General features: G+C 43.3%; 45 protein-coding genes (2 of these 45 cut by a window edge). 19 read left to right on the top strand and 26 right to left on the bottom strand.

Features of this window, described 5'->3' with window-relative positions; genetic code table 11:
- The 5 genes from PG901_RS09535 to PG901_RS09515 all read right to left on the bottom strand — a co-directional run.
- A protein-coding gene (locus tag PG901_RS09535) for an FAD-dependent oxidoreductase (RefSeq protein ID WP_201624733.1) crosses the window boundary here: on the bottom strand, positions 1–680 show its 5' portion. Its footprint begins 553 nt before the window's first position; only the first 680 of its 1,233 coding nucleotides appear in the window; its start codon is at positions 678–680; the stop codon falls past the left edge of the window.
- Positions 681–950: 270 nt separating this feature from the next.
- Entirely contained in the window at positions 951–1,733 is a 783-nt protein-coding gene (locus PG901_RS09530) for an amino acid ABC transporter ATP-binding protein (protein WP_201562444.1), read from the bottom strand.
- Positions 1,734–1,849: 116 nt separating this feature from the next.
- Complete coding sequence (locus PG901_RS09525) at positions 1,850–2,521, bottom strand: ABC transporter permease subunit (protein ID WP_183619868.1); 672 nt, start codon at positions 2,519–2,521, stop codon at positions 1,850–1,852.
- Positions 2,518–3,264, bottom strand: a complete 747-nt coding sequence (locus PG901_RS09520; protein ID WP_183619867.1) for an amino acid ABC transporter permease — start codon at positions 3,262–3,264, stop codon at positions 2,518–2,520. The genes PG901_RS09525 and PG901_RS09520 overlap by 4 nt, the downstream gene beginning before the upstream one ends.
- A gap of 95 nt (positions 3,265–3,359) precedes the next feature.
- Positions 3,360–4,343 (bottom strand): glutamate/aspartate ABC transporter substrate-binding protein, encoded by a 984-nt coding sequence (locus PG901_RS09515; RefSeq protein WP_201624732.1) that lies wholly within the window; start codon positions 4,341–4,343, stop codon positions 3,360–3,362.
- 408 nt (positions 4,344–4,751) lie between these two features.
- Here PG901_RS09515 and hslO point away from each other — a divergent pair, with 408 nt between their 5' ends.
- Positions 4,752–5,732 (top strand): Hsp33 family molecular chaperone HslO, encoded by a 981-nt coding sequence (hslO, locus tag PG901_RS09510; RefSeq protein ID WP_201624731.1) that lies wholly within the window; start codon positions 4,752–4,754, stop codon positions 5,730–5,732.
- 150 nt (positions 5,733–5,882) lie between these two features.
- Here the strand turns inward: hslO and PG901_RS09505 are convergent, their stop codons facing one another.
- From PG901_RS09505 to PG901_RS09465, 9 genes are all read right to left on the bottom strand, one after another.
- A complete protein-coding gene (locus tag PG901_RS09505; protein ID WP_201624730.1) occupies positions 5,883–7,349 on the bottom strand; it encodes an alpha/beta fold hydrolase in 1,467 nt (488 codons plus the stop codon).
- A 336-nt stretch (positions 7,350–7,685) separates the two neighbouring features.
- Positions 7,686–8,399, bottom strand: a complete 714-nt coding sequence (locus PG901_RS09500; RefSeq protein ID WP_201624729.1) for a fumarylacetoacetate hydrolase family protein — start codon at positions 8,397–8,399, stop codon at positions 7,686–7,688.
- 63 nt (positions 8,400–8,462) lie between these two features.
- Positions 8,463–9,188: an ABC transporter permease gene (locus PG901_RS09495; RefSeq protein WP_149490594.1), complete on the bottom strand. Its 726-nt coding sequence runs from the start codon at positions 9,186–9,188 to the stop codon at positions 8,463–8,465.
- A 12-nt stretch (positions 9,189–9,200) separates the two neighbouring features.
- On the bottom strand, positions 9,201–9,950 hold the full coding sequence (locus PG901_RS09490; protein ID WP_201562301.1) for an ABC transporter permease: 750 nt from the start codon (positions 9,948–9,950) through the stop codon (positions 9,201–9,203).
- A gap of 437 nt (positions 9,951–10,387) precedes the next feature.
- A complete protein-coding gene (locus tag PG901_RS09485) occupies positions 10,388–11,350 on the bottom strand; it encodes an ABC transporter substrate-binding protein (RefSeq protein WP_201624728.1) in 963 nt (320 codons plus the stop codon).
- A 157-nt stretch (positions 11,351–11,507) separates the two neighbouring features.
- A complete protein-coding gene (locus tag PG901_RS09480) occupies positions 11,508–12,446 on the bottom strand; it encodes a transporter substrate-binding domain-containing protein (RefSeq protein ID WP_201624727.1) in 939 nt (312 codons plus the stop codon).
- Between the two features lie 124 nt (positions 12,447–12,570).
- Positions 12,571–13,368, bottom strand: a complete 798-nt coding sequence (locus PG901_RS09475) for a transporter substrate-binding domain-containing protein (protein ID WP_372829184.1) — start codon at positions 13,366–13,368, stop codon at positions 12,571–12,573.
- 365 nt (positions 13,369–13,733) lie between these two features.
- The gene (locus tag PG901_RS09470) at positions 13,734–14,531 is read right to left on the bottom strand and encodes an ABC transporter ATP-binding protein (RefSeq protein WP_201624725.1); all 798 of its coding nucleotides are present in this window, start codon (positions 14,529–14,531) and stop codon (positions 13,734–13,736) included.
- Positions 14,532–14,819: 288 nt separating this feature from the next.
- The gene (locus PG901_RS09465; protein ID WP_227692276.1) at positions 14,820–15,164 is read right to left on the bottom strand and encodes a hypothetical protein; all 345 of its coding nucleotides are present in this window, start codon (positions 15,162–15,164) and stop codon (positions 14,820–14,822) included.
- 553 nt (positions 15,165–15,717) lie between these two features.
- Between PG901_RS09465 and PG901_RS09460 the strand changes: the two genes are divergently transcribed.
- The 4 genes from PG901_RS09460 to gltS all read left to right on the top strand — a co-directional run bounded on the left by PG901_RS09460 (position 15,718) and on the right by gltS (position 19,691).
- A complete protein-coding gene (locus PG901_RS09460; protein ID WP_201624724.1) occupies positions 15,718–17,019 on the top strand; it encodes a glutamate-5-semialdehyde dehydrogenase in 1,302 nt (433 codons plus the stop codon).
- 160 nt (positions 17,020–17,179) lie between these two features.
- On the top strand, positions 17,180–17,923 hold the full coding sequence (locus tag PG901_RS09455) for a ribonuclease domain-containing protein (protein ID WP_201624723.1): 744 nt from the start codon (positions 17,180–17,182) through the stop codon (positions 17,921–17,923).
- A 1-nt stretch (position 17,924) separates the two neighbouring features.
- Positions 17,925–18,332: a barstar family protein gene (locus tag PG901_RS09450; RefSeq protein WP_201624722.1), complete on the top strand. Its 408-nt coding sequence runs from the start codon at positions 17,925–17,927 to the stop codon at positions 18,330–18,332.
- 84 nt (positions 18,333–18,416) lie between these two features.
- Entirely contained in the window at positions 18,417–19,691 is a 1,275-nt protein-coding gene (gene gltS / locus PG901_RS09445; protein WP_201624721.1) for a sodium/glutamate symporter, read from the top strand.
- Between the two features lie 107 nt (positions 19,692–19,798).
- On the opposite strand, the gene glyA is transcribed toward gltS, so the two are convergent.
- The 3 genes from glyA to PG901_RS09430 form a co-directional block, all read right to left on the bottom strand.
- Complete coding sequence (glyA, locus tag PG901_RS09440; protein WP_201624720.1) at positions 19,799–21,055, bottom strand: serine hydroxymethyltransferase; 1,257 nt, start codon at positions 21,053–21,055, stop codon at positions 19,799–19,801.
- Positions 21,056–21,467: 412 nt separating this feature from the next.
- Positions 21,468–21,968, bottom strand: a complete 501-nt coding sequence (locus PG901_RS09435) for a chorismate--pyruvate lyase family protein (protein ID WP_201624719.1) — start codon at positions 21,966–21,968, stop codon at positions 21,468–21,470.
- An 86-nt stretch (positions 21,969–22,054) separates the two neighbouring features.
- A complete protein-coding gene (locus PG901_RS09430) occupies positions 22,055–23,428 on the bottom strand; it encodes a GNAT family N-acetyltransferase (protein ID WP_201624756.1) in 1,374 nt (457 codons plus the stop codon).
- 919 nt (positions 23,429–24,347) lie between these two features.
- Here PG901_RS09430 and PG901_RS09425 point away from each other — a divergent pair.
- Complete coding sequence (locus tag PG901_RS09425) at positions 24,348–26,567, top strand: NADP-dependent isocitrate dehydrogenase (RefSeq protein ID WP_201624718.1); 2,220 nt, start codon at positions 24,348–24,350, stop codon at positions 26,565–26,567.
- Positions 26,568–26,782: 215 nt separating this feature from the next.
- Here PG901_RS09425 and icd read toward each other — a convergent pair whose 3' ends face one another.
- Positions 26,783–28,042 carry an NADP-dependent isocitrate dehydrogenase gene (gene icd / locus PG901_RS09420; RefSeq protein ID WP_201624717.1) on the bottom strand — a complete coding sequence of 420 codons (1,260 nt, stop codon included), beginning with the start codon at positions 28,040–28,042 and terminating at the stop codon, positions 26,783–26,785.
- 651 nt (positions 28,043–28,693) lie between these two features.
- On the opposite strand from icd, the gene PG901_RS09415 reads away from it, so the two are divergent.
- Together PG901_RS09415 and copM are read left to right on the top strand one after the other, a co-directional pair.
- On the top strand, positions 28,694–29,320 hold the full coding sequence (locus tag PG901_RS09415; RefSeq protein ID WP_201624716.1) for a pseudouridine synthase: 627 nt from the start codon (positions 28,694–28,696) through the stop codon (positions 29,318–29,320).
- A 260-nt stretch (positions 29,321–29,580) separates the two neighbouring features.
- Positions 29,581–30,417 carry a CopM family metallochaperone gene (copM, locus tag PG901_RS09410; RefSeq protein WP_201624715.1) on the top strand — a complete coding sequence of 279 codons (837 nt, stop codon included), beginning with the start codon at positions 29,581–29,583 and terminating at the stop codon, positions 30,415–30,417.
- A gap of 157 nt (positions 30,418–30,574) precedes the next feature.
- Here copM and PG901_RS09405 read toward each other — a convergent pair whose 3' ends face one another.
- Positions 30,575–32,593 carry a M61 family metallopeptidase gene (locus tag PG901_RS09405; RefSeq protein WP_413786592.1) on the bottom strand — a complete coding sequence of 673 codons (2,019 nt, stop codon included), beginning with the start codon at positions 32,591–32,593 and terminating at the stop codon, positions 30,575–30,577.
- A 401-nt stretch (positions 32,594–32,994) separates the two neighbouring features.
- Here PG901_RS09405 and PG901_RS09400 point away from each other — a divergent pair, with 401 nt between their 5' ends.
- The gene (locus PG901_RS09400; RefSeq protein ID WP_149490575.1) at positions 32,995–33,480 is read left to right on the top strand and encodes an FKBP-type peptidyl-prolyl cis-trans isomerase; all 486 of its coding nucleotides are present in this window, start codon (positions 32,995–32,997) and stop codon (positions 33,478–33,480) included.
- A gap of 529 nt (positions 33,481–34,009) precedes the next feature.
- Here PG901_RS09400 and PG901_RS09395 read toward each other — a convergent pair.
- Positions 34,010–36,220, bottom strand: coding sequence for a carboxy terminal-processing peptidase (locus tag PG901_RS09395; RefSeq protein WP_201624713.1), 2,211 nt, complete (start codon positions 36,218–36,220; stop codon positions 34,010–34,012).
- A 555-nt stretch (positions 36,221–36,775) separates the two neighbouring features.
- Here PG901_RS09395 and nagZ point away from each other — a divergent pair.
- Entirely contained in the window at positions 36,776–37,846 is a 1,071-nt protein-coding gene (gene nagZ, locus PG901_RS09390; RefSeq protein WP_201624712.1) for a beta-N-acetylhexosaminidase, read from the top strand.
- 126 nt (positions 37,847–37,972) lie between these two features.
- Here the strand turns inward: nagZ and PG901_RS09385 are convergent, their stop codons facing one another.
- Positions 37,973–39,577 carry an OmpA family protein gene (locus tag PG901_RS09385; protein WP_201624711.1) on the bottom strand — a complete coding sequence of 535 codons (1,605 nt, stop codon included), beginning with the start codon at positions 39,575–39,577 and terminating at the stop codon, positions 37,973–37,975.
- Between the two features lie 637 nt (positions 39,578–40,214).
- A complete protein-coding gene (locus PG901_RS09380; protein WP_201624710.1) occupies positions 40,215–41,828 on the bottom strand; it encodes a hypothetical protein in 1,614 nt (537 codons plus the stop codon).
- A 610-nt stretch (positions 41,829–42,438) separates the two neighbouring features.
- On the opposite strand from PG901_RS09380, the gene PG901_RS09375 reads away from it, so the two are divergent.
- The 6 genes from PG901_RS09375 to PG901_RS09350 all read left to right on the top strand — a co-directional run bounded on the left by PG901_RS09375 (position 42,439) and on the right by PG901_RS09350 (position 47,939).
- Positions 42,439–43,047, top strand: coding sequence for a rhomboid family intramembrane serine protease (locus PG901_RS09375; protein WP_201562339.1), 609 nt, complete (start codon positions 42,439–42,441; stop codon positions 43,045–43,047).
- A 192-nt stretch (positions 43,048–43,239) separates the two neighbouring features.
- Complete coding sequence (locus PG901_RS09370) at positions 43,240–44,205, top strand: metallophosphoesterase (protein WP_201624709.1); 966 nt, start codon at positions 43,240–43,242, stop codon at positions 44,203–44,205.
- Between the two features lie 117 nt (positions 44,206–44,322).
- Positions 44,323–44,883, top strand: a complete 561-nt coding sequence (gene purE, locus PG901_RS09365; RefSeq protein ID WP_201624708.1) for a 5-(carboxyamino)imidazole ribonucleotide mutase — start codon at positions 44,323–44,325, stop codon at positions 44,881–44,883.
- 297 nt (positions 44,884–45,180) lie between these two features.
- Positions 45,181–46,560: a 5-(carboxyamino)imidazole ribonucleotide synthase gene (locus PG901_RS09360; protein ID WP_227692275.1), complete on the top strand. Its 1,380-nt coding sequence runs from the start codon at positions 45,181–45,183 to the stop codon at positions 46,558–46,560.
- Positions 46,560–47,009 carry a YaiI/YqxD family protein gene (locus tag PG901_RS09355; RefSeq protein ID WP_021814375.1) on the top strand — a complete coding sequence of 150 codons (450 nt, stop codon included), beginning with the start codon at positions 46,560–46,562 and terminating at the stop codon, positions 47,007–47,009. The genes PG901_RS09360 and PG901_RS09355 overlap by 1 nt, the downstream gene beginning before the upstream one ends.
- 291 nt (positions 47,010–47,300) lie before the next feature.
- Entirely contained in the window at positions 47,301–47,939 is a 639-nt protein-coding gene (locus tag PG901_RS09350; protein ID WP_201624707.1) for an NAD(P)H-binding protein, read from the top strand.
- 152 nt (positions 47,940–48,091) lie between these two features.
- Here PG901_RS09350 and epmA read toward each other — a convergent pair whose 3' ends face one another.
- From epmA to PG901_RS09335, 3 genes are all read right to left on the bottom strand, one after another.
- Positions 48,092–49,117: an EF-P lysine aminoacylase EpmA gene (gene epmA, locus PG901_RS09345; protein WP_201624706.1), complete on the bottom strand. Its 1,026-nt coding sequence runs from the start codon at positions 49,115–49,117 to the stop codon at positions 48,092–48,094.
- Positions 49,118–49,224: 107 nt separating this feature from the next.
- Positions 49,225–50,337: a 4-phosphoerythronate dehydrogenase gene (locus PG901_RS09340; protein WP_271134326.1), complete on the bottom strand. Its 1,113-nt coding sequence runs from the start codon at positions 50,335–50,337 to the stop codon at positions 49,225–49,227.
- Positions 50,338–50,463: 126 nt separating this feature from the next.
- The gene (locus PG901_RS09335; protein WP_227692274.1) at positions 50,464–51,645 is read right to left on the bottom strand and encodes an AI-2E family transporter; all 1,182 of its coding nucleotides are present in this window, start codon (positions 51,643–51,645) and stop codon (positions 50,464–50,466) included.
- 969 nt (positions 51,646–52,614) lie between these two features.
- On the opposite strand from PG901_RS09335, the gene PG901_RS09330 reads away from it, so the two are divergent.
- Both PG901_RS09330 and PG901_RS09325 read left to right on the top strand, forming a co-directional pair.
- Entirely contained in the window at positions 52,615–54,318 is a 1,704-nt protein-coding gene (locus PG901_RS09330) for an NAD+ synthase (RefSeq protein ID WP_271134321.1), read from the top strand.
- A gap of 290 nt (positions 54,319–54,608) precedes the next feature.
- Entirely contained in the window at positions 54,609–55,886 is a 1,278-nt protein-coding gene (locus PG901_RS09325) for a hemolysin family protein (protein WP_201619100.1), read from the top strand.
- Positions 55,887–55,976: 90 nt separating this feature from the next.
- Here the strand turns inward: PG901_RS09325 and PG901_RS09320 are convergent, their stop codons facing one another.
- Positions 55,977–56,708 (bottom strand): YggS family pyridoxal phosphate-dependent enzyme, encoded by a 732-nt coding sequence (locus tag PG901_RS09320; RefSeq protein ID WP_413786591.1) that lies wholly within the window; start codon positions 56,706–56,708, stop codon positions 55,977–55,979.
- Between the two features lie 409 nt (positions 56,709–57,117).
- Between PG901_RS09320 and PG901_RS09315 the strand changes: the two genes are divergently transcribed.
- Positions 57,118–57,671 carry the 5' portion of a type IV pilus twitching motility protein PilT gene (locus PG901_RS09315; RefSeq protein ID WP_149490560.1) on the top strand. The gene runs 502 nt beyond the window's last position, so the window shows 554 of its 1,056 coding nt (coding positions 1–554); it begins with the start codon at positions 57,118–57,120; its stop codon lies off the right edge, out of view.

Here is a 57,671-nt window from a genome sequence, read left to right as displayed (position 1 = left end):
CCGCCTAAAAAATTAATGCCCTGCGACTGCACTGCTTTGGCAATACGAGCTGTCGCTTGTGGCGGCAGCATTTGCGATAGCGGCGCGTCATTTAAATCAATCAACGTAACCTTATGACCGGCTTTTAATAAATCTTCGGCAATTTCCGTTCCAACCATACCAGCACCAACGATGGCAACATGCTGACTGCCAGCTGCGAGCTTCTCTTGTAATTGGCCAAAGCGCTCGATATGGTTGACATGCCAAACCAAATCCTCCGGTAAGCTCGATGGAAAGATAGGATGCGCGCCCATCGCCAGTACCAATTTCTCATAGCTGATAGTGGCGTAATTGGTATAAACAGGGTCTGAGCGCAGCGCCGAAATAAGCTGTATGGTTTGAGCAGCAGCGTCAATATCCGTCACTTGCGTATTGGCAAGTAAGGTAATATTCGCCGCCTCTGCGGCATCGCTACCCGTTGCCCGCACCAAATCGGCGGCACTTTTCTGTTGGCTAATTGCCATGGTTAGCATAGGTTTATGATAACGATCGCCATTATCAGAGGTGATTAAGGTAATCGGAACGTCTTTATCCTTTGCACGAATAGCATCAATCACGTGCCATCCTGCCAAGCCTGCACCAATAATCACAATACCTTTAGATGCGTTGCCTGCCGCTATCGATGGATTTTCTACACTCATATTAGCTCCAATATCGTTTATGAATTATTTTAATTTTTGACATATTGACCGTTACTGTATCAGTAAACAGCCATTCACTCACCTATTCCAGTATGTAGCTAGTTCCAGTATGTAGCTAGGTAGCCGCTAATGTAGTCACTTGCATCAACATCATCATCATCATCATCATCATCGAATATATCAATATAGGATATGCTACGGGCATAAAAAAGCGCCTATAAATAGACGCTTTGGATGATGTAAATCTGAATGATATTTTTAATAATACCTTTAATGATTGAGAATTTTAGATAAGAACATCTGCGCGCGGTCACTTTTTGCGCCTTCAAAAAACTCATCTTTACTACAGTTTTCGACGATATGACCTTCATCCATAAAGATAATCCGATTGGCAACTTGACTGGCAAAGCCCATTTCATGGGTCACGCACATCATGGTCATACCATCACGAGTCAGCTCAACCATCACGTCAAGCACTTCTTGAATCATCTCTGGATCAAGCGCGGAGGTTGGCTCGTCAAACAGCATCGCTACTGGATCCATCGCCAGCGCACGCGCAATAGCCACACGCTGCTGCTGACCACCGGACAGCTCAGCCGGATACTTTGCCGCTTGCACCGTCAGCCCGACACGATCTAGATACGCCATAGCTTTTTTCTTAGCTTCGTCTTCTTTACGACCCAATACCTTGATTTGTGCCACCATCAGATTATCAATAATGGTCAGATGCGGAAACAATTCAAAATGCTGGAATACCATCCCAACACTGCTGCGCAATTTGGGTAAATTGGTCTTTGATGCGCCAACCGAGATACCGTTGACCATGATGTTACCTTTTTGAAACGGCTCGAGACCATTGACGGTTTTTATCAAAGTAGATTTACCACTACCCGATGGGCCACAAACCACGACCACATCACCTTTATGCACATGAGCGCTACAGTCAGTTAGCACTTGAAAGTCGCCATACCATTTACTGACATTAGACATCTCAATGACTATCTCATCGCTCGCATGCCCATTATCAGTGACCAGTCCGCCAAATTTATTCATATACGTGTCAGCATTATTTACCACTGGCTCATTCATCACTGGCTCCTAACCACATTACTTTCGATAATATTTATTAAATTAAAGTCTTAATCTTAAAATACTGCGTTAAATTCACCTTAAAATCTGAGGCGTTTTTGCAGTTGCTGCACGCCGATAGAGGCACTTAAGCTAATGATAAAATAAATAGCCCCTGCACCTAAAATATAAGGCGTTAATAGCCCCATCAGCTCACCACGAACGTAAGCGGCGCGGAAGAAATCGGTCAAACCAATGGCAAATACCAACGTCGTATCTTGGAATAAAATAATACATTGCTGCAAAATCAGCGGTAGCATTTTACGAAAGGCTTGCGGCAAGATAACCAAACGCATCGTTTGCCCATAAGTCATACCTAGCGCTTTCGCTGCATTAACCTGCCCGCTACCAATCGATTGGATACCGGCCCGTACCACTTCTGAGAAGTACGCTGCTTCAAACATCATAAAGGCGACGACACACGAGGTAAACGCGGTATCGAGTTGCAGATACTTACCCGCTATCCAAAAATAAATCATCGGTACGGCAAAATAAAACCATAGCAGCACCAATAGTAACGGTACTGAGCGAAAATAATTAACGTATAGTTTGGCAGGAATTTCTAGCGCTTTAATACCTGATAAGCGCATCAAGGCCAGTACCGTTCCTAAGCTGATGCCACCTAAAATAGCGAGAAACAATACCTTTAAAGTGGTCAGCATGCCGCCCATCAAACCGGGATACGCCGTTGCAAGTTCGGTCATCATATTCATTTTTGACCTCCTGCAATCAGCCCGGGCACACGTAATTTACGTTCTATCAAACCCATAATAGCAATCAAGGACAGATTAAAGACCAGATAAATAATGGTCGCATAAGTATAAATCTCGAGGCTGTTTTGGGTGTATTCACTAATGGTTTTGGTTTGGCTAATCAGCTCCATTACCCCAACGAGTGACGCCACTGAAGCATTTTTAAAGCAGTTGGTCAGCTCTGAGCTCAGCGGTGGCAGGATAATTCGAAACGCTTGCGGTAATAGCACTTCCTTATAAGCCTGCGGAATCGTAAAGCCAAGCGCATAAGCCGCATTGACTTGCCCTTCAGGAAGCGATTCGATGCCAGTACGCACTTGCTCGACGATACGCGCCGCAGTAAATAACCCTAGACCGATACTTGCTGACAGCATGGCTGAGGTATTGGGAGATAAGTCTTTATACCACCAGTCCTGTATCGCGGGCGTCAGCCAACCGGGGGCAATATAAAACCAAAAGAATAATTGTACGAGAAGTGGAATATTACGAAAAAACGTCACATAGGCGGTGCCGATGCTACGGGCAGCCTTATTTGGCAAGGTGCGCATAATGCCAAAAATAGTACCAACGACCATGGCTATGGCCCAAGCGATACTGCCAATCAATAACAGCCAGCCTAGACCTGTAATCATCCAATGGATATAAAGCTCGTTACCGATACCGGTCTGCTCAAAGAGCACACCCCAGTTCCAGCTATAATTCATGATTGTCTCTCCAAGCAGCGATTGAAAAGCCGACGCGCCCGATTGACATTGCTATCAATCTGAGCGCGTAAGCAAGCTATGTTGAGGGACAATAATTACTGTGCTGTCGCGACTTTTGGCTGAGCGCTATCATGTGGATTGGCAATCAAAGCTTTTAGATTGTCTGACATCTCAAAGTTTAGATTGACATTTTTTGGTGGGATTGGATTTAAGAACCATTTGTCATAAATGCTATTAATCTCGCCTGAGCTAAAGACATTGGCAAGCGCTTCATCGACCACCGCTTTAAATTCAGGGTCGTCTTTACGCATCATACAACCATAAATCTCAAACGATTGCGGTGTACCAACGATAACCCAGTCATCAGGATTTTTGGCTTTGGCTTTTTCGCCCGCAAGCAAGACATCATCCATCATAAAGGCATCAGCGCGACCATTTTCTAGCATCAAGAAGCCTTCGCCATGGTCTTTTGCTGAGATGATATTGGTATTCATTTTCTTATCATCATTGTACTGACGGATGTAACGCTCTGAGGTCGTACCGGCGGTAGTGACCAAAGTTTTACCTTTTAGGTCTTCAAAATCTTGGATACCTGAGTCTTTTTTGGTCAATAAACGCGTGCCAATTTCAAAGAAGCCGTTTGAGAAGGCCACTTGTTTTTGGCGCTCTTCGTTATTGGTCGTTGAACCACACTCAAAGTCGACCGTGCCGTTTTGTACCAAAGGAATACGAGTTTGCGAGGTGATCAGGTTATAACGAATTTTTAGATCAGGCATATTTAGCTTTTCTTTAACCGCTTCGACCACTTTCATCTCTAAATCGTGGGCATAGCCAATCGGTTGATTTGGGTCATCAGCGATATAAGAGAACGGAATAGAAGAATCACGGTGACCGACCACGATAGTGCCTGAATCTTTGATTTTTTGTAGCGTGCCGTTGGCATTTGCTGCCGTTTCTGTCGTAGTCGCCCCATCTGCTGGCGTCGCTTCAGTGTTGGTTTGATTGCTATTATTACAACCCGCCAAACCAAGTGCCATAAAGGCAGCCAAAGTTAAGGGTTTAGAGATTAAGTAGGTCATGAGATACATCCTTTTATCACATTATCACAAAATTAAGAGGGGACTTTGGCGTTGTGTAAGCCATTGCTCGACTTTATGTTGGTCATTAAATGACTTTTCCGCCATGCATCCATGCTGTTGCTGTTATTTATCACTATGCAACTTAATGTTACTGTACAACAATTTGAGCGGTGGGGGTAAACTTTTTTTAATAAGGGCGACTTGCAAAATACTTAAGCTTATCTATCTTAATAGATAGCCAACAAAACCACCATAAGCGTAGAAAATACTACAGGCTATTTAAGCGCTGAATACGAGCCTTTATTTTTAATAAATAACTTAAAATCAGCAAGCAATCTACACGCTGTGATTGATAAATCATGATCAATCCCCATAAAGCTAACAACTTCTTAATACTACCTATGACCTATGACACAAGATACTCAAGCCCCAAATACTGAGAGCCAAGCGGTTGTTCAGCATCATGATAACGACGTACGCCAACGCTTTTTTATCGAAGATTCACCGGTGCGCGGCGATGTGGTGCGCCTATCACGCAGTTATGCGACCACGATTGCGCAAAAGCCTTACCCTGAAGCGATTAAGCGCTTATTGGGCGAGATGCTAACGGCAGCAAGTTTGCTAATCAGTACCGTTAAAATCAATGGTCGTTTATCGATTCAGTTGCAGTCATCAGATAGTGACAGCTTGCTGAATTGGGCGATGGCTGAATGTGACCAAGACGGTATCATCCGTGCCCTTGCCAGCTGGAAAGGCGACACTGACGAGCAAGTACAAGCGTGGGAAAATATGCTGCACGCCAAAGAAGCGTTTGCGGAATTGGGTGCTGCTGGTCAAGGCGTATTGTTTATTAATATTCAACCTGATGGCGGCGAGCCGTATCAAGGTATCGTTGAGCGTAGCCATGATAATTTGGCGGACTGCTTGGCGCATTATCAAAAGCAATCGGCGCAGATTCCAACGCTGATTAACTTAGCCTCTGATGGTTTGCAAGCAGGCGGTATCTTGGTACAAATGCTGCCTCGTACGGCTGAAGAAACCTATGAAGTCGAGCAAAACCAAGACGCCGGTATCGATGATGATTTATGGACGCGCTTAAGTGTGCTCACGCGTACAGTGAAAGCAGAAGAGCTGACCACGCTTGATACCAACGAGATTCTTTATCGCTTATATAATGAAGAAAAAGTCGTTGCCCCTGACCCTGTGTCTTTATCATTTGGCTGTACCTGCTCACGCGAGAAGTGTGAAATGGCCATCGAGCAAATCGGCGAAACTGAAGTTTTAGATATCGTTGAAGAGCAAGGCGGTACTTTTGAGATGGATTGCGGATTTTGCGGTGAAGTCTATAAATTTAATAAAGATGATGTGGCGGCGATTTTCGCTGAGTAGTTTTTAGTTCTATTTATTTGATTGTCCTTATTTAATTTTGCTTAATTCAAAAAAACCCTCAAGTGTCATGCTTGAGGGTTTTTCGTTTTTGTCATTCCACATTTACGGCTCTAGGCTCATTAAAGGTGATATTAATAATTTAAAAAATGCTTAATCCGCAACTTCATCTATTTCTGGATAAGAGTAAATACGGTCCTCAAGCGCGTACTTTGCTTCATGCGCATCGCCTTGTCTATTGGCTAATAACCAAGCAATGATTTGCTGATGTACCCTATCGTTATAGATTAGATTCATATGATTAACACCATAAAAAATCGCTTTATGGCCCTCTGGCACATTCAATGTATGCTCTTCGGTATACTCGCCAAGCGCCGATTCTACCGAAACCAGCCCATCACCGAGTAAGCTTGTGGTCTTAGATTTATAATGCACTTCAACCATAGCTGCCGCGACCAGATAGGTATTTACATGCAAAGGCAAGCGCGTTGGATGGCGAAATTCTGCGGGCAGCACACTGCGCCCTTCGGCAGATTTCCAGTCTGCATCGCGAATACTACCATAACGTAAATCAATAATACCTGCACTGCGCAGGTCGCCTAGCTTGGCTAATGAGCCTGCAAAAGGCAATTTAGCGATTTTATCTTGAACAAAATGACCAATCTGCTCTAAGCTTGCGCCATGATGTGGCGAGCCTAAAGTGATAAGATTGCCCACGCGTTCGACCCAGCTAAAACCTTGTTCTTTACCATAAAATAGCGCGCTACGACTCAGCAAACCGCCCATGCTATGGCCGATTAAATCAAGCTGGGTGATATCTGGATTATTCTCCACCAAATCTTGCAAAACTTTTGCAAAGCTACGCCCGTTACTCGAGATACGTCGACCGGTATTATAGTTCAAATACAAAACCGTCGTGTTTGGCAGCTTGCTACTCAGCGTTTCAGCCAGATTGCCCTCGTCAGCTACTTGCCAGCTTAAGTGACTCATACAAAGCCCATGACATAAAACAATCACCCGCCCTGACAGTGCATCGCTTTGCACGCGATTGTATTTATCATATAGCACCATCGATACGGCCAATGGATTATGATGGGTGACAAGGTGATCGCCCATGACGCCGTTTAAAATATTAACCACGCGGCGTAAGTTTTTCGGCAACGGCTGTATTTTTTTGGGCTTTAAAACCGTGTTATAAAGCCGCATCCCTGTGGCGATATTATTGCCGACCATTTGCATCGCCTGACGGACCGTGCCATAAATGCGACCGGTGATACCGCGCTGCCAGTGCTCAAGATTGCCTTTATTAAAGCGCCCTAAAGGACGCAATAATATCTCACGGTGGATAGCTTCTACAATATCCGTGACTTCAACCACGCCCATCGTAGCTAGCTGCGCCAAGCCCTCAAAGAAATCTACCAAGGATATGGGCTCATGCGGTTTGCTATAGCTGTTATCGACCGTTTCTGCGCTTAGCTCATCGACATAAATATATTCAAGTTTCGCCAACTCTTCATAGACATCGCCTTGAAAACCTTCGTCAGTATCCAATTTATCAGGGGGACGCCGAGTGGTAGCAAATAAATCATGAATGCTTTCTAAAGGTCTTGGTTTGAGCATAGTTTTGATACATCAAGCAATTAAGGAGATTTGCCATACTAGCCTGTAAATGCCATAAACAGAAGATAATGATTGAACTATCCCGTATCTTTATTGTCATAGCGGTTACAAGCGTATGAGTATAGATGGTACTTATCGTGTTTTTCTTAGTATTTTATTTAGCATTTTTTAAGTTGTTACTAAGCAAAATATATCATCATTATGCTCAGTTTTTAACACAAAAAAACCCCAAATAGTATTTGGGGTTTTGATAGTGAATAGCAGTTTTGGCATTAAGAGATTTGTCATTGAAAGAATGGTCATTAATAAATTTATCATTAACCGCTAACTGATAGCTTACTTAACCTCTGCCTGCCATTCATGAGCGCCCAGTTTTAAGCTCAATTGGTCGCCTGCTTGTAAGGCGCCAACACCACTTGGCGTGCCAGTCATAATCACATCACCTGCTTGCAAGCTAAAGGCGTGACTGATATTTACCAATAACTCATAAACAGGAAATAGCATCAAGGCACTATCACCGTCTTGCTTGAGCGCATCATTAATAGTCAGCTGATAATGGACATCTGTGAAATCGCCAAATACTTGCGGGTCAAGCCAATCGCCAAGCACGCAAGCGCCATCGAAGCATTTAGCGCGCTCCCAAGGATGACCTTTTTCTTTCAGCTCGGCTTGTAGCTCACGCAAGGTCAAATCTAAGCCCAATGTTACGCCACCAATCGCTTGCTTGGCTTCTTCAATCGTTGCCGCTGATAAGTCTGCGGCTAATTGCACGCACAGCTCAGCTTCGTAATGCGTTTCACCATATAGCGCTGGATTTGGACGTACAACGCCTTGACGGATGGACACCACCGAAGATGCTGGCTTCATAAACAATATCGGTGCTTTAGGTACTTCATTGCCTAATTCTTCAGCATGCGCCGCATAGTTGCGACCGACGCAGACCACTTTACCGATAGACGCACGTAAATACTCATTGGCATCGTTAGCACTGTTATCATTAACGCCCGCAGCAATCGCATCGGCTAAAGACATATGTGGTGATTGGCTCATATTAGATTCTCACGGCAATTTATAAACATTTAGGAGTAGATTTTTATCTTATATTTACTATTATTAAGGAATCGTATTGGTAACCACATCGGGTGGTACGTAGCTGGCGTGACGATTCATACGCTTTTCAAACAATCTAAAGCTAAACAAGATAACCCACGATAATAATAGATAAACCACACCGGCGGCAAAGAACAATTCCATCAAGGTATAAGTCCGCGCACTAATCGTACGAGCAACGCCCGTGATATCCATCAAAGCAATGGTTGATGCCAATGCACTACCTTTTAGCATAAAGATAACTTCATTACTGTAGGCTGGAATCACAATACCAAAGGCACGCGGTAAAGTAATGCGCGTCAGCTTCTGCCATTTTGACATGCCAATCGCATCGGCGGCTTCAAGCTCGCCCACAGGAATATTTTGGATAGCACCGCGAATAATTTCTGCCAAATAGGCACTGGTATTGAGGGTAAAGGCAATAATCGCACACCAGTAAGCTTGGCTAAGCACCGGCTCCCATAAGAACGAGTTACGTACCGCTTCAAACTGCCCAAGACCATAATAAATCAGGAATATCTGTACCAGTAGCGGCGTGCCACGGAAAAAGAAGATATATAAAAACGGTAAGACTTGCACTAGCCAATTTTTGGACAACCGCAATAACGCCAAAATCAAACCAAAAAACAAGCCGATAATACCTGAGAACACGACTAGCTGTACGGTCAATACCGCGCCATTAAGTAAATCAGGGATATGGTCAAAAATGACCTGCCAATTCCAATCCATAGTATCTCTCCTCTACCCTATGGTCGATTGACTTTGAGTGGTTTGATGGGGGCTAGTTTGACGGCTAAGCTTTTTGGCATAACGCGCCGCCGGATTGGCGCGCCATTCAAGCCACATCATAAAGCCGGTAATCAACATGGTCAGACCCAAATAAATAATCGCCGCTGCCATATAAAAAGTAAACGGCTGCTGTGTCGACTGCGCCGCACGCGAGGACTGATACATGATGTCTTTAAGACCGACAACCGAGACCAAGGCCGTATCTTTAAGCAATACCAAAAACAAATTGCCCAAACCCGGCAGCGCAATTTGCCATACTTGCGGCAAGGTAATACGATAAAAGGTCTGAAAAGGACGCATCCCGATCGCTTGCGCTGCTTCGCGTTGCCCTATTGGAATCTCTTGAATCGACATGCGAAAAATTTCAGTCGCATACGCACCAAAAGCAATAGACAATGCCATGACGCCGCCCCAAAAAGCGCTAATCTCGACATAGTCGTTATAGCCGAACTTTTTGAGGATGCTCATCAGCACGATAGAGCCACCATAATAGATAAACAGCACCAATAGCAGCTCAGGAATCCCGCGCATCGTGGCGGTATAGACCGTCGCAAGCTTACGCAGCAGCCAGATATTAGACAGCTTTGCTGTGGCACCGAGCAAGCCTAAGAACATGCCGATGATCAGACTGGTCATGGCAAGTTTTATGGTGACGGTAGCGCCGCTTAGTAATAGCGCGCCAAATCCTTGTAAATCAAACACAATTATCCACTCAGTCTCTTTATATTAGCAATTTGCAAAATATGAGTTAAAAGAATCAGCATCAATAGCTGAACGCTGCTGATAATCGTCTGCTAGACCAAATAGATATTAGCCTTTTGCGTCATAGAGTGACGTCAGATAAATACGATTATTGCGGCGGTAATTGACACAGTAGAAATGAGCGCTGATTTTATCATATTCGCTGCCAGCTATGTTAATACTGACGCGTAAAAGCACGGTCTAAATAGGTACTTATCAGCATAAATATCAAATAAATCAGTAAGATTTGATAAAACCCGACTGTTAATCACCCTTAAAACGCAATGATTTGCTATAAAAAGCAAAAAAGACATCGCCATCATGGCAATGTCTTTATGCTTATTAATACAGCATTCATTCAAGATACTAATAGTATCGAACCATATAGTATCAAACCGCTATTGTGCGGTGCTATCTAACGTTGTTGGTGCTGCTGTTGGCGTTGCTGTTGTTGGCGTTGCACTTACTGGTACAGCAAAATACTTTTGATTGATTTTATCATAAGTGCCATTAGACTTTATATTGGCCAATGATTGATTGATTTTTGCTTGCAGGGCTTCATCATTAGGACGCACGGCAATAGCAAAGTTATCATTAATATCAATCTCATCGCCTTTTAGCACATAATCACTACCTGATGCTGAACCGAGCCACTCTAACGCTGGCAGTTTGTCAGATATCATGGCATCGACACGACCGGAACCCAAATCTAAAAAGGCATTACTCAAGGTATCATAAAGCTTCATATTGGCTTTTGGATAAGTATTTTCTAACCACTGCGAAGAGATGGTCGAGCGCTGCGCAGCAATAGAATGCGCATTGATATCGCTGCTATTAGCTGGATCAAAGCTGCTGTCTTTTTTGGCTAAAAATACCAACGCATTGCTAAAGTACGGATCGGTAAAAGCAACTTGCTTTGCGCGCTCAGGCGTTACCGACATTGCCGCGACGATGGCATCGTATTTACCCGCTTTAAGGCCAGGAATAATACCATCCCAATCTTGCGCCATAATCTCACAGGTCATCTGCATATCGTCGCAGATAGCATTGGCAATCTCAACATCGAAGCCGCCAAGCGTTCCATCAGCATTGGTATAGTTAAAGGGTGCATAAGCGCCTTCGGTACCGATACGCAGCACATTGTCATCTGCCGCAGCGGTGTTGTTTTCGGTCGCTTCTGTTGTCTTCGTTGCCTCTGAACTAGCGGTTTCGTTAGTTTCATTTTGACCATTACTGCAACCCGCCAACGCCAATAATGCCGTTAGGGCTAGCATCGGCTTTGCCTTTAAGAAAGGTTTACTGGCGGATGAGGAAATAGCAGACGTACTAAATATGCTGGCTGAGAAAAGATGGTTGCTCATAATCATCCTTGATGTTGTTACTGGGTATTATTAATTAGACTTTTAGACTTAGCATTATCACTTGGCAAAATATTATAAATGGCATAAAGCACGCTTTAGTCAAAACGTGCTTTATTAAAACCAGCGCTTATCTAATAGGCCTTTATGAAAAGTCCTATTAATTAGTCGCCGCTTCTGCTTGTTCTTCTTTGGCAATCACAGCATTGGCATCGACATTACCATCATCAACCACCACCACCTCTTTAACACCCTCAGTCGCTACTGCTTTTTGTGCCGCCGCTGTTGAGCTGGTACCAAAATAGCTACCGGTGATTTGGTCATAAGTGCCGTTGTCTTTAAGTTCAGCCAGTGCTTTATTAAATTTAGCAACTAATGGATCGCCTTTACGGAAGGCAATACCCATCGCATCATCACTGGTGCTGATTTCTTGCCCTTTAACTTCATAGTCTTTACCGGCTTCGGTTTTTAGCCAATCAATACCGGTAACTTTATCAGACATCATGGCACGGACACGACCTGAGGTTAGGTCTAAGTAAGCATTGTCTTGGGTGTCATAAAGTTTGATATCAGAGTCGGCATGTTTTTCTTGCAGATACTGTGACGCCACCGTTGAGCGCTGTGAGGCAATCGGCTGTCCTTTTAGACCTTCTACGCTGATATCATCACCTTTTTTACCGATTAGGATGATGCCAGTATGAAAGTATGGGTCGCTGAACTCTACGACTTCTTTACGCTCAGGCGTGATTGACATACCAGCGATGGCCGCATCAAATTTCTGTGCATTGAGCCCCGGAATTAAGCCATCCCAATCTTGCGAGATAACTTCACACTCGGCTTTCATTTGCGCACATAGAGCGTCGACCAGCTCAATCTCATAGCCGATTAATTTGCCATCAGCGTCGGTATAGCTAAAAGGCTTATAGCTGGATTCTGTAGCGATTTTGATGTTTAAAGGCGCATCAGTAGCGGCATCTGTCTCAGTGCTTTCAGTCGGTGCTGAGCTGTTATTACAAGCCGTAAGCATAAGCATCGCCGCACTAAGTGGGGCAAGCCACAAGGCTTTTTTGCTTATTGATGATGTCATTGAAGTAATCATAGGGTTTATTCCTTAATATATTGACCAGCCGTTTGTTAATCCGCAATGGATCAGTCATTCGTTAATCAACGCTTCTCAAAACAGTCTATTGATTGAAGACTTTTCTCAAAGCGTAGCAAGCAAATTATTGACCGAAGTTTTCCTGTTCAAGACGGGCAAGCTCACCGTTACTACGGATTTCGCTCAGCGCTTTATTAAAGTCGTCTTTGATTGAATCCCCTTTACGAACAGCAATGGCAATATTATCGTCGTTATCAATCTCATCACCCACGATGCCGAAGCCTTCTGGGTTGTCCGCTAACCATGATTTGGCAGAGACTTTTTCAGCAAGTACCGCATCACTACGACCGGACTTTAGGTCCAAATAGGCATTGTCATAATTATCATAAAGCTTAACGGTATTACCGTCTTTGCCTTCATAATTGTCTTGTAAGTACGCACCCGGAGTCGTTGAGCGTTGGCCACCAAGGGTTAGGCTCTTAATTGCTTTAGGATCAAAGCCGCCTTTGGTATCGGTGAGCCAAACCATGGTATTGGCAAAGTACGGCTCACTGAAATCGACCTTTTCTTGACGTTCAGCGGTGATAGACATCCCAGCGATGACGGCATCATATTTCTGCGCCAATAAGCCTGGAATGATACCGTCCCAATCTTGGGCAACGATTTCACATTTGGCTTGCATTTGCGCACATAAGGCATTGGCAACATCGATATCGAAACCCGCCAAGCTGCCATCGGCATTGGTATAGTTAAAAGGAGGGTAAGCGCCCTCGGTGGCGATACGAATGGTCTTGCCAGCCGTTTCTGCGGCAGGGGCATCAGCATTGGTATCAGTAGCTTCGTTAGCAGGCTGACTACAAGCACCAAGCATGAGCGCGGCGGTAACGGTCATCGATGACCACAATAGGCGAGAATTCGACATCATACATTCCTTAAATTCTGATGGATTTTTTAATATAGGGTTCTGATATTTTGTTCTCTGACGTCCCTGCCAGAAAAGCAATTCAATGCACAGAAGACACAGGCAGGCATCATGAGCAACTGCCTGTAAACCTTTTGATAATACCTGACTCAAATATCAAAAACAAACGTTTTGCATACCGACTGTGATTATTGAGTAATAAACACCCTAAGAAAATTACCAATGAGTAATTTTAGCGTTTTAATCGCTTTAAACATTTAAAAACTTAAAATAGCGTCTAAATCAAAACAGTTAAAATTAAAGCCGTTAAAGTTAAAGTCAATAAAATTGAAACGACTAGAATTAAAACAAATGAAAACGCCCTGTTAGTTTTTGCGATGCGATGCCATAAAGTCTTTAACGCGCTCAGATTTCGGGTTATCAAAGACTTGCTCAGGCGTACCAATCTCTTCAATCACACCTTGATGAAGGAATACCACCTTGCTCGATACTTCACGGGCAAAGCGCATCTCATGGGTGACAATCAACATCGTACGCCCCTCTTCAGCCAGCTCGCGCATGACGGCGAGCACTTCATTAACCAGTTCAGGGTCGAGTGCCGAGGTTGGCTCATCAAATAATAACACCTGCGGCTGCATCGCAAGCGCACGCGCAATCGCCACACGCTGACGTTGACCGCCTGATAAATTTGCGGGATACGCATCTTTTTTATCAAGCAAACCGACTTTATCAAGCAGCTTTTCCGCATCACTAATCGCTTGGTCTTTTTTGATTTTTAGGACTTGCGTTGGCCCTTCGATGATATTTTGCAAAATGGTCTTATGCGGCCACAAGTTAAAGCTCTGGAAGACGAATCCCACGCGCGCACGTAAGCTTTCTAGCTGCTTGATATCTGCCGCTTGCAATTCGCCCGACTTAGTAGGTTTGAGTATCAGCTCATCGTTACCGATGATAATACGACCTTGATTGGGCTTTTCGAGCAGATTAATACAGCGCAGCAAGGTCGACTTACCGGAGCCAGACGAGCCTAAAATAGAGATGACGTCGCCATCATAGGCGGTGAGCGACACCCCTTTTAGCACGTCTAATGAGCCATAGCTTTTATGGACGTCTTGTAAATCTAAGGCGATAGGCCGAGTCGGATTCTTTGCAGTATCAAGCATGGTTTAGCAGACTTCCAATAAATATGAGTGAAAACATGAATAAAAAATGCGTTATCTATCAAACAGCTATAGCACTGTGTTAGTCGCATTATTTCGATAACGTTATGATGGGTTCAATAAAGGCGCGATATTGTCGCCTATAATGCAATAAAAAGGCAAACCTTGTCGCTTTTACCTATGAGCTTTTGACCAAGCAATACCCTTTATAAAATGAGGCCCATAACGCACAGTCAGTTATGGGCCTCATTTTATCATCTTAACGCCGTTAGCGCTGTTTTATCTGCGGCATTAGTACGTCGAAACATGCTCTTCGCTTTCAGTACCGTCGAGTACCTCTGCCTCATCGGCCGTTGCGACTGCCACATCATCATTTTCGCCGACTACCATACTTTCGTTAGTGTTGGCAGCACTGTCGTTTGCGCTAGCTACCGCAACATCATCATTGCTGCCTGCTGTAGCAACGCCAGTCGCTTCATCTTCTACCGCTGTCTGAGCATCGGCTGTTGATTCGACGTCCATCGGTGCTTCATCTTTTTTACCACAAGCACTGACACTTAATGCCGCTACCACCAAACCAACCGTTAACCAGTTTTTATAGGTTTTATTTTCAATCGCCATTTTATTCTCCATCATAAGTGTTTTTCATATTAGCGCCCACTATACTCACGATTTATAAGTACTACCTTAGCAGTTACAGCGCAGTTCTGTTAAAAACACGTAACAGCGCCCTGACTTTTAACTGCTTATCTTTTTATTTCTAAATGCTATTTATTATGGATAAAAATTCAAATGCGAGTAAAAACATCAATCCAAACATTTAGTAAATAACCCTAAAAACAAGGTTAAAGAAAACTCTGCAGTGCTTGATAAACGGTCTTTGTTCACAAAATCGACTTTACTATCGTCCTCATCTCCTCTATGTTAAATAGCAGAGAGCCATTAGTTTCTAAAAAGCCATTAGTTTCTAAAAAACCGTCAGGCGCTAAAAAATAAACAAGTGCTAAAAACATATTTTTGTAGATTAGTGATGATAATTAGCAGATTTACTGCTTTTAGGCGGCTTTAGCTGCGTTTCTTTATGCCTGAACCTATATATGAGCGTTTTATAAAATCCAGGATTCATTATTTAGGATTCATCATTACTAATCTGCAAACCCTCTATTGATAACTATAAGGAAGTTAATTTATGAGTCAATCGAATACCACAGATGTTACCGCTTATATGCAACGCGTTGGTCAGCAAGCACGTGCCGCGTCACGAGCGCTAGCGGCGGCCAATACCGGCGATAAGAATTCCGCCTTGATGGCAATCTATGACGAATTAAAAAGCGCCAAAGCCGATATTTTAGCGGCCAATAAAGTCGATATGGATAAGGGTGCAAAAAATAACTTAGACGCCGCCTTACTTGACCGCCTAGAGCTAAACGACGCGCGCTTTGATGGTATGCTGCAAGGTTTAAAAGACGTCTCCGCGCTGCCCGATCCTATCGGCGCAGTCACGGATATGACCTATCAGCCATCAGGTATTCATTTGGGTAAAATGCGCGTGCCACTTGGTGTGGTCGGTATGATTTATGAGTCGCGTCCCAACGTTACCTTGGAGGCGGCTTCGCTTGCGCTAAAATCCGGTAACGCCATTATCTTACGCGGTGGCTCTGAAGCCTTTGAATCCAATCAAGCGATTGCGAAATGTATTTTAAAAGGCTTAAACAAGGTTGGTCTATCTGAGCATAGCGTGCAAGTGTTAGAAACCACTGACCGCGCTGCCGTTGGCGAGCTGATTACCATGACAGAATATGTCGATGTTATCGTGCCACGCGGCGGTAAAGGTTTGATTGAGCGTATCAGCCGTGATGCCCGCGTCCCTGTGATTAAGCATTTAGATGGTAACTGTCATACCTTTATTGATAGCGACGCCGATGCCGACATTGCCATCAAGGTTAGCGTCAATGCCAAAACCCATCGCTACGGTACTTGTAATACTATGGAGACGCTGTTGGTCGATGAATCAGTTGCCAATGAGCTATTACCAAAAATTGCTGAAGCCATCGTAAAAGCTGATGATGCCATGCAACTGCGCCTTGATGATAAAGCACAGGCTATTTTAAATGACAATGCTACCCTTCAAGGGCATTTGTCAGCGGCGACTAGCGCAGACTGGGATACAGAGTATCTTGCACCTATATTAGCGGTGAAAGTGGTATCGGGTATCGATGAAGCGATTGAGCATATCAATACCCACGGCAGCCAGCATACCGACGTTATCATTACCGACAATTATACCAAGTCGCAACGCTTTATCCGTGAAGTCGATTCGGCAAGCGTTATGATTAACGCCTCTAGCCGTTTTGCCGATGGATTTGAATACGGGCTTGGGGCGGAAATCGGTATCTCAACCGATAAAATCCATGCGCGTGGACCGGTTGGACTCGAAGGCTTAACCTCGCAAAAATGGATCGTTTACGGTCATGGCGAAACCCGCGCCTAGCGCATTACTTCTTCACTACAATTTATCGTCTTACCTCGAGTATAATCCATAAAAAACGTCAGCTTAATTGCTGGCGTTTTTTTATTATTGATAAATATGTTATATATGGCACATAAAAATTATTTTGCTGAATAAAAACCGTCGATAGGATAGCGCGCCCATGCAAAGTGGCAAGATTAAACACTGGAATGCTGATAAAGGCTACGGCTTTATTGAGGTAGACAATCAAAGTGAAGATGTCTTCTTTCATATCAGCACCGTACGCTTGTCGCAACCTATAAGCGAAGGTCAGCGCGTCTATTTTAACAGTCAGCGTAATGAAAAAAACCAATTGCGCGCAACTGAAGTCACCTCTAATGAATTGAGTATTTTAGAAACATCAGTATCAAATTCAGCAGCAAGTTCAGCGCATCGCAACCTAGATAATGCGCAGCAGAAAAACAATCGATATAAAAATACTCGTGGTAGCCAAAACAAGAAAAGTGGCTTCTCTACCCTCTTGAGTTTCATCGCCCTTATTGCCGTTGCGGTTTACTTTTTTGGGGATTTAAAATCCAGTTTATTTACAGATAGCACGCCAGCAACTTCTATATCGCAGACGGCCTCTAAAACCAGCAGTTCAGGTTCCGCAGCTATCACAGGTGATGCGCAAATCGACCAGACGCTGGCACTTATTAAGCAAGGCGGTCCTTTTCCTTACCCTAATAAAGATGGCACAACCTTTTATAATCGTGAAGGCAAGCTACCTGCCCAGTCGCAAGGCTACTATCGCGAATATACCGTGCCTACACCGGGGGTTTCCCACCGCGGTGCACGGCGCATTGTCACCGGCGGTCATCCACCGACCATTTATTATTTGACCGTTGACCATTATGATAGCTTCCGACAATTGCAGGTGAGATGATATGAGCCAAGCTATTTACTATGTTAATGAAAACCAGATCAATCAAAGCAACATTAATCAAAACGGCGTTAACCGAAAAAGTATCAATCAAAGCGACTCTGCTCTCATTGACAATATTCCTGAGCAAGCGCTTAACATTCCCATTGGCGATGTTTTGGATAAAGAGACGCTACTGACTAGCTTAGCAAAAGCAGCCAATTTTCCCGACTATTTTGCCCATAATTGGGACAGCGCTTGGGACTGTTTGACCGATAGTGATATTACTCACCTCACACTTTACTTAAATGGGGTAGAGAAAATTAACACTGAGGACTTTAATGTCTTTAAGCGTCTCATTGAGGACGCCTATAAAGATTTTGGTAAACCGCAATTGTGGATTGTTGCGGCGTCAGATGATGCATGTGAATAGCGAGATGACCAGAACCTACATTCGAGATAAAACCAGCTTTATCCCGAATTTAGGTTAATTTATATTTATAGAAAGGATTAACCTATGGAAATCACCCTCAACGGCTACTACACCTTGATATTGGCCACCTTAGTGCTCTTGCTTGGACGCTTTTTAGTCAAACGGATTAAATTTCTAGAAGACTTTAATATTCCAGAGCCAGTGGCCGGTGGTTTGGTTGCAGCGATTATCGTTTACATTCTTAATATCTTTTGGGGTTATAGCTTTAACTTTCATCAAGGACTGCAAACCGCAACCATGCTGATGTTTTTTGCCTCTATCGGACTCAGCGCTGATTTTAGTAGGCTAAAGGCAGGTGGCTCGCCACTATTGATTTTCACCATCGTGGTATCGGTGTTTATCATCTTACAAGATGTCGTGGGCGTGGCGATGGCAAGTGTGCTTGGACTTGACCCACTCCTCGGCTTGGTAACAGGTTCAATTGCCCTAACAGGTGGACACGGTACAGCAGGCGCTTGGGGCATTACTCTAGAAGAGCAGTATGGTGTGGTTGGTGCCACGACACTTGGAATCGCGGTCGCCACTTATGGTTTGGTTGCAGGTGGCGTCATCGGTGGTCCGGTTGCCCGTCATTTGATTAAAAAACTTGGTTTAAAACCAGCGGCGGCTAATCCAAATCCGAGTGAGGTTGAACGACTTGCCGGCGAGCAATCACTCTATAGCACCAAGCATAACGAAGAGGAAGTGCATGCTAATAAGGAGATGTTTGAGAAGCCTGATAACATTCGTCTTATCACCGCCTCCTCTACCATTGAATCCTTGGCATTATTTGCCGCGGCATTGGCTTTCGCTGACATCATGACTTTGTTGGCGCAAGATACGTGGTTTGAGCTACCTACCTTTGTATGGGCGCTGGCTGGCGGTGTGATTCTACGTAATACCTTAACCATGGTATTCAATTTTGATATGTTTGACCGTGCTATCGACGTCATTGGTAACGCTTCTTTGAGTTTGTTCTTAGCGATGGCGCTATTGTCATTGAAACTTTGGCAGTTGACTGACCTCGCAGGACCGGTATTAATTATCTTACTGGTGCAGACGCTACTGATGATTGGTTATGCTTACTTTATTACCTTTAAGGTTATGGGTAAAGACTATGATGCTGCCGTACTATCAGCGGGACATTGTGGTTTTGGTATGGGCGCAACGCCGACGGCGATTGCCAATATGCAGGCGGTCACCGATCGCTACTTGCCATCACATAAGGCGTTTTTGATTGTGCCCATGGTTGGTGCTTTCTTTGTCGATATCGTTAACGCTACTATCTTGCAGATATTTACCAAATTGCCGTTTATGTGATTTGATAAAGTTAAACCCTGATTGAAATCAGCTGTAAAACAAAAAACCGCCTAGCAAAAGCTAAGCGGTTTTTTTATCTCTAAATTATAAAACTAATGAATTAAAACTTACTGATTTTTAGCATAAACAGGAAGCTCTTTACAGATAGCTTCAACTTTACCGCGTACTTCAGCAGCGACTTTTTCATCGCCACGGCTATCTAATACGTCACAAATCCAACCTGCCAAATCACTTGCTTGCGCTTCGTTAAAGCCGCGAGTAGTAATCGCTGGCGTACCGATACGGATACCAGAAGTCACAAATGGAGATTTTGGATCGTTTGGTACGGCGTTTTTATTAACCGTGATGTGCGCATCACCCAACCATTTATCCGCTTCTTTACCGGTCATGTCTTGCTTGACTAGGCTGATCAGCATGAGATGGTTTTCAGTACCGCCAGAGATGATTTCATAACCGCGATCTTGGATGACTTTTGCCATCGCTTGGGCGTTTTTAACCACTTGCTGCTGATAAGTTTTGAAGTTATCTTCTAATGCTTCTTTAAAGCAAACCGCTTTTGCCGCGATGACGTGCATCAACGGACCGCCTTGGTTACCTGGGAATACCGCAGAGTTTAACTTTTTCGCAAGCTTCTCATCACGAGCCAAAATCATACCTGAGCGTGGGCCACGTAGGGTTTTGTGCGTTGTAGTCGTGACCACATCAGCAAATGGTACTGGGCTTGGGTAAACACCGCCAGCGACCAAACCAGCAACGTGTGCCATATCAACAAGCAAATACGCGCCAACTTCATCAGCGATGTCACGGAAACGCTGCCAATCAACGACTTGTGAATATGCTGAGAAACCAGCAATAATCATCTTTGGCTTATGCTCACGCGCAAGAGCATCAACTTGGTCATAATCGATAAGGCCAGTTTCTTCAACCAAACCATACTGTACGGCGTTATAGTTTAGACCTGAGAAGTTGATATGCGCGCCATGCGTCAAGTGACCACCTGCGTCTAGGCTCATGCCTAGCACGGTGTCATTGGCGTCTAATAATGCTAAGAAAACAGCAGAGTTTGCTTGGCTACCTGAGTGTGGCTGGACGTTGACGTACTCAGCACCAAACAACTCTTTTGCACGATCAATGGCCAATTGCTCAACCACATCGACGTGCTCACAACCACCGTAATAACGCTTACCAGGATAGCCTTCAGCGTATTTATTGGTTAGGTCAGTGCCTTGTGCTTCCATCACTGCTTGTGAGCAGTAGTTTTCTGAAGCGATAAGCTCGATGTGGTTTTCTTGACGAACGCTTTCAGCGGCCATGGCTTCAGCAAGTACTGGATCAAACTCTTTGATAGAAATATCTTTAAACATAGTGATGTCCTAGGTAGTGGCTATCGTTAATGGTGGTGCTCATTGAAAAGAGGCGAGTAATAAAAGGAGGTGAAAATGGGCAAGCAAAGGCAATTAACCTGTTATTAACTTGTCCAAATTGGCAATAAAATCGAACGATAAAGGCATCGATATCATCGCTAAAGATTAAGTGTAACATGAAAATTTGTACTGTGAGCGCAAAAAAACCTCACGGAAAGCTGAAGGATTTAAATGACGCCATAATGAGGTTATCAAGCAAATAAATGCGCAATAAAATCATTGTTTTATATTTCTAATTTCTAAGTCTTGCTTGAGTTGTTAGTCAAATAATTATTTGTCGCCCATAAAAAAACAGCCACTCGTAAGGTAACTGTTTTATTTATTGATACATTAGTTAATGCATGCATCGACATCAAGCATCACTAGACAAAAACGCTGCTAAAAAAGTCTCACTAATTAGTATTTTGCGCCCATACCAATCATACAGCGTCTGCCGTTGCCAGCCCTCTGCCGTTTTTTCGATAGAACGTTGATTGGGCAAGGTGCGACTGCGCTTAAATAACACATAGCCAATCGGCGTGCTTTTCAACTGCTGTAAACGGCGAGCGCGCCCTTTTAAACTTGCTAGCGGGAAAATACTTTGTGCTTGCACCCATGGCTGCTCATCATTGCCATATAACTGCGCCTCGCGTACCCACGCTAGTAATGGACGGCTCAGCGCCGCGCCTTTTACACCCAATTGCTTTTTTTGCGCCAAGGACAATAACCGATAACCCTCAAAGCTACGCTTGACACGTAATGGCTGCCCCGCTTTTACCTCCAGCATAGCAGTGAGCGAACCTTCCGTATTGAGAAAATCTAATAGCTCACTGGGAGGCGATAACGGGTCAGAACAACAAAGATTAGAGGTCATAGTTTATGGCTGATAGGAAAGTATTAGATAGAAAGTTATTGAGTAGAGATTACCAAAGAAGATTTATTGTGCATTAATTAGTGTTATCAAAAACCACTGTCATTAAACGTCGGCATATTATCAATATTAAAGGGCAATGCTGCAAAGGCTTGCTCTCGATATTGCGCCATATGCATGCGGTCTTTGGCACAAAAATCGCTAATCGCTGGGACAAAACGCGCATCATAAATACGATGCAACGAATGAGTCTTGGTCGGAATAAAACCACGAATTAATTTATGCTCACCTTGGGTGCCTGGGTCAAAATAGGTGAAACCTTGCTCGATAGCGAACTCGATACCTTGATAATAACACAGCTCAAAGTGCAGGCTATCATACTCACCAAGCGCGCCCCAATAACGACCATACAGCGTTGCATTTTTACTATCAGGCTTATCGTATAAAAATAAACTGCTGGCGATAATATCAGCATTGGCATCAAGCGCTTGCGCGAGCATCAAATGCTTAGGCATGGTAGCTGCCAATCTCTTGAAAAAGTCTAGTGTGAGATAAGGCTGCTGCCCGCGCACGGCGTAGGTCATTACATAACAACGATAAAACGTCTGCCAATCTGCCTCAGTGATAGCATCACCGCATTTGCGCTGACATACAATACCTTGCTCGGCGACTTTGCGCCGCTCCGCACGAATGGTTTTACGTTTTTTGGCTTTTAATGTGGCCAAAAACCCCTCAAAGTCGGCAAATGGCTGACTACCTTCAAATAAATGCTTATTTTGCCATAAAAACTGGCAGCCTTGGCGCTCCAATATCGGTAACTCAATCGGTTTTGTCGCTATCCCATTTGCTTGACTGTTAAGCGCCATTTCTATATCAATATCAGTCGGCAGCGCTGCATGAGCGATAGCCGCCATCTCAGGCGTGACAAACAAGCCATGCCAGCCAGAGGGTTCTACTTGCTGAGCGATATCGTCAACCCCTGCGATAGCTGCCTTTAAAATATCAGCATTTAGCACCTCACCCTCTGCTAGCCATAAACGTTGCCCAGTAATGGGTGTATAAGGTGCGCTGGTCACCAAACGCGGATAATAATCTAGCCCATACTGTGCATAGGCTTGTGCCCACGCATGGTCAAAGACAAACTCGCCTTGATGGTGACCTTTGATAAAAACAGGCATGACTGCAATCGGTTGGCCTATTTGTTCTGAAGATAGCTTTGATGAGGATAGCTTGGTCGAAGTTGGCTTTGATGAAGTTAGGGCTTCCTCAGTTGCATCACCATCTATATCGTTTGGGCGATGAATTAAGATATAAATCGGCAACCAGCCTGCTTTTTCGCCGATTGCGCCAGTATCACTCAGCGCCTGCCAAAACTCAAACGACATAAAAGGCGTATCTGGTGTCTGCCAGTTGGTCAATTGCTGCCAGCTGCTATCGCTGAGTAACGCATATTGCAAATTCATCATCACCACACTCTCACCCTGCTATTTCTTAGACCATTTTTCTTTAGCGTTTAGCCTATCAAACTACCATGCTTTTGCTGTCACAATTTGCAAAAACTCAGCAATTTATCCAATCGCCAAAATAAAAGCACTTTTTTTATGTTTAAAACGTCCTCTTAAAACACCCTTGTCGAAACACCTTTATCGAAAAGTTTTAAAAAAAGCAGCACAAAAAAAGCCATTGTCAGCAAAGCAGCTGACCAAATGGCTTGTTTGTTAATGACTGTTTTATTTTTATGGCTGAAAATTAAGCTTAAGTACAGATTTGGTTTGGGCTGCGATAAACGCTAAAAAACGGCTGCTTTAAAGAACTGTTTTATTGGAGAATAATCACTATAACAAGTCCATTGTTGCAGAAATAAGCTCATGTGTGCAGAAAATAGTATTAAAAGCGTGCAAATTGTCTGCAAAAGATGATATCGACGCTGATGACTGGTAGAATAAGGCTATTACTAGCTTAATATAATTCAGATACATAGGATATGAGCGAAAATAGTATACTTAGTTCAATGTACAAGATTGACATCATATCGAATTTATAGTGGATCGACTATAATATGGCGTCAGTCATACATTCTCAGACCATTTTAGTCTGAGAGCTTTGAAGTAAATGGTCAAGATGACCTTTGAATAATGACCTTTAATAAAATAAGTGCTTGCTACAGCGACTTTTTAACAAAGGCCTACCTAAGAAAGGTCAGTCACTGCTTATGAAAGATTTTTCTAGCAGTCTTGACACTCTAGAATGGCAATAAACGACGACACTTGATGTATTTGAACCAACCCGTAGCCCATTATTGTATGCAGGCTGTATAGAGCTGTTAAATAATACCTCAGCTTTATTGGCCTCATTAATGACAACAAGGAATACTCTACTAACATGTCAAAAATTATTTATACAAAAACTGACGAAGCCCCAGCGCTTGCAACCTTATCATTCTTGCCTATTGTAAAAGCATTTACCCAAACAGCAGGCATCGAAGTCGAAACCAGTGATATCTCTGTTGCGGCGCGTGTGTTGGCTGAATTTCCGGAATATTTAACGGAAGAGCAGCGCGTTCCTAATAACTTAGCTGCGCTTGGTCAATTAACCCAAGATCCAAACGCCAATATCATCAAATTGCCAAATATCAGTGCCTCTGTGGGGCAATTAAAAGCGGCAATTAAAGAGATACAAAGCAAAGGCTACGCGATTCCTGACTTTCCAGATGAGCCACAAACGGAAGAAGAAGAAGAAATCCGTCGTCGCTATGGCAAAAGCCTAGGCAGCTCTGTAAACCCTGTCATACGTGAGGGTAACTCAGATCGCCGTGCGCCAAAAGCAGTGAAAAACTACGCCCGCAAGCACCCGCATTCTATGGGTGAGTGGAAGCAATGGTCACAAACGCACGTTTCACACATGCACAGTGGCGACTTCTATGACGGCGAACAATCGATTACCTTAGATAAAGCCCGCACCGTACGTATGGAGCGCGTGGCTGAAGACGGCACGGTTAATGTCTTCAAATCAGGTATTGCTTTGCTTGATAAAGAAGTCATCGACTTGATGTTTATGAGCAAAAAAGCGCTGCTTGAATTTTATGAGCGTGAAATGGAAGATTGCCGTGAAGCCGGTATCTTATTTTCACTACACGTAAAAGCCACCATGATGAAGGTCTCGCATCCTATTGTCTTTGGACACGCAGTTAAAACCTACTATAAAGATGCCTTTAATAAACATGGCGCGTTATTTGACGAGTTAGGTATTAACGTCAATAACGGCATGGCAAGTTTGTACGAAAAAATTGCTGAATTGCCAGCCAGCTTACGTGAAGAGATTGAGCGCGATTTACATGCTTGCCAAGTACATCGTCCACGTCTAGCGATGGTTGATTCATCAAAAGGTATCACCAACTTCCATTCACCAAGTGATGTGATTGTCGATGCTTCTATGCCTGCTATGATCCGTTCAGGCGGTAAAATGTGGGGCGCTGATGGCAAAATGTATGACTGTAAAGCAGTCATGCCTGAGTCTACTTTTGCGCGCATTTATCAAGAAATGATTAACTTCTGTAAATGGCATGGCAACTTTGACCCAACCACGATGGGTACCGTACCTAACGTTGGCTTGATGGCGCAAAAAGCAGAAGAGTATGGTTCGCACGATAAAACCTTCGAAGCAAGCGATTCGGGCATAGCTCGTATCGTTGACGAAGAAACTAATGAAGTATTGCTTGAGCAGCGTGTTGAAAAAGGTGATATCTGGCGCATGTGTCAGGTCAAAGACGAGCCAATTCAAGATTGGGTGAAGCTTGCCGTACGCCGCGCTCGCGAATCAGATACGCCAGTTATCTTTTGGTTAGACCCTTACCGTCCACATGAGAACGAGCTGATCAAAAAAGTACAAACCTACTTAAAAGATCATGACACTGACGGTCTACATATCGAAATCATGTCTCAAGTTCGTGCGATGCGTTATACCTTAGAGCGCGTTGCTCGTGGTCTAGATACCATTTCTGCTACCGGTAATATTTTACGTGATTACCTAACTGACTTGTTCCCGATTTTAGAATTGGGTACCAGTGCTAAAATGCTGTCAGTTGTCCCACTAATGAAGGGCGGCGGTTTGTTTGAAACAGGCGCAGGTGGTTCAGCACCGAAGCATGTACAACAATTGCTTGAAGAAAACCATCTACGTTGGGATTCTCTCGGTGAGTTCTTAGCCTTGACTGAGTCTTTAGAGCATTTAGCTAAAAACGATGGCAATGCCAAAGCTAAAGTATTGGCCGATACGCTTGATAGAGCTACTGAAACGCTGCTGTTAAATGACAAGTCGCCTTCACGTAAAACGGGCGAATTGGATAACCGTGGTAGCCATTTCTATCTGGCTATGTACTGGGCTCAAGAGCTGGCAGCACAAGATGAGAATAGCGAGCTAAAAGCACAATTTGCGCCATTGGCACAAAAGCTTGAAAGCAATGAAGCTGCTATCATTGAACAGATGAATGCGGTTCAAGGTAAGCCTATGGATCTAAAAGGCTACTATTTGGCAGATGAAGCTTTAGCTGAAAAAGCCATGCGCCCAAGTACTTTATTCAACGAGACGATTGCTTCGTTGTAACTGGCTCTAAACTGAATAGATGGCTCTAAACTGACTTAGTAAACGTTGCTAAGTCAGCATGAATCAAACACCCCAAAGGTCTAGACTTTTGGGGTGTTTTTTATGGCTAAATAAATAGATAACCATAAAAAAGCCACCTAGATTGCAGTAGATGGCTTTTTAAAATATAACTGGGTAAAACTCAGCTAACCAAAGTTTCTTAACTTATTAGCCAGTTAAGCATCCATATGTTTAATAATGGCTTTACCGAACTCAGAGCTGCTGAGCAAAATAGCATCTGGCATCAAACGCTCAAAGTCATAAGTGACGGTTTTGTTTTTAATCGCCCCTTTGATACCATCGATCACAAGGTCGGCAGCTTCTGTCCAACCCATATCGCGTAGCATCATTTCAGCAGATAAAATCAATGAGCCTGGATTAACTTTATCTTGACCAGCATATTTTGGTGCCGTACCGTGAGTTGCTTCATAAACAGAGATTGACCCGCCTTTATTGGCGCCCGGTGCGATACCGATACCGCCTACTTCTGCGGCCAGCGCATCAGAGATATAATCACCGTTTAAATTTAACGTTGCGATAACGGAATAATCAGCAGGACGCATGAGAATCTGCTGCAGGAAAGCATCAGCGATGACGTCTTTAATGACAATCTCATTTCCGGTTTTTGGATTTTTTATCGTCATCCAAGGACCGCCATCGAGCAATTCAGCACCGAAACGCTCAGCGGCAAGCTCATAGCCCCATTCTTTAAACGCGCCTTCTGTAAATTTCATAATATTACCTTTGTGCACGAGGGTGACACTTGGTAAGTCATTATCGATAGCATGTTGGATGGCTTTACGCACCAAACGCTGCGAGCCTTCTTTTGAGACAGGTTTAATACCGATACCGCAGTCATCGGAAAAACGGATTTTGGTCACGCCCATCTCTTCTTTCAAAAACTTGATGACTTTTTTGGCATCATCACTGCCCGCTTTCCACTCGATACCCGCATAGATATCTTCTGAGTTTTCACGGAAAATCACCATGTCTGTCAATTCTGGGCTATGCACAGGGCTTGGCACGCCTTCAAACCAGCGTACTGGACGCTGACAGACGTATAGGTCAAGCTCTTGACGTAGCGCGACGTTTAGCGAACGCATACCGCCGCCAACTGGCGTGGTCAATGGACCTTTGATACTCACCACGTATTCGCGCAGAACTTCGAGTGTTTCGGTCGGTAGATATTCGCCATCATAAATTTTCGAGGCTTTTTCGCCGCAATATACTTCCATCCAAACGATGGACTTTTTGCCTTGATAGGCTTTTGATACCGCGGCATCAACCACTTTAATCATCACTGGCGTGATATCCACACCGATACCATCGCCTTCGATAAAGGGAATAATCGGATGATTGGGTACGTTTAGGGTTAAATCAGCATTAACGGTTACTTTTTCGCCGTCTCTTGGGACGATTACCTTTTCATATGGCATGGGTCAAACTCCTTGATTGTATTTTTATAGTAGATAGCGCAAGCATCATGGCATCATTAGCATTCTGTTATGTTCGCTAGCTATTTATGTTTTGCTTTTGGCTTTAGCTAAGCAGCGTAGCGAGTTAAACGCTAATTATTTGAGCAGCACATATTGAGCAGAACGTACTCAGTAGAATATAGCTAGGCCGACATGCTTGGCGAGGTGATGTATAATAGTTTTAAGAGTAATATTTAAAGATCTTGTTGATGATATGATTAACACTTATTTTTAATAATCATGGAAAAAATCAAAGCTACTGCAAAAATTGCTTGGTCATTTATCGACAAAATCAGATGTTATTACAATAAGTAAAATGACAAAAAAACTTTATAAAAAATGAATGAAATTTTTCAGATTTTGCGAATTAAGTCATACAAAAAACCGCAAGCTGCCTTAGCCATTGTACTAAGATAAAGCGTGCTTGATGATTTTTGTTTTGCATGAGCCATTTTTAGTTATCATTATGATAAATACCACAATCATAACATGGTTATCGATAGTTATAAGAGTAGTCTCATAGCTTGCACGTTTTTTAGCAAGCACTTGCTCTTTTAATACTACTTTTATCTACCCTACATTCAGTTTTTTATCTTTGGGAAACGCTATTTTATGTCGACCTCCAGCCTGATTTTATTCAACAAGCCTTACGGAGTACAAAGTCAATTTCGTGATGACAGCAATAATGATCACAGTACCCTATCACAGTATTTCACCGATAAATCCCTACGTATCGCCGGTCGACTGGATGCCACCTCAGAAGGCTTGTTGATTTTGACCAGTGACGGACGGGTTAATAAAGCCATTACCCAGCCACCCTCTGCCAAGAATTTTGCGCAAAATAAGCAAAAACAAGGTAAAACCTATTTGGTACAAGTAGAAGGTCTGGTAAGTGCTGACCAACTAAAGCAATTGGCTGCTGGAGTCCAGTTAAAAGATGGCAAAACCTTACCGGCAACGGCGCTACTGGTTGATGAAGCGGATTTACCGATTGCGCTATGGCAACGCGACCCACCTATTCGTGAGCGCAAAAGTGTGCCGACTTCATGGCTTATGCTGACCATCTATGAAGGCAAAAATCGCCAAGTCAGGCGTATGACCGCGCATGTAGGTTTGCCATGCTTGCGTCTTATTCGCTGGTCAGTCGCCGGATTCGAGCTTGGGTCGCTCGGCGTTGGTGAATTTGTGCGTATTCATTTAAGTCGTGAGCGTTGTCAGCAATTAGGCGTTATTGATTAGACGTTATTGATTAGGTGCTTAACTTTATAGCTTGTTCACTTCTACTCTTTTTAAGTACTTATTAATTGATTTTGCTGTTGAGCTTGTTAAAGATATTACGACTTGTTAAACATAGCGTCTCGAATGAGCAAGGTTTATCTGCTAAGCTACAAAACCATATTATCTTTGGGCGAAATCTGTATTTAATGTAGCGGATAGCGCCTGCAGCTTGCTTATTGTTTATCTGGTTCGTTATTTTTTATTGATAGTAAGGATATATCATGATTGCTTCTCGTCGTTTTACCTTGTTTGCCACTAGTATCTCTGCGGCATTGCTGCTGAGTGCTTGCCAGCCAAAAATAGAGGATACCGAGGTAACACCGTCAGAAGAAGCTATAACAACCACGACTGAGCCGTCTGAAGCGGCTGACGATATGGACGCCCATGCTGGCCATGATATGTCTGAGAGTGGCGATGTTGTTGAAGAAGCACAAATGACGGATATGCTAAAAGACTATACGAAGTCGATGACCAGTATGCATAATGAGATGATGGTTGGTATGGGTTATAACGATCCCGATACCGCCTTTGCCAAAGGGATGCTCGGTCATCATCGCGGCGCGGTCGATATGGCAAAGATTGAGCTGAAGTATGGGACCGATGAGACCATGCGCAAACTTGCCCAAGACATTATCGACTCACAGCAGATTGAAATCGACACCATGAATAAATGGCTGGCTAGCCACCCTGATGCGCCCAAACCCAAACCCAATACCGAGGCCATGCAAGCAGCTTATGCTAAAGGGATGAATACCATGCATAGTGATATGATGCTTGGTATTGCCGAACCTGAGGCTGATATGGCCTTTGCGCGCGGTATGCTGCCGCATCATATTGGCGCAGTAGATATGGCAAAAGTACAGCTTCAATACGGTACGGATGAAGAGATGCGCAAGCTAGCCCAAGACATTATCGATGCTCAGCAGCCTGAGATTGCGCTGATGCAAAATTGGATTACGGCTCATAAAGCCAATAAAGCTAATAAAGCGATGGTTAATGATGATGCTGAAGCCGTTATTGGATATGAAAAAGAGATTAAAGAGGATACTAAGTCTTAAAGCTAAATATTTAGGGCAGTAACATTTTTACCTAATTTTTGCCTCTAACGATTTAAGCCTTAAAAACATAAAACCCTTGCTAAGCTGCGTCACTTAGCAAGGGTTTTTTAATATCTAAATGTCTAATCGCTTTTAACCTGTCTAGCTACTCTAGCTATTAATTTTTATAGCGCGCTATCGCATTAAGCCAAGCGTTTTCAGTATTTGCATAGTCTGCATAGTCTGCATATTCACCATCGTCTTCGCAATCGGTACTAGCCCTTGCTAGACGTAAGCTGACGCTATGTGGAAATGCTTTTTCATTATCGTCATGCGCGTCTTTATCAGCGAAATCAGATTTAGGCAAAACTTTCACCGTCATCAGCTCATCACGGCGGAATAAATGGCATTCCACAGCGCGCGTGGCCTTACTAAGCGTTGCTAATTGCTTAGTGTCTGCTTTGATACCATCGATTGCGACAATGACATCATGGGCTGAAATGCCAGCCTTAGCAGCGATACTGTCACGTGTCACGCGATTAACCTTTAGACCCAGTGGCGTCTCACTACAGCGCATGCCCCATGGCACATGTTTATCCGCAGTCTCTTTGGTATTAGGGTAAATTTTAATACCATTTGCTGTGAGCAGCGCCTCTAGGGGCAGCTCTTCAACGCCATTAACATAACGGCGCTCAAACTCCTCCCAATCCGCTAATGGCATAAACTGCCCGATAACTGCCCCCATATCAGCACTACTGATACCGATGCGCTTATTATCCTTTTGCTTTGCTTGACTATAAAAGGCTTTGACGACATCAAACAAACGATAACGACCTGCGCTTTTTTCTAGTAAGGTTAAATCTAAGCATAACGCTACCAATGCGCCTTTATTATAGTAGCTAATACCTGCATTGCCAGTGTTTTCATCGTTGCGATACAGCTTAATCCAAGCATCAAAGCTCGACTCGGCAACGCTTTGATGCGCGCGCCCAGAGGTTTGATAATAGCGATTGATTTGTTCAGTGAGTAATTTAAGATAGCTTGCCTTATCGATGACTCCTGACGCTTGCAACATAAAATCATCGATGTAAGAGGTAAAACCTTCAAACACCCATAGCAATGGCGTAAAGGCTTCGCGGCGCAAATCCACATCCAACATTACATCTGGACGGACAGTTTTCACCCACCATGCATGGAAGTATTCATGGCTGCATAGGCCCAAAAAGCGCTGATAATCGGCACTTGGTACTTTTGGCTCATCAGCATTGGGCAAATCGCGACGCGGGGTAATCAAACTGGTCGAGTTGATATGCTCCAGACCACCGTAATCCTGACCACTGGCAAAGGTCATAAAAGTGTAATCATTAAATGGCGCATCGCCAAGCCAATCTAGATAGGTTTGACAGATTTGAGTGACGTCTTGCTGCAAGCGTCCCATATTGGCGCTATGCTTACCGGCAAGATAAAAATGATGGCCAATCGTCTGGTGGCTATTATCTTGAATAATAAAATCAAAGCTATCTTGTTCAGCAATCTCAAACGGATAATCGATAAGCTCGTGATAGCTGTCTGCTTGTAGAGTATATATTCGCAGCTTATCACCTTGTGATTGTACTGCCTCAAGTCCACAGGCCAAGCGCACACGACTGGCATCTTTGTCGGCTAAAAATACCGCTGGCACGATTAAATCAACCTCTACCGCTTTTTGCTCTTGTCCTTCAATCGCTAAAGCAAGCGAGGTAAAATTGCCATATAAACGCTGCTGGTCGACATACGCAGTACGTACCGATAAATCATAACAATACACTTCATAATGGACATGTATGCTCTGCCCTGCGCGCACTTGTGGCAGCTGCCAAGTATTTTTATCTGTTTTTTGCGCGCGGTACGTGTTTGTTTTTTGATTATTGTCCGTGAGTTGACTATCTAATGTTTGATTGTTTAGAGTTTGGCTATCTAAAATTTTATAGTGAACCGCGGTAATATTACGGGCAAATTCGCGCATTAAATAGCTACCCGGTATCCATGCTGGCAACCACAAACTTGGCGCGTCAGTATCAGCGGTAAAGGTCAGCGCTACGTCGACCAAATGCTCTAAAAAGCGTGTAAAGTCGAATTGGTAAGAGATAGGAGCGGCTTGCTGATTTAAAGTGCGGTTCAAAGTACTAGTAGGTAAAGCTTGTGAAGATGCAGTCATCATTTTTTCTTATCCTTATAATTTTCACTATTGTTAGTCATTACTATTTATTCGTTACTATTATTATTGTTATGATCGTCTCTATGGTAGGAGTCATTATGCAAAAACGCAACTGGCAAACCTTACGCTGCTTATATTAAAGAGAGAAGAAATCGCTAAAGAGCGTAAAAATCAGAAAAATCATATTTATTTACATTAATTCGCCGATTAATTGGCATTTTTTATGCTTTTAACCTTGAAACCGATAGGAGGCATCGCAATTAAAGATGCTAACTGCTAAAGTTACCCTAATAAACTGATGATAATTGACTAATGACGTGGCTATTTGGCTGGCTGATTGGCTTTTTTAGGTTTATTCCAACCGTATTTAAATTTTAATATCGACATATTTAGGATAATTTATGACTACTATCGCAAAAGACACTGCCGTCAAGTTCAACTACACTCTAAAAGACGACGAAGGTAACATCCTTGACCAGTCTCCAGAAGGTCAACCGCTTGCTTATTTGCATGGCCATAGCAACATCATCCCAGGTCTTGAGCAACAACTAGAAGGCAAATCTGCTGGCGAAAGAGTCAATGCCGTTGTAGAGCCTGCTGATGGTTACGGCGAATATCAAGAACAAGCGGTACAACATGTACCACGTGAAAACTTCCAAGGCGTTGAGGACATCCAGCCTGGTATGCAGTTTCAGTCAGAAGCTGGCGGTCAAGTTATGCTAGTGACCGTTACTGATGTAAACGACAAAGAAGTGACTGTTGATGCAAACCATCCATTGGCTGGTAAGCGTTTGACGTTTGACGTTGAAATCCAAGAAGTACGTGCAGCAACTGAAGACGAATTAAACCATGGCCATATCCATGGCGCTGGTGGCGTTGAGCACTAATCTCTTTTTGAGCTTAGCGTACCATCGTTAGTATGGTTAACATAGTTAGGCGAATACTTAGTTATGAACGATAGTGTTGTCGTCTAACTAAAAAAGGTCAGTAGAGCAATCTACTGACCTTTTTTTCGCACTACCTTTAATACAATGTTTGCAATACAAGCAATTTTAAAAAAAGCACCCTTACAAGCATTATCAAGATTGCAGACGTAACAAAGCCGCATAACGACAAGCATTATGCGGCTTTTATCACTAACCATCCATGTTAATGTTATTAGATACTTAATCCCGGAGCATCTTATAACGTTCAGGCTTCCAGCCTTATCATCCCTAATCAGCAAACCACCTATCCCTGATGCGACCTTTAAGATACCAATCCCTAGTACCTATGAACCTTTTCGTTCAATCGTGCCGTACAGTTATAATCGCAGATTGACCCAAGGTTAGTAAGAGGTCTAAACGTCAATGCGTGTAAGCATATGCTTACACGCATTTTTAGTGACAACAGAGATAGCCTAAAAGATACTATTTACTATAACTTTTCTTCTGGGCTAGCGAGTACTTTTGCATCAGCGCTAAGCATGATATAAGCGGCTTCATTAATGAAGGCTTCGTCTTCAGGTAGCTCAGGGCGCTCACTTTCTTTCATCTGACTACGCTCTTCAAATTTTGCATCCATCGCGGCTTGATAAGTATTCCAATTGGCATAAGGACGCTCACCTGTTGCGATAAGACGCTTATTTTCAGCTTCCAATGAACGCTTCTCTATCAGCTGCATCTTAGCGCGGCGGCTATTGATATCAAGTGGAATTGGTTTTTTCTCATCTTCCATATTGCGAATATCGTTTAGCGTTGATAGATAAACAAACTGCGGGTTTTTCTGCTGACGGATTTTTGATTGCTGGTTTAGCGTCGCTAACGTATTGGCAGAAAATTTACCTTCAGGCTTATAAGGCGCGGTTTTAATGGTATCCCACGGCAAGGCTTTTTTCTGTGCGCGCTCGCCAAAGGTCGCATCATCATAGATATTGACCAATTCAACATCAGGTACCACGCCTTTATTTTGCGTACTACCACCGGTGATACGATAGAATTTACGCTGCGTTAAAGTGGCTGAACCCAATGCTAGACTATCTAATTGAATTTGCGCAGAGCCTTTACCCGTCGTTGTACTACCGACAACTAGGCCACGACCATAATCCTGAATCGCTGCAGCAAAAATCTCACTGGCAGATGCCGATGCTAAGTTAGTAATAACGACCAGTTTGCCATCATATAACTGCTCGCCGCCATCGTCATCACGATAGACTTGGATATTGCCGCGATTGTCGCGAATTTGTACCAATGGACCGCTCTTGATAAAGAAGCCAAGCATCTTGGCAACTTCATCGAGCGAGCCGCCTGGATTGTTACGTAAATCAACCACTAGACCGTCGATATTTTTCTTATTCAACTCTTTAAGGGCTTTTTCAGTATCAACACTGACGCTACGGTACTCTTCGCCGTTACGACGGGCGCGATAGTTGAGATAAAAACTTGGTATCTCAAGCACACCGATACGTTTTGGCGTTTTATCGATATTAGGACGCTGAACCTCGACGACGCGCTGAGTGACACCAGATTCTTCTTGTTGAATAATGTCACGAACCACGGTTACGTTACGGGCGCTAGCGTCTGGGGTATTTGGTTGACGTACTTTAATAGTCACCGAAGTGCCGCGCTTACCACGAATCAAACCGACAATTTCACGCGTTGACCAGCCAACGACATCGGTCATGGTTTCGCCGTCTTTGGCGATACCGATAATCAAATCATTAGGTTTAATCTGACCAGACTTTGCCGCTGGACCACCGTCAACCAAGGTCACAATGCGAGTATAATCTGGGTTTTTACGGTCAGGGCGAATAGAAACCCCAATGCCTTCTAATTGCAAGCTGGACTGAATTTGCAGCTCATTGGCTTGAATCGGCGCATAATAATTACTGTGCGGATCATAAGTCAGCATCGCCGTATTCAAGATGGTTTCCATGATTTCGTCGTTTTTTAGACGGGTAAACTGCTCTTGCTGGCGTGATAAACGATTGAGCAAAATCTCACTTGGCGTGCGCTCATCATTACGCACCAAATCTTGTCCGCGCGTGATATCAGGATTGTCTAAAAAGACTTTTTCCTTTGCTTTCTCATCTTCTTGACCCAAAGTAATACTCATCAGCTGAAACTTTAACTGACGCGTCCAATAATCACGCTGCTCTTTTTTGGTTTTAAAATGACTGAGCTTTTCGCGGTCAAGCACAATGCTATCTTTACTGGTTAAATCAAGATTTGTGTTTAGCAGCTTCTTTGCCATCGCGAAGTATTCATTAGAGCGTTTACGATAGCGCTCAAAAACTTCTACGCCAGCAGATAAGTCGCCGCGCTTTAAGCGGGCACCAAATTCATCGGCATATTTTTTCTTAAATTCATCGACATCAGATTGCAAAAACAAGGTATGGTTTGGATCAAGGCTATCGATATACATGGATAGAATCTCACTACCCGTTGCACTATCGAGCGGCTGATTAAGATAGTGACTACGATCCAGCAATGCCGCTACCTGACGGGTGGTGACCTGTTGCTCAGGGGTGGCCTTAAAGCCTTCAGTATTACTATCTGCCACTGCGGTGCCATAGCTTTGGGTAAGAATAAGACCAGCGATACCCACTGACGCTGCACTGAGTAACCACTGTGCTGGTTGTTTTTTCATCATATATACCTAATTATTTTAAGTGAAAAGTATGCAAAATATGCTTAGTTGTTATTCATATTAAAAGTTATCTAATAAACGGCTATCCACAAATCTGACTGTTTTTAACTGTATTATATTTACCATTAAACCATGCGATACGCTAGCATTAAAAGCGCGCAAACACATGATAGTTATTTTAGTTTTATCGTTAAAAAATCAATCAATACTAGCATGGCTATAAATACGCTGCTGTCTCAAACTGTATAAATAATCTTACCCGCCATGGCGCTGTCTCTTATGAGCCAACGAACGAACTTTCTATCAAACCTATTTATTGCTCTAACTAAATAAATACCAGATAGCTCATCAACATGAATGTTTTAAATCAATTAAGCCGCGACATTATGCTCATCTTATAATAACTGTCATAATATAACCAACATGGCAATGAACAGCGATAGCGAATAATGACCATAAATCATGCAGCTCATGGCTTAGCGCTTTTGTGAGCTTAAATGTTTTTTTGACCATAAACGATAATATAACAAGGTATAGCCTAATAAGGATCACGCAATGTACGGCGTCTTAATGATTGATATCGATAGTACCGCACTGACTGCTGAAGATGTCAGTTTAATCAAACAGGCACAAGTGGGCGGGGTAATATTATTTGCCCGTAATGTGGCAGACGCGGCGCAAGTGCGCGCCTTATGTGACGATATACGCTATCACAATGCCGATATATTGATTGGCGTTGACCAAGAAGGTGGGCGCGTTGCTAGATTACGTAACGGTTTTACCCCATTGCCTGCAATGGGCAGACTTGGTGAGTTATTTAATCAAGACCCTAGCCGCGCCCTTAGCCGTGCTTACGACTGCGGTTATTTGATGGCGGCCGAAGTATTGGCAGTCGGCATTGATTTGAGCTTTGCGCCCGTGCTCGATAGAGACGGTATCAGTCAAGTTATCGGCGACCGTAGCTTTCATCATGAGCCGCAAGCGATTATTGCCCTAGCCAGCCAATTTATGCGCGGCATGAAAGACGCCGGTATGGCGACCACCGGTAAGCACTTTCCCGGTCATGGTGCCATCGCCCCTGATTCACATGTGGCAGAAGCCATTGATACGCGTAGCTTAGATGAGATTATCAATAGTGATATGCAGCCTTTTGCACAGACACTGCCTTGGCTTGATGCCTTAATGCCAGCGCATGTGATTTTTTCCCAAGTCGATAATAAACCCGCCGGATTTTCAAAAATTTGGCTCAAAGACATCATTCGTGATCAGCTTAATTTTGATGGGGTGTTATTTTCTGATGATTTATCGATGGCAGGGGCACAAGCTGCAGGCGATGTTAGCGCCCGTGTCAAAGCGGCGATTGAAGCAGGCTGCGATATTGCCTTGGTCTGTAATGACCGCGTTGCTGCTCACGAAGCTGCGGCAGCGGCACAAGAGCTGCCCTATCCTGACCAAAAACGCATCAAGACTATGTGTGGACAGATACCTGTTTGGCAAGGTGACCTTGAGGCAACATGCCAGCAGTTTGATTATTGGCAACAAGCAAAAAACAATGTCTTACAGACTTTCTTTCCTGTTCAAACAGAAGTGCAAGCGGTTTTAAAAGACCCCACTGCTTATAAATAATGCAGCTAACAAAACAAAGATAATTTAACAAAATAAAAAAACCGCACCTTATCAAGATGCGGTTTTTTTACTATTCAAATTCCACTTAAAGCTTACTGGTTATCCATAAGCGCGTCTAAAATGATACTAATTACTGGTACTTGCTTGTGGGTCTAATGCCGTACCACGACTGGCATCATCAGCATCAGGCATGAGATCATCATTATCACTGTCTAATGGATTTAAGTCTGGGTCAAGGGCACTGTTACTAATCGCCATGCCATCGTTTGCATTTGCTGTCTCATCATAGACCACAAACTCAATACGGCGGTTACGGAAACGACCTTGCTCAGTGGCATTTTCAGCAATAGGATCGGTCTCACCCATACCTTTAGTCATCAGCTTACTTGGATCAACACCTTGCGTGACCAAATAATCCTTCATAGATTGTGCACGCTCTTCTGACAGCTTCATATTGTAAGCCGCATCAGCAGTTTTATCAGTATGACCAATAATCATCAACTTCATATCTGGCACTTGTTCCATCAGTTTTACAGCGCGGTCTAATAGCGCTTTATTGGCATCAGGAATCACGGCTTTATCTACTTCAAAGTTCACCACCTGTAGGCTGAGCGCACGAGCCACATCTTGCGGGTCAGGATTTTGGCCAAGGTTATCCATCGCCGCTTGAGATGCTGTTAAGCTATTATCAATCTCAGCTTGGGCATCTAATGGCGCTTCTGGCTTGACGGTCATCGCAGGCGCAGCCGCTTGTAAATCTGCAACCAATTTATCTAATGTCGCAGCGTCAGGCGCATTAACGGTAATCGTATCGCCTTTGATTAACATGCTCGCATTCGGTACGTTTTTGACGATAGGTAATATAGACGCAAGCTGAGCGGCAGCAGGCATATCAATTGAGAAGTTATCATCGACATCCGCACGGCAATTATTGGCTTCATCGCCAAATGTGGCGGTCAGAGCGTCCATAACATTGCCCTGTAGCGTCTCATTACCAACGTTCATACGGCAAGCGTATAGCTCACTGTTTTCACCAGTCGCAATACGCAATGACGCAGGTTCGATATCCGCGGCAACCACTGATTGCCCATCATCGTTCACGGCTTGCTGCTCGGTAGCAACAGGCTTGCCGACTGGCTCAGGATTGTCTTGGCAACCTCGTAGTAGCGCCCACGCCAACGCCCCCAAGATAATCAGTCCAATAATCGGTAGCAGCGCTTTCATAAAGCTGCCTTTTTCTTCCTCTTCGCGGCGGATAGGGTCAGTGCTGACCGTATCAGATAGACGAGCACCAGCAGGTGCCCCAGCAATCATACCGGCAGGCAGAACCATACTTGCCCATACCGGGATATGATGTTGATAACTGGCAAGATTGTCATTTAAAAACTGCGGTACAGGCGTCGTTCCTGCCAAGCTTTTGATTTCGTGATAGGCCAGTGGCGCGGCCATCGCAATTAAACCGCGCGCAGCAGTAGCGTCAACATTATGTTTACCAGCAAGCTCACGAGCGATTTGGTCACGGTGCGCGCCATCTGTCCATACCCGATCATAAAATCCTTGATCATCACGGGCGATATTTTCATTAGCAAAACGATTGTAAGTATCGTTATCGGCTAGGCGCGCGGCAAAAATAGCATAAAACTGTTCAAGTAAATTTTTCTTAGCAGGAGTGCGGTCATCTCCTAGCACTGCTGGACTGACCGTCCGCGTTAAGTGACTGATAATATCCATAATGTCATTCCTCAATGAATTGTTATTTTAAATGGCTTGTTTTATATAGCGTGCATTCTCAAAAAGTAGAGCGTTGATATTGATATTTTATGGCTGCTATTTAATATAAGCTCATGCGATTAATATTAAGTTAATAGTATTAGATAGCAGCCATAACTAGATTCAACTTTTGTTATTATAAAAGTATTAAGTATGTGTTCACAATCGACAGGCTGTTGTGCAATTGCTACGATAAGTAATGTTTCGGTTGTTACTCGTAACTGCAATGCTTAGAAAGTACAAATTACTAACATATGAACAGCTAATCGCTTAATTTTCAATGTGGTTAATAAGTTAAATAGAAATTTGCATTAACTGTTTCAGGTATAGTCAGTTCAAAATAAAAACGATGCGTCAATAGTTATGTGCGACTGGTATAAATTTTCCTTGCTTGCTGCTATCACAGAGGCTACGAAAAATTCATCCCAGTCGCACTGTATCTGTTTTTCCAGATCTGTTTTTAAAGTTAATTCACTATAATACTTTTTTATTCTTATGCTCTTTATTTAGCGGCAAATAAAAAAAGAGTGCCGTCAATCATTTATACCGCACTCCTTTTAGCTTTTCATTTTCTACGCGTTTGTTATAAATATTCTATCTATTTTCTAACTTGGGCAGGCTCAGCCACGATAACACTGTTTGCCATATCATCGACTTCCGATACGGAGAAAGGTCCCGGTGGCCTCGTTGATGCTGGGCGGTCGTTATTTATCGGCGCATTATTCATAGCAGTATTATTGCTAGGTTGGTCATACATCGGCGGATTATTGAAGTCATTATTACGGCTAGGCGCTGGCATCACGCTATCCCCCGTATCATCGTCCGCTGCTTGGTAGTCACTATTGCTGTTAATATTGTTATTCGCATCGTACTGATTATTTACGCCATTCATAGCCGCCATATCAGCTGCTCCCATACTGCCATCATTATTAGGCAATGGTAGCGGCGCGGTACTATCAACCATCATCGCCGGTACCAAAGTACGGATATCGGTGGCCAATTTTTGCAGCTGCATACTATCTGGCGCCTCCAAAGTCATGCGGTCATTTTGCAGCTGTAAACGAGCAAATGGAGTCGCTCTTAATAAAGTCAAAATATTGGGTAGCGCCTCGATAGGCATATTGGCAATATTATTGGCCACGCCTTCTTGCACCGTAAATTGACACATCGCCGCCTGCTCACCGAAGCTACTATTAAGCGCTTGTTTCAGCGTACTTTGGAGCGCGGTATCACCGACAGAGGCGCTACAAGTATATAGATTGCCGCCATTATCGACGCCAACGATAAGCGCAACGGGCGTTGATACTTGTGCTGGCGGCTCAGCGACAGGCGGTATGACCGTGGGCGCTGTCACCACTGGTTCTACAGGCGGTGCGTTGTTAGGCCTAATTAAAAACGCCCATACCAGCCCAATCGCTGCCATTGCCGCCAACAATAGAAACACCCGAATCAATAAATCATTGCGTTGGTTGCGGGTACGTACTTTTTCTCGTTTTAGGCTGCTGTTTTCTTCTAGATGATGGGCTGCGGGATTGGCGTGGATAGCACCTGTATCGATAGCCGCTGTACTTAGACTGTTATCAAAACTTTCATTAGCAAGTTCTGCTGCCATATTTGGTTCTGTTATCAAGTTCGCAGAAGGATTTATCCTACTTGCCTCAGTGGCATCATACTTATCTAATAAAACAGGCGTAGCAGCTATCTCAGTTAGCGTGCTTTGAGCATTAAACAATTCATCCTCAGCATGTTGCGCCGCGGTAATCACTGGTGCCGCCCATATCGGCAGATAATGGCGAAATGTAGGTTGCTGGCTTTGCAAAAATGCCGGCAAGAACTGCCCATTTGCCATTATTTTGAGCTCACGATAAACCAGCGGTGCAGCATTCATAATAAGCTTTTTGGTGGTGAGCTCATCAATATGATGAGTAGCCGCAAGCTCTTGAATAATAACTTGGCGCGCGTTCGGTGCTTGCCATAATTGCTCAAATAACGGCGTCTCTATTATATTGTCATTAGCAATCGGCTGATCATCACGCAGTAACTGCGAGTAAACTTGTGGCAACGCCAAACGCGCCGCCAAAATGGCATAAAACTGCTCTAATAAGCTGACATGGGACACACTATTATCAGTTTGATTAGTATGGTCGGCATTACTATAGCCACCCAACACCGCTGAGGTCACCGTTTGTTCTAATTGGTCGATAATATTCATAAATTATTGCCTCTGTCGGCGTTGATTTAGGTTGTATAACGGAGATGTATTTTTTTAATTTAACTTTATATTCTAAAAATTGTAGGAAGCAGAACGCGTAACAAGCAATATTGGTATATAAATTGCCTATCATTTATAACTTTCATTACTTTTTAAATGACTATAAATTGAATAACAATGAATTTGACAACGCTTAATGCCATAAACCTAAACGACTGCCAGACCTTTATTATTAGTTTTTAGGTCTATTATTAACTATTAGGTTTGGTCTTTATGCTGTCGTGAATCGTTACGGTCAGTATACGAAGCATTACTCATTCTGCCTGCTACGCTGTTATATTATTTAATATAAACGATTATTAAAGCACAATTTTGTCGTGTATTGGTTTTTTGCCTCGGCATCGCTGTTATTATTGCTAATATCATGCCTGAATGCTTTATCATTACTCATATTTAGTGGCTACTTATATTAGTAGCTATTTACCGTTTTAGCTTACCGTTTTAGCGTTATTATCATTAATAGTAGTTGTTATTGAGCCAAGACACTTGGGCTTTAAGCGTTACGATTTATATCATTGCCATCTATCAGGCTCGGCCTAAGGATTCCCCTTTGTTTAACCATACGACGCTTATTATTATCATCACCGTTATTGTCAGTTTATTGGCATGGCAAAACAAAGCCGTGTTTAATCGACTTATTTTCTATCCGCCGGCGGTGAAAAATGGTCAATGGGATCGCTTTGTGACGCATGGTTTTATTCATGCTGATGGGATGCATTTGCTGTTTAATATGTTTACCCTATACTTTTTTGGTCGGGCGATCGAAGGCTTATATCAGTCGTTTTTATTCGGTTATGGTTTCGTGGTTTTTTATGTATTGGCTATCGTTGTCGCGATGGTTCCAAGCTATATTAAACATAAAGATAGTGCCAGCTACTTAAGCCTAGGGGCGTCAGGCGGTGTATCGGCGGTCTTATTTGCTTTTATTCTGTTAGCACCATGGGAAAAGATTTATCTATTTGCCGTTGTCCCTATCCCAGCGATATTATTTGCGGTCGCTTACGTCGCTTATAGTATTTATGCGGACAAACGTGGTGGCTCTAATATCAATCATATGGCACATATGTGGGGCGGCGCGTTTGGGGTAATTGCGACGATTATTTTAGAACCTCAGGTACTACCGCACTTTTTAAATGCGCTCTTATCTCCTGGGTTTTAGAGGTGCTATTAAAACCCAGTCATAAAAAGCTCAGTGGTAAAATTAACAAATAAAAATAAAAGCTTAGTTCATTAACGCAGTTTAAATAGCCAAGTAATGCTTCATTTGTATCGCTATTTAGATCGCTTGGTATTGCTTAGTATCTTGCGCAAACTTATATTTAATAAAATATTTAAGAATTTGATAATTATTATGATTATAGATGTTATTGGTGATATTCACGGTTATGCCGACAAGCTGGTCGGACTGCTAAAGCAGTTAGGCTATGTTCATAACGGCACTCATTTTGTACCGCCAGCCGGTCATCGGGCGCTATTTATTGGTGATTTCATTGACCGTGGGCCACAGCAAGTAGCCTCGCTAGAGATAGTCTTTGCTATGCTAGACGCAGGCGTTGCCGATGCGGTGATGGGCAATCATGAATATAATGCGCTCACCTTTGCCATGCTTGACCCAGAGCAACCTGAGCGCTATTTACGCTCGCATAGCGATGTTCATGTGCGCCAGCATGAAACCTTTTTAGCCGAAGTACCGTTTGGCTCAGAAGCGCATCAATATTGGTTGCAGCGCTTTTATGAGATTCCTTTGTGGCTTGAAACTGAATACGCCTGCTTTGTACACGCTTGCTGGGATGTCGATAGCATGGCAGTATTAAAGCCGCTTTTGACTGCCGATAATTGCTTGACGCCTGACGCCGTTGTCGCCACGGCGCAAAAGCATAGCCCTGCTTATGAAGCGCTTGAGCGCGTGCTAAAAGGCGTAGAAACGGCGTTACCCGATGGTTTAGTCATGGTCGATAAAGATGGCGCAGCGCGCTCGCAAGTACGCGTGCGCTGGTGGCTCGATGAGCTTAACAAACGCACTATTCATGAAATTGCCCGTGCGCCAAGCTCAGGATTGGCACAAATTCCAAGCGATGCCCTAGCGGAAAATATCGAATTTGCCCTTAAAACTCATAAACCGGTATTCGTCGGTCATTATTGGCTAACAGGCCCGCCCCAACCCCTTAGCCCGCAGGTTGCTTGTACCGATTATTCGGCAGCGATTGATAGCGGTTATTTAACCTGCTATCAGCTGGATACCGAGCAGCCATTACCGCTTAAAGCCCATAACTTCGTACAGTATCGCCATGATGAAGACCCAAAGATAAAGGCATAAAAAAAGATAAATGTATAAAATCAGCGTTATTTAGCCAGCTTTGCCATTAAACAGCAAACTTGGCTTTACGAAGGCAGCAAAACTTTTGTATGATGGTCCTTTTGAGGATATCAAAGCATGAGCACCCCATCGGCTACCGTTACCCCTGTTGAGCAAAACAGCCCAATCACCTCTCCTGCTGGTCAGCCAAAAGTAGGTATTATCATGGGCTCGCAGTCTGATTGGGCAACCATGAGTGCCGCGGCGCAATTGCTTGCCGACTTTGATATCGCCTTTGAATGTGAAGTGGTGTCAGCGCATCGTACCCCAGATAGATTGTTTGATTATGCCAAAAGCGCTAAAGGCAACGGCTTGCAGGTGATTATCGCTGGGGCTGGTGGTGCCGCGCATCTGCCCGGTATGTGTGCCAGTCAAACGCCGCTACCTGTCTTTGGTGTCCCTGTAAAATCATCAATACTCAGTGGTTGGGATAGCCTGCTTTCTATCGTACAAATGCCAAAAGGCGTAGCTGTTGGAACCTTAGCGATTGGTGCGGCTGGTGCTTATAACGCTGCCCTTCTTGCTATTCAGGTACTTGCCTTGCATGATGAAACAATTGCGACTAAGCTCGATAATATGCGTCAAGCGCAAACCGATACCATTCTTGCCAGCCCAACACCCGGTATTATTAATCAATAAAGTAAGTAAACTCAGCCAGATGGCGTTAAGTTTTGACAAAAAACCATTAGCAGAACTGCAATATTAACCAAGAAACATTAAGCGCAATCATCTGGTTTTTAACTCTCAATATCAAACTTGAATACCAAATCTAACGCTCAATATTCTAAACTTGATATTTTTACTCAGATGCGTTCTACTAAATACAAGGTGCATACAGTGCACCTTTTCCTATTTTAATCGCATAAGTTTTATCCCGTAAGTTTTAGATATTAGTACTCAAACTCCCTTATTCATTTTCAATGTAAAGAGCCTGCCATGACTACAGCGAACGCTTATCCTGTAACCCAAACCATTCGTACCATCGGTATTTTAGGCGGTGGTCAGCTTGGTATGATGCTCGCCGAAGCCGCCATGCCGCTCGGTTATCAGTGCGTATTTTTAGAAGACAATGCCGACTGTCCGGCCAGCCTATACGGAAAAGTTTTTCATAGCGAGCAATTAGAAGCATTTATTGCCGCAGCTGACGTCTTTACCTTAGAGTTTGAAAATACGCCTACTGCTACCGTTGAGCAATTGGCCAGCTTATCAAAATCTGGCAGCAAGCAAGGCATGTTTCCGCCACCGATTGCCCTTGATATCGCTCAAGATCGCTTAAAAGAAAAGCGCATGTTCAATGAGCTTGATATCGCCACCGTACCATTTATGGTGGTTAATTCTGAAGCAGAATTAAAGCAAGCTTGCGACGAGCTAGGATTGCCTATCGTCCTAAAGACCAGCCGTGGCGGTTATGATGGCAAAGGTCAGTTTGTTATTAAAGAAGAAAGTGATATTACCGTTGCTTGGCATGAGCTTAAGGATGCGGTTAGTGGTAAAGGCGCACTAACGCCAACGCCTGCTCCCCTCATTGCAGAAGGCTTTATTAACTTTAGCCGTGAAGTATCTATCATTGCTGCACGCGCCCAAAACGGTCAAGTACGCTGCTATGATTTGGTCGAAAACCATCATCATAACGGTATATTGGCCAAAACGCGCGCGCCTGCCGTTGGTACCAGCCATTTGTTCCAACAAGCAACCGATGCCATTACCACTGTGATGAATCATCTAGGTTATGTTGGTGTGATGGCGCTTGAGCTATTTGTGAGCAAAGATACGCGTGGTAACGACTATCTGCTGGCCAACGAGATTGCCCCACGCGTCCATAACTCTGGACATTGGAGTATCGAAGGCGCGATTACCAGTCAGTTTGAGAATCATATCCGCGCGGTGGTCAATCTACCCTTAGGCGATACTGACAACGTCCACCCAGCGATTATGTTGAATGTGTTGGGTCAATATCCTAATATCAGCGCGGTGCTCAATATCGATGGCGCCCATTATCATAGCTACCATAAGGCTGAGCGCGAGGATCGTAAAATTGCGCATATTACCTTGATGCCAAATGATGTCGCTGACTTAGATATCGCCCTCGCTAAGCTGGTTGCTGTGTTGCCTAATAAAGTCGGTCTTGATAAAAAGTTAGCGCCTACGGTTACCGAGAACCAAGCAAAAACACCAGAGCAAACAGCCAGCACTGAAACTGACCAAGCTGTAGAAGATGCTGCTATCAATGTTAAAGAGAGCCACCCAGAGGATTTAGGAGATATAGAGAAGCTATCAAACGACCAGCTATCAAATACAGATAAGGCTCAGAAATAATGCAGATTTGGGTAGATGCTGATTCGGTGCCTCTGATTGCCAAAGACTTGATTATCAAAACGGCTGAACGCACCCAAACCATGGCGATATTTGTCGCCAATCAGCCAATCAAACTGCGCAAATCACCGCTGCTCGTCATGACAGTGGTGCCATCAGGGTTTGATAAAGCCGATGATTATATCGTTGAGCAAATCCAGCCAGGCGATTTAGCCATCACTAGCGACATTCCCTTAGCCAATGATATTTTAGATAAAGGCGGTATGGTTTTAACCACGCGCGGTATGGTCTATGATAAAAATAACATCAAGCAAAAGCTTAATATGCGCGATTTTATGGATACCATGCGTGGCACGGGCGTGCTCGAGCTGCAAGAAATGAGTGGCCAGAAACCTTATGGCGACCGCGATAAAAAAGCCTTTGCCGATGGTCTTAATCGCTTAGTACGTTAATTGGTGCGTTAATTTTCTTATGCATTATTGGACAGCTACCCTTTCTAACCTTTGTTCTAACTTTCTTATTCTTATGAATAGCAGCTTTTATAAATAACAGGCTTGCAAACCGTATACACTCCATAACCAAACACTATGCAAACGGCACGCTTCATAACGAAGTGTGCTCATCATTCTTGTTACGCTATATGCAGCTTTCAAAACAATCGGTTTTTGAATAATTGGTTTTTAAACGATAAATTTTAAAATAACGATAACGTATATAAAACGCATATAAAAATAGGAATGAATATGAAAATTTTAGTGATTGGCGCCAGTGGTCGAGTGGGTACAGATTTGGTTAAGCAGTTATTAGCAGATAACCATCAAGTGATTGGCACCACCCGTCAGGAAGAAAAACTCTTTACTGATGACAATTATAGCCAGTTAGATTTAGATATCACTGCCGAAAAAGACGCGATTCAGAGCCAAATTGATAAAGATATCGAGGCGGTCTATTTTGTCGCCGGTTCAGGTGGTAAAGATATCTTAGAAGTTGATTTACATGGTGCGGTCAAAACCATGCAAGCAACAGAAGATAAAGGTATAAAACGCTATATCATGCTTAGTACGGTGTTTTCATTAGATACCAGCAAATGGAATCAGCCTGGTATTGCTGACTTAAAAGAATACTATATCTGTAAGCATTACGCCGATCAGTGGTTGGTTAATAATAGCAACCTTGATTATACTATCGTGCAAGCAGGTGCACTAAAAGAGCGTGCAGCAACGGGTAAAATCACTATCAATGATGACAATGCGGGTGAGAACTCAATTGAAGATGTAGCTACGACGTTGGCAGCTGTACTCAATGCTGATAATACCAATAAAAAAGTTTTTAGCATGCACAATGGCGAAACTACCATTGATGCAGCGCTTGCTAAACTGTAAGAAACAAAAGTTATAATAAACAATATACAGCTTTGCAGCATTATTAAAAGCAGTACAGAAATATAAAAGCGCGTAAGCCTTCCGGTTTACGCGCTTTTTTCTGATAGATTGTTTAAAAATTAACGGTTACGTTAAACGATATCAAAGAGCAACTAAGCTAAGCCACTGGGAAAAGGAATCACGTCCTCTAATCTGCTAGCCCCTGTTATAACCATCAGCAACCTATCGATACCAACAGCGATACCGCTGCAAGGTATTAAGTCATCAGACGCTGCTAATAAATGCTCATCGATTGGCATTTGTGGCAAGTTATGATGCTTGCGCAATTGATTATCGCGCTCAAAGCGCGCTCTTAACGCCTGCCCATCTGCCAGCTCATCGTAAGCATTGGCAATCTCAATACCATTAATATAAAGCTCAAAGCGCTTGGCGACTATATTACCGTCTTTATCCTTAGCCGTTTTTGCCAATGCCGCCGTTGCAGGGGGATATTCTATAATCAACGTCGGCAAATCATGACCCAAATTTGGCTCGACGGCATGACTAAATAGTAAATCTAACCAGCTTTGACGAATATCTTCTTCACTATTGGTAGCGCCATTTTCTACACTATTAAAATCAAACCCTGTTAAACCCTTATCTTCGGCCACTGCTTGTAGCGCCGCAATACTGGCCGTTAACGGATGGATACCAACAAAGTCCATAAAGGCATCGACGTAACGGTAATGACTCAGCACAATCGGATAACCATAAAGCGCTTCTAATAGCTCGCCCAATTCAGCAGCCATATCATCTAAGCTGTAGTTCGGCTGATACCATTCGAGCATGGTGAATTCAATATTATGACGCACACCTATTTCATTATCTCGAAATACTGGGCAAATCTGATAAATAGGCACCTGCCAGCTAGCAAGTAGCCGTTTCATGGCGAACTCAGGCGACGTATGCAGATAATAAGTACAAGGTTTATCTTGGTAGGTGACCTGCGCCGCCACTGATTGCAAAAAGGTATCAGTATTGCCTGCTTGCGATAACAAGGGCGTCTGTACTTCGAGCACTTGACGCGTGGCAAAAAACTGCCGAATAGCACTCATAAATTGCGCACGCTTTTGTGCCATTGATACGGTCATGGTCGGCGCATAGCTGGGTTTAGAAAAGGAATTACTTGCTTGAGTCATTATTATTTACTGCAATTTAAGGATAAAGAATAGATTTTAAAACGATGTTTTAAGTTTTAAGGCTACCTGGCTTTTAAAACCAGCTAACTTTTAAAAACGCCTAATTTTTACGATTGCCATTCACGGCGTAAATGATAATCTCGGCGCAATTGATCAAAGTCGGCGCCCTTTACTTGACCATCAGCTAACTTACTTCGTAATGCAGCATCATCTTGCATGATATTATAAAATTTAATCAGTCTCTCCGGATGCGCCTTGAGCTCAGACCATAAAAACATATTGAGCGGCAATAGCGTATGCATAGACTGCGCCGGTGTGACCGCCAATTTTTCACAAAGCGCATCATAGATAATTTGCGTACCTCGCAGCTTACCTTCGACCGTGTAGCCTGCGATATGCGGTGTGGCAATCGCAAGTTTGGACAATAAACTCTCAGAAATCTCTGGCTCATGCTCAAACACATCGAGCACAACTTGGCGACCCGTACGTTCAATATCAGCTACTAAGTCATGCGCATTAATAACCGGTCCGCGCGCGCTATTGATTAATAATGTATCTGCAGGCATCGCATCCAAAGCATTGTTATCGATTAAATACCGGGTTGGATAGTCGCTGCCATTAGGATTAGCATTATCTTTTTTATCGGTTAACGGCACATGCAAGCTGATAATATCACTTTGGCTAATTACCTGCCCAAAGCTGGCATTATTAATATTCGATGCAGGCAGTAGCGGATCGTAACCCAATACCTGCCAACCTAAATCATGAGCATATTGCGCAAGGGTGCTGCCAATATTACCCAGTCCGATAATTCCTAAGGTTACGGGCGGTATCGATGGCTGCCAATACTGCGGGCGTAAGGTTAAGATAGCGGTTAATACATACTGCGCAACCGAATGCTTACTACAGCCAGCGGCGTTGGCAAAGGTTATATTGCGTGCTGCCAAATAATCTTGATCGACATGATCGGTACCGATGGTCGCCGAACCAACAAACTTCACACTATTATTATCTGCCAATAGCGCCGCGCCTACTGGCGTCACCGAACGTATCAATAGCACATCAGGTTGCAACTCTGCGAGCAACTGGGCATTGATATCACGTCCAGCGACGGCAAAAATCTTCACCGTACGCTTCGTCTCTTGCCCAAGCGTTGATGCATTAAAAAACTCATTAAGGCTGGCTATATTGCTATCAGCAACAATGGTCAGAGGACGCATATTATCGTTATTCGTAGTGCTGGCATTAGGCATCTTTAAATATCCCTATTTATAAAGGTTTCTTATCAACCATCGCATCATTAGGACAGTGTGTTTTTTATTATCAAACTTTATGCGCTTCTCTTTTTAACCTTCTGTTTGGTCAGTAGAAACGGTATTTTCGTCTTTATTTTGCTCAGTAGCTTTTTGCTCAGCCATTTTAGGTTGCAGTGGACCGTCAACCAACATCCCTTCTTGCTGGGCAAACAACTCATTCTTATGCTGCGATATCCATTCACGCCATACGGCAAGGCCGATTGCCAATACCACAGGACCAATAAATAAACCAACAAAACCAAACGCAGTTAAACCACCCAATACCCCGATAAAAATAATGATAAAAGGAATTTTGGTGGCGCCACTAATGACGATAGGACGGATAAGGTTATCAACCCAACTGATAACCAGTATACCCCAAAGCGCTAAGCCAATCCCTTCTACGGTATGACCTTGGCTTAATAACCAAATCGATACCGCGCCCCAAACAAATGGCGTACCAAAGGGAATTAAGGCAATGATAAAAGTCACAATGGTGAGTAAGATGGGACTTGGCGCGCCAGCGAAATAGTAACCAATACCCGCGAGCAATGCCTGCGCCAATGCGGTCAAGCCAATACCATAGACGACCGCGCGCGTGGTCGTACCGACCGAATCAATATAACCATCGATACGATTGCCAATGATATTACGCAGCGCTTGACGGATTTGACGTACCAAACTGGTGCCATCGCGATAAAAGAAAAACAACGTCATCAGCGCCATACCAAGCTTAGCAAGACCACTGAAGACGACATCAAAAGCAACTTTGCCATAATACAGGTGCGACTGTACCCAAAGACGAAAAGCCTCTAGCGTCCCCTCAGGGTTTTTATTGATTCTCCACAATACATCTTTGACTTGCTGACCGATGATGGGCAAATCTTTGACAGAATCAGGCACATCTAAATAGCCCACTTTGATGCGATAGACTAAATTACTAATGAGGCTTAACGCTTCTTGCTGCAAAATAAAGATACCAACGACGAGCGGCACACCAATCATAAGCGTGATGCTCACCGTCATAATAGCGGCGCTAAAATTTGAGCTGAATCGAACTCTTTGGTGAAAAAAATTATAAATAGGGAAAGTCACGTAGGCTAAAATCGCTGCCCATAGCGCTGGTACAATAAAAAACTGTACGACTTGGAAACATAATACGAACAGCACCACCAATAAGGTAATGGCCAATAAGCGCTGAATAAGAAATTCTTTTGTCCAGTTTTCAATCATAGCGTATAAACCAAGAGCAGGCAGCAAAAAGCCAATCCGGCTTTGCTGTAACGTTTATAAATAGGTGGATAAAAATCACAGAGCTTGTCCGTTACAGACCATGTCCATTATTGGTATCCCTTAGCGAGTATGTTAAGTGGTAAATATTAGGTAATAGTTAATATTGGGTAATAAGTTTCATCATAACTGCAGTGTAGAAAAATTCCTGACAATACAGCGCGCAATACAGCTACCGTACCATACAGCACCTTTATAAACATCATATTTGGCTAGCAAAACAGCATTAATTTCTAAAAACAATCTTTGCTGATTAGAATAGCGTTAATTTGATATTTAACTGCGCTTAAATGAGGTAACCCGCCGACAGTAACGGTTTATTATGCAATAAAATAAACCCAATAAATAAGACTATGTTGTAATCTTTACTTACATTTATCCGTACGCATTATCAGTGAATATCGGTGCTTGCACGCAAAAATTCCCAAGCAGATTTATCCTTGTAACATAACGGCTATCTAGCGCCTTTTTAGTCAATTATGCTGTGATATCTTGCCAGCTAAATCACTGCTCAGTTCTATTAGTACGGACAATTGATGTTATACTAAAGGGATTAATCTGAACGCTTAAGTGCTGTTAAGTTAGTATGACCTTATAGGTTTTTAGCATTATCAGCCTTGGCGTTTTGAAAATTACTTCTTGCAATCCTCATCTGCCACCCTACTCTAGACTGTCTTAATCACTGGTATTTAGAGCGGCGCTGCATATTTTGGTATTGTCGATAAGCATTATATTGATGCCTATCCAAGCTTGGCGCTCATTATTTCGACTCACTATTCAAGCGTCGTGTTTTGAGTGCCTGATTAAACACTTATATTTTGCGTTACTTTTATAAATTACTTTGATTTGGTTTTATTTGAAACCAAGACGGATTCAACACATTTACACAACCTATTGATAGGAACAATAACAATGTCAAGAGACACTGCAAAAGATACTGATAATCCCAATTCTACTGCCTCAAATGACGCCAATACGGCATCTAAACCGCAAGACAGCGTGACTTTTGCGCTAGCCCAATCGCATTTTTTGGTTGGTGATATCACTGCTAACGCTGAAAAAATGCGCACGCTCGCACTACAAGCACGTGAGCAAGGCGCTGATGTGATTATCTTCCCAGAGTTAGCATTATTGGGCTACCCACCGCAAGATTTATTGCTACGCCCTAGTCTTTCAGGACGTATCAAAAGCGCGCTGTCGTCTTTAAGTGATATCGATGATATCGTGATGATTGTAGGCTATCCGCATGTCGACCATCATGGCACCTTTAACTCGGCTGCGATTTTGCATAATGGCCATCAAAAAGGCTTTTATCATAAACAAATCTTGCCAAATTATGGCGTATTTGATGAGCGCCGTTATTTTGATAAAGGTCGCAACCAAGTATTGTTTGACTATAAAGGTATTACCATCGGTCTGCTTATCTGCGAAGATTTGTGGGAAAAAGGTCCAATTGCTGAGCTTAAAAAACAAGGCGCTGACCTGATTGTGAGCTTAAACGCCTCACCGTTTGAGATTGAAAAACAAGACAACCGTAAAACCATGCTGGCCAAACGTAGTCGCGAAAACAATTTGCCTATGGTTTATCTAAACGCGGTTGGCGGTCAAGATGACTTGGTCTTTGACGGCGGCTCTATGGCCATCCAAGCCGATGGCAGCGTAGCTCACGAAGCCTCACGCTTTATGAATCAGCTCATGCTAGCGACATTTAATGTAAAGACGGCAAAATTTGATACGCAAGCAAAAGCGCCTTTATCATTAAGCCGTGAGTCGGAGATGTACCAAGCGCTGGTCGTTGGTCTACGTGATTACGTCAATCTTTCAGGCTTTACTGGCATCATCGTTGGCTTATCAGGCGGTATCGATTCAGCCTTGACCTTGTGTATTGCCGTCGACGCTCTGGGCGCTGATAAAGTCTATGCGGTGATGATGCCGTACGAATACACTTCACAAATCAGCTTAGAAGATGCACAAGCACAGGCCCGTCGCTTAAATGTTTCTTATACCGTTTGCCCGATTTTTGATGCGGTTGAAGGTATCCGTCATACCTTAGCACCACTATTTAATAAGTCACCTGCTGATACTACCGAAGAGAATATCCAAGCGCGCGCACGCGGTGTGGTGCTGATGGCACTGTCTAATAAATTTGGTCATTTGGTCATCACTACGGGTAATAAATCAGAATTGGCTGTTGGTTATTCAACCTTATACGGTGATATGGCTGGCGGCTTTGATGTGCTAAAAGACGTTTATAAATCACAAGTTTATAAACTTGCTAGCTACCGTAATCGCTTAGAAGATACGCCGGTTATCCCTGAGCGTGTGATTACGCGCCCGCCATCGGCTGAGCTGCGTCCTGATCAAAAAGACCAAGATAGCCTGCCTGACTATGATGTATTAGATGGTATCTTAATGTCGTATATCGATGAAGATATGGGCTATCAAGATATCGTCGATAAAGGCTTTGATGCTGATTTGGTTGCCAAAGTTATTAAAATGGTTGATAACAGCGAGTATAAACGCTCGCAAGCACCGATTGGCACTAAGATTAGCCATAAAGCCTTTGGTCGCGAGCGTCGTTTCCCATTGGTGAATAAATGGTCAATAAAAGGCTAAGCTTTAACTACTGATTTATCATTACAACCTTTTAGATATGCCGTTATTTTTTAGATTAACGTCTATTTAAATGACAAACTAAAAGGTGGGATAGATTTAAGTTTTTATATAACTTTATTCAAGTGTTTTATAATTAGCTGGGTGCTTACCCAGCTTTTTTAGTTTTTATTGATAAATAATTTTCATTATCTGCTACTTGCCCCAAATTTTTATACATAATCTCTTACTTCACCTTATTGCAACTACTGTTTTTAATTTAACTACCCTACCTATTTTTATCCGAGTCCGTCATGAGTTTGATCACCGCTACTATCTTCCTTCTTTTATTACTTACCTTGAGTGCCTTTGTCTCTGCCGCCGAGATTGCCATCGCTGCTGGTCGCAAGATTAAGCTCCAAATCATGGCAAAAGAAGGCGAAGTCCGCGCCCTTGATGTCCTGCATATGCAAGAAAATCCTGGTGGATTTATTACTGTGGTGCAAGTTGTTCTGAACGCCGTCGCCATTTCAGCCGGTGCGGTTGGTGAGTCAGCCATTAGCCCTTATTTGCAGCTGTTGATCAAGCATGAAGCGGCGGCATCTATTATCTCATTCGTGCTTATTACCAGTTTATTTTCCCTACTTGCTGATTTGATGCCTAGGCGCTTGGCGATGTCTAATGCAGAAATTTTTGCTGTGCGACTGGTACGCCCTATGATGGCACTGACTTTTATCTTTAAGCCGGTTATTTGGGTCTTTGATGGCGCCGCGAACCTTATCTTTGAGCTTTTTGACATATCAACCATTCGCCAAGATGACATTACTCCAGAAGATATCTATGCGGTAATGGACGCTGGTGCTGAAGCTGGTGTGCTCAAAAAACAAGAGCACCATTTGATCGAAAACATCTTTGAGATGCAAGAGCGTACCGTCACCTCAGTGATGAATCCGCGTGAGCATATCGTCTATTTCGATAGTAAGACCAGTACAGAAGAAGTGGTCGAGGTGATGATCGCGCAGCCGCACAACAAGTTTTTGGTCTGTGAGGAAGACGATTTAGAACAAATTATCGGTTATGTAGAGTCGCGCAGCTTTTTAGCCTTGGTACTTAACCAGCAAGAGGTTAGCCTAACTGACAAAGCGCTATTAAAACCGGCGTTATTTGTACCCGATACCTTGTCTTTGTTTGAAGTCTTAGAGATGTTTAAATCGACTGGTGCTGACTTTGCGGTTATTGTTAATGAATATGGCTTGGTGGTTGGCGTCATTACCCTACGCGATGTGATGAGTATTGTCATGGGTGAGCTGGTGACGGTTGAAGAGCAACCTATCGTGCAGCGTACTGATAATTCTTGGCTTATCGATGGTATGACGCCGATTGAAGACGTCATTCGGGCGCTAGATATTGTTAATTTGCCGCGCAGTCAGAACTATGAAACCATCAGCGGTTTTATGATGTATATGCTGCGCAAAATTCCTAAAAAAACCGATACCATCGAATACGCCAATTATCGTTTTGAGATTATCGCTACTGATAACCTTAAAATTACGCAGCTACTCGTCACCAAACTTGAAGAGGCGGTGAAGTAAAAAGAGCAGTTCAAATCTGGTATTAACATTTGATGAATTGATTTAGTATTCGCTTAATGGTTTAACAGTCAATTAATAACAAGCTCAAAATTAGGCACGCGCGCCAAATATTGCCGTGCCGACGCGCACCATGGTCGAGCCATTGGCAATGGCTTCACCCATGTCACCACTCATGCCCATGCTCAGCGTATCCCACTGCGGTAACTCTGGATGCTCAATCTTGATATCTTCAAATAATTGCTTGGTTCGAGCAAAGGCATCGGTGTTGGCTTTTGCCGGAATAATCATCAAACCACGCAGTTGCAAGCGCTCGTAATGTTTAATGGCAGATATCAATGCGGGCAATTCGGCTGGCAAACAGCCGGACTTGCTGTCTTCATTATCGATATTGACTTGTATCAGAACATTAAGCGGCGGCAGCTCGGCTGGGCGTTGCTCATTAAGACGCTTGGCAATAATCTCGCGCTCCAGCGTTTGCACCCAATCAAAATACTCAGCAATATCACGGGTCTTATTACGCTGAATGCTGCCAATATAATGCCAAATGATAGATTCGCATTCTGGCTGTTCTCGCAAAACTTGTATTTTTTCAAGCGCTTCTTGCAGATAATTTTCACCAAAATCACGCTGCCCCTGCCGCGCTAATGTCGCAACCATCTCAGCAGGCTTGGTTTTAGATACCGCCAGTAAAGTGACCGCATTATGCTGCCTTGGCGCTTGGGCACACGCCTGCGCCACCTGTTTATTAACCTGCTGCCAACTTTCAATTAGATTTATATTCTCGATGTTATCTTCCTCATTTTGCGTATCAAATGCAGTCACAACAGTAGGAATATTATTTTTATGGGTTTGCTTAGAGATATCGTTCATAAAAGGCTCACAGGGATAAAGGATGCTATTGTCTTAGATCATTATTTTTATAGGTCATTTTAACTTTTGATAAATACTCTTTTTATAGAGAAATAATAAATCAATATTCATAAAACTAAGAATTACTGAACTATTTTTGCATTTTATTTATATAGTAGATGGTTAAATAGCCATAGTCTTGTTATGATATTGTTACATGGTCTAACATTTACTACTAAAGACAGTAGTAATGGTAACAAATACAGCGAAGATCAACATATTTTTAAGATGATTGGCTTAGATGGCGTTATAGAATAAGTATACGTTATACATTCTATACGCTTTTTGGCTCACCCTTATTTATTGATAGGAATATCCGATTATGGCTGAAAAGAATAATTTAAGTATCGAAGACTTGCTGCGCTTTACGGTTAAGCATAAAGCCTCAGATTTACATATTTCAGCCGGTATGCCAGCGATGATTCGTGTCGATGGTGAGATGACCCGTATCAATATGCCAGAGATGAGCCATCAGGTCGTGCATCAGCTGATTTATGACATCATGAATGATAAGCAGCGTGCCGACTTTGAAGAATTTTTTGAGACCGATTTCTCTTTTGAGATTCCAAATTTAGCGCGCTTTCGTGTTAACGCTTTTAACCAAAATCGCGGTGCAGGCGCGGTCTTTCGTACCATTCCTTCTAAAGTCCTTACCATGGAAGACTTGGGTATGGGCGAGGTTTTCAAACGTGTGTCTGACTTTAAACGCGGCGTAGTATTGGTTACAGGTCCGACGGGTTCAGGGAAGTCTACCACGCTGGCGGCCATGATTGACTATATCAATGAAACTCGTAAAGAGCATATTTTAACCATTGAAGACCCGATTGAATTTGTCCACGAGTCTAAAAAGAGCTTGATTAACCAACGTGAAGTCCA

The sequence above is a fragment of the Psychrobacter sp. ANT_H3 genome, from assembly GCF_027919975.1.
Taxonomy (GTDB): Bacteria; Pseudomonadota; Gammaproteobacteria; order Pseudomonadales; family Moraxellaceae; genus Psychrobacter; species Psychrobacter maritimus.
Note: the sequence above shows the minus strand (reverse complement) of the source record. Positions and strands in the feature narration are given on the sequence as shown.

What these genes read in the sequence shown, in the direction of transcription:
- purE (WP_201624708.1), top strand. Translation starts at nt 44,323, where the DNA reads ATGAGCACCCCATCGGCTACCGTTACCCCTGTTGAGCAAAACAGCCCA.
- PG901_RS09405 (WP_413786592.1), bottom strand. Translation starts at nt 32,593, where the DNA reads ATGACTGCATCTTCACAAGCTTTACCTACTAGTACTTTGAACCGCACT.
- PG901_RS09435 (WP_201624719.1), bottom strand. Translation starts at nt 21,968, where the DNA reads ATGACCTCTAATCTTTGTTGTTCTGACCCGTTATCGCCTCCCAGTGAG.
- nagZ (WP_201624712.1), top strand. Translation starts at nt 36,776, where the DNA reads ATGTACGGCGTCTTAATGATTGATATCGATAGTACCGCACTGACTGCT.
- PG901_RS09360 (WP_227692275.1), top strand. Translation starts at nt 45,181, where the DNA reads ATGACTACAGCGAACGCTTATCCTGTAACCCAAACCATTCGTACCATC.
- PG901_RS09475 (WP_372829184.1), bottom strand. Translation starts at nt 13,368, where the DNA reads ATGTCGAATTCTCGCCTATTGTGGTCATCGATGACCGTTACCGCCGCG.
- PG901_RS09485 (WP_201624728.1), bottom strand. Translation starts at nt 11,350, where the DNA reads ATGAGCAACCATCTTTTCTCAGCCAGCATATTTAGTACGTCTGCTATT.
- PG901_RS09520 (WP_183619867.1), bottom strand. Translation starts at nt 3,264, where the DNA reads ATGAATTATAGCTGGAACTGGGGTGTGCTCTTTGAGCAGACCGGTATC.
- PG901_RS09530 (WP_201562444.1), bottom strand. Translation starts at nt 1,733, where the DNA reads ATGAATAAATTTGGCGGACTGGTCACTGATAATGGGCATGCGAGCGAT.
- PG901_RS09325 (WP_201619100.1), top strand. Translation starts at nt 54,609, where the DNA reads ATGAGTTTGATCACCGCTACTATCTTCCTTCTTTTATTACTTACCTTG.
- PG901_RS09515 (WP_201624732.1), bottom strand. Translation starts at nt 4,343, where the DNA reads ATGACCTACTTAATCTCTAAACCCTTAACTTTGGCTGCCTTTATGGCA.
- PG901_RS09370 (WP_201624709.1), top strand. Translation starts at nt 43,240, where the DNA reads ATGATTATAGATGTTATTGGTGATATTCACGGTTATGCCGACAAGCTG.
- PG901_RS09460 (WP_201624724.1), top strand. Translation starts at nt 15,718, where the DNA reads ATGAGTCAATCGAATACCACAGATGTTACCGCTTATATGCAACGCGTT.
- PG901_RS09400 (WP_149490575.1), top strand. Translation starts at nt 32,995, where the DNA reads ATGACTACTATCGCAAAAGACACTGCCGTCAAGTTCAACTACACTCTA.
- PG901_RS09335 (WP_227692274.1), bottom strand. Translation starts at nt 51,645, where the DNA reads ATGATTGAAAACTGGACAAAAGAATTTCTTATTCAGCGCTTATTGGCC.
- PG901_RS09500 (WP_201624729.1), bottom strand. Translation starts at nt 8,399, where the DNA reads ATGAGCCAATCACCACATATGTCTTTAGCCGATGCGATTGCTGCGGGC.
- PG901_RS09505 (WP_201624730.1), bottom strand. Translation starts at nt 7,349, where the DNA reads ATGCTCAAACCAAGACCTTTAGAAAGCATTCATGATTTATTTGCTACC.
- PG901_RS09480 (WP_201624727.1), bottom strand. Translation starts at nt 12,446, where the DNA reads ATGATTACTTCAATGACATCATCAATAAGCAAAAAAGCCTTGTGGCTT.
- gltS (WP_201624721.1), top strand. Translation starts at nt 18,417, where the DNA reads ATGGAAATCACCCTCAACGGCTACTACACCTTGATATTGGCCACCTTA.
- PG901_RS09430 (WP_201624756.1), bottom strand. Translation starts at nt 23,428, where the DNA reads ATGAATTTGCAATATGCGTTACTCAGCGATAGCAGCTGGCAGCAATTG.
- icd (WP_201624717.1), bottom strand. Translation starts at nt 28,042, where the DNA reads ATGCCATATGAAAAGGTAATCGTCCCAAGAGACGGCGAAAAAGTAACC.
- PG901_RS09350 (WP_201624707.1), top strand. Translation starts at nt 47,301, where the DNA reads ATGAAAATTTTAGTGATTGGCGCCAGTGGTCGAGTGGGTACAGATTTG.
- PG901_RS09415 (WP_201624716.1), top strand. Translation starts at nt 28,694, where the DNA reads ATGTCGACCTCCAGCCTGATTTTATTCAACAAGCCTTACGGAGTACAA.
- epmA (WP_201624706.1), bottom strand. Translation starts at nt 49,117, where the DNA reads ATGACTCAAGCAAGTAATTCCTTTTCTAAACCCAGCTATGCGCCGACC.
- PG901_RS09495 (WP_149490594.1), bottom strand. Translation starts at nt 9,188, where the DNA reads ATGGATTGGAATTGGCAGGTCATTTTTGACCATATCCCTGATTTACTT.
- PG901_RS09340 (WP_271134326.1), bottom strand. Translation starts at nt 50,337, where the DNA reads ATGCGTCCTCTGACCATTGTTGCTGATAGCAATATAGCCAGCCTTAAT.
- hslO (WP_201624731.1), top strand. Translation starts at nt 4,752, where the DNA reads ATGACACAAGATACTCAAGCCCCAAATACTGAGAGCCAAGCGGTTGTT.
- PG901_RS09525 (WP_183619868.1), bottom strand. Translation starts at nt 2,521, where the DNA reads ATGAATATGATGACCGAACTTGCAACGGCGTATCCCGGTTTGATGGGC.
- PG901_RS09450 (WP_201624722.1), top strand. Translation starts at nt 17,925, where the DNA reads ATGAGCCAAGCTATTTACTATGTTAATGAAAACCAGATCAATCAAAGC.
- PG901_RS09455 (WP_201624723.1), top strand. Translation starts at nt 17,180, where the DNA reads ATGCAAAGTGGCAAGATTAAACACTGGAATGCTGATAAAGGCTACGGC.
- PG901_RS09355 (WP_021814375.1), top strand. Translation starts at nt 46,560, where the DNA reads ATGCAGATTTGGGTAGATGCTGATTCGGTGCCTCTGATTGCCAAAGAC.
- PG901_RS09425 (WP_201624718.1), top strand. Translation starts at nt 24,348, where the DNA reads ATGTCAAAAATTATTTATACAAAAACTGACGAAGCCCCAGCGCTTGCA.
- PG901_RS09380 (WP_201624710.1), bottom strand. Translation starts at nt 41,828, where the DNA reads ATGAATATTATCGACCAATTAGAACAAACGGTGACCTCAGCGGTGTTG.
- PG901_RS09470 (WP_201624725.1), bottom strand. Translation starts at nt 14,531, where the DNA reads ATGCTTGATACTGCAAAGAATCCGACTCGGCCTATCGCCTTAGATTTA.
- glyA (WP_201624720.1), bottom strand. Translation starts at nt 21,055, where the DNA reads ATGTTTAAAGATATTTCTATCAAAGAGTTTGATCCAGTACTTGCTGAA.
- PG901_RS09395 (WP_201624713.1), bottom strand. Translation starts at nt 36,220, where the DNA reads ATGAAAAAACAACCAGCACAGTGGTTACTCAGTGCAGCGTCAGTGGGT.
- PG901_RS09465 (WP_227692276.1), bottom strand. Translation starts at nt 15,164, where the DNA reads ATGATGGAGAATAAAATGGCGATTGAAAATAAAACCTATAAAAACTGG.
- PG901_RS09330 (WP_271134321.1), top strand. Translation starts at nt 52,615, where the DNA reads ATGTCAAGAGACACTGCAAAAGATACTGATAATCCCAATTCTACTGCC.
- copM (WP_201624715.1), top strand. Translation starts at nt 29,581, where the DNA reads ATGATTGCTTCTCGTCGTTTTACCTTGTTTGCCACTAGTATCTCTGCG.
- PG901_RS09385 (WP_201624711.1), bottom strand. Translation starts at nt 39,577, where the DNA reads ATGGATATTATCAGTCACTTAACGCGGACGGTCAGTCCAGCAGTGCTA.